Source organism: Pseudomonas sp. P1_C12 (assembly GCF_056406435.1).
Genome location: NZ_JBFUAE010000015.1, coordinates 1 through 57,016 on the forward strand (window position 1 = coordinate 1; position 57,016 = coordinate 57,016).

General features: G+C 59.3%; 52 protein-coding genes, 4 tRNA genes and 1 pseudogene (1 of these 57 cut by a window edge). 32 read left to right on the forward strand and 25 right to left on the reverse strand.

Going from position 1 to position 57,016, the window contains the following annotated elements:
* Positions 1-474 precede the first annotated feature (474 nt).
* The 9 genes from msrQ to mrcB form a co-directional block, all read right to left on the reverse strand.
* The gene (msrQ, locus tag AC1D19_RS22690; protein WP_477764618.1) at positions 475-1,095 is read right to left on the reverse strand and encodes a protein-methionine-sulfoxide reductase heme-binding subunit MsrQ; all 621 of its coding nucleotides are present in this window, start codon (positions 1,093-1,095) and stop codon (positions 475-477) included.
* Positions 1,095-2,108, reverse strand: coding sequence for a protein-methionine-sulfoxide reductase catalytic subunit MsrP (gene msrP / locus AC1D19_RS22695; RefSeq protein ID WP_477764619.1), 1,014 nt, complete (start codon positions 2,106-2,108; stop codon positions 1,095-1,097). Before msrP ends, msrQ begins: the two co-directional genes overlap by 1 nt.
* A 58-nt stretch (positions 2,109-2,166) precedes the next feature.
* Positions 2,167-3,021 carry a CDP-diacylglycerol--serine O-phosphatidyltransferase gene (gene pssA / locus AC1D19_RS22700; protein ID WP_007971084.1) on the reverse strand — a complete coding sequence of 285 codons (855 nt, stop codon included), beginning with the start codon at positions 3,019-3,021 and terminating at the stop codon, positions 2,167-2,169.
* A gap of 144 nt (positions 3,022-3,165) precedes the next feature.
* A complete protein-coding gene (gene ilvC / locus AC1D19_RS22705; RefSeq protein ID WP_003228216.1) occupies positions 3,166-4,182 on the reverse strand; it encodes a ketol-acid reductoisomerase in 1,017 nt (338 codons plus the stop codon).
* A gap of 45 nt (positions 4,183-4,227) precedes the next feature.
* On the reverse strand, positions 4,228-4,719 hold the full coding sequence (ilvN, locus tag AC1D19_RS22710) for an acetolactate synthase small subunit (RefSeq protein ID WP_003176102.1): 492 nt from the start codon (positions 4,717-4,719) through the stop codon (positions 4,228-4,230).
* Between the two features lie 2 nt (positions 4,720-4,721).
* On the reverse strand, positions 4,722-6,446 hold the full coding sequence (locus tag AC1D19_RS22715) for an acetolactate synthase 3 large subunit (protein ID WP_477759975.1): 1,725 nt from the start codon (positions 6,444-6,446) through the stop codon (positions 4,722-4,724).
* Between the two features lie 483 nt (positions 6,447-6,929).
* Entirely contained in the window at positions 6,930-7,265 is a 336-nt protein-coding gene (locus AC1D19_RS22720) for a YqcC family protein (protein WP_223454881.1), read from the reverse strand.
* The gene (locus tag AC1D19_RS22725) at positions 7,265-8,002 is read right to left on the reverse strand and encodes a tetratricopeptide repeat protein (protein ID WP_477764620.1); all 738 of its coding nucleotides are present in this window, start codon (positions 8,000-8,002) and stop codon (positions 7,265-7,267) included. Before AC1D19_RS22725 ends, AC1D19_RS22720 begins: the two co-directional genes overlap by 1 nt.
* A gap of 16 nt (positions 8,003-8,018) precedes the next feature.
* Positions 8,019-10,337: a penicillin-binding protein 1B gene (gene mrcB, locus AC1D19_RS22730; RefSeq protein WP_477759974.1), complete on the reverse strand. Its 2,319-nt coding sequence runs from the start codon at positions 10,335-10,337 to the stop codon at positions 8,019-8,021.
* 116 nt (positions 10,338-10,453) lie between these two features.
* On the opposite strand from mrcB, the gene AC1D19_RS22735 reads away from it, so the two are divergent.
* From AC1D19_RS22735 to AC1D19_RS22750, 4 genes are all read left to right on the forward strand, one after another.
* The gene (locus AC1D19_RS22735; RefSeq protein ID WP_477764621.1) at positions 10,454-12,010 is read left to right on the forward strand and encodes a bifunctional aminoglycoside phosphotransferase/ATP-binding protein; all 1,557 of its coding nucleotides are present in this window, start codon (positions 10,454-10,456) and stop codon (positions 12,008-12,010) included.
* A gap of 91 nt (positions 12,011-12,101) precedes the next feature.
* Positions 12,102-12,446 carry a pentapeptide repeat-containing protein gene (locus AC1D19_RS22740; protein ID WP_477756315.1) on the forward strand — a complete coding sequence of 115 codons (345 nt, stop codon included), beginning with the start codon at positions 12,102-12,104 and terminating at the stop codon, positions 12,444-12,446.
* A 247-nt stretch (positions 12,447-12,693) separates the two neighbouring features.
* A complete protein-coding gene (locus AC1D19_RS22745) occupies positions 12,694-12,966 on the forward strand; it encodes a TfoX/Sxy family protein (RefSeq protein WP_108216473.1) in 273 nt (90 codons plus the stop codon).
* 380 nt (positions 12,967-13,346) lie between these two features.
* The gene (locus tag AC1D19_RS22750; protein WP_477757025.1) at positions 13,347-13,664 is read left to right on the forward strand and encodes a Rieske (2Fe-2S) protein; all 318 of its coding nucleotides are present in this window, start codon (positions 13,347-13,349) and stop codon (positions 13,662-13,664) included.
* Here the strand turns inward: AC1D19_RS22750 and sfsA are convergent.
* Both sfsA and AC1D19_RS22760 read right to left on the reverse strand, forming a co-directional pair.
* The gene (sfsA, locus tag AC1D19_RS22755) at positions 13,661-14,374 is read right to left on the reverse strand and encodes a DNA/RNA nuclease SfsA (RefSeq protein WP_477759973.1); all 714 of its coding nucleotides are present in this window, start codon (positions 14,372-14,374) and stop codon (positions 13,661-13,663) included. The genes AC1D19_RS22750 and sfsA overlap by 4 nt on opposite strands.
* Positions 14,374-15,546 carry a pyridoxal phosphate-dependent aminotransferase gene (locus AC1D19_RS22760; protein ID WP_477756867.1) on the reverse strand — a complete coding sequence of 391 codons (1,173 nt, stop codon included), beginning with the start codon at positions 15,544-15,546 and terminating at the stop codon, positions 14,374-14,376. Before AC1D19_RS22760 ends, sfsA begins: the two co-directional genes overlap by 1 nt.
* A 334-nt stretch (positions 15,547-15,880) precedes the next feature.
* Between AC1D19_RS22760 and dksA the strand changes: the two genes are divergently transcribed.
* The 16 genes from dksA (at position 15,881) to AC1D19_RS22840 (ending at position 36,567) form a co-directional block, all read left to right on the forward strand.
* Entirely contained in the window at positions 15,881-16,321 is a 441-nt protein-coding gene (gene dksA / locus AC1D19_RS22765) for an RNA polymerase-binding protein DksA (RefSeq protein ID WP_007971100.1), read from the forward strand.
* A gap of 77 nt (positions 16,322-16,398) precedes the next feature.
* Positions 16,399-17,289 (forward strand): tRNA glutamyl-Q(34) synthetase GluQRS, encoded by an 891-nt coding sequence (gene gluQRS, locus AC1D19_RS22770; protein ID WP_477764622.1) that lies wholly within the window; start codon positions 16,399-16,401, stop codon positions 17,287-17,289.
* A gap of 77 nt (positions 17,290-17,366) precedes the next feature.
* Positions 17,367-17,543, forward strand: a complete 177-nt coding sequence (locus AC1D19_RS22775; protein ID WP_003176118.1) for a hypothetical protein — start codon at positions 17,367-17,369, stop codon at positions 17,541-17,543.
* Positions 17,527-20,481 carry a sensor histidine kinase gene (locus AC1D19_RS22780; protein ID WP_477764623.1) on the forward strand — a complete coding sequence of 985 codons (2,955 nt, stop codon included), beginning with the start codon at positions 17,527-17,529 and terminating at the stop codon, positions 20,479-20,481. The genes AC1D19_RS22775 and AC1D19_RS22780 overlap by 17 nt, the downstream gene beginning before the upstream one ends.
* Positions 20,482-20,503: 22 nt before the next feature.
* Positions 20,504-21,943 carry a sigma-54-dependent transcriptional regulator gene (locus tag AC1D19_RS22785; RefSeq protein WP_477759972.1) on the forward strand — a complete coding sequence of 480 codons (1,440 nt, stop codon included), beginning with the start codon at positions 20,504-20,506 and terminating at the stop codon, positions 21,941-21,943.
* Positions 21,944-22,681: 738 nt separating this feature from the next.
* Complete coding sequence (locus AC1D19_RS22790) at positions 22,682-24,082, forward strand: polynucleotide adenylyltransferase PcnB (RefSeq protein ID WP_008050165.1); 1,401 nt, start codon at positions 22,682-22,684, stop codon at positions 24,080-24,082.
* Between the two features lie 3 nt (positions 24,083-24,085).
* Positions 24,086-24,571, forward strand: coding sequence for a 2-amino-4-hydroxy-6-hydroxymethyldihydropteridine diphosphokinase (folK, locus tag AC1D19_RS22795; RefSeq protein WP_477764624.1), 486 nt, complete (start codon positions 24,086-24,088; stop codon positions 24,569-24,571).
* Between the two features lie 321 nt (positions 24,572-24,892).
* Positions 24,893-25,693, forward strand: coding sequence for a 3-methyl-2-oxobutanoate hydroxymethyltransferase (panB, locus tag AC1D19_RS22800; protein WP_223528383.1), 801 nt, complete (start codon positions 24,893-24,895; stop codon positions 25,691-25,693).
* Entirely contained in the window at positions 25,690-26,550 is an 861-nt protein-coding gene (gene panC, locus AC1D19_RS22805) for a pantoate--beta-alanine ligase (RefSeq protein WP_477764625.1), read from the forward strand. Before panB ends, panC begins: the two co-directional genes overlap by 4 nt.
* Before the next feature lie 126 nt (positions 26,551-26,676).
* Positions 26,677-27,057, forward strand: coding sequence for an aspartate 1-decarboxylase (gene panD, locus AC1D19_RS22810; protein WP_003228271.1), 381 nt, complete (start codon positions 26,677-26,679; stop codon positions 27,055-27,057).
* A 224-nt stretch (positions 27,058-27,281) separates the two neighbouring features.
* Positions 27,282-28,946: a glucose-6-phosphate isomerase gene (gene pgi / locus AC1D19_RS22815; protein ID WP_477764626.1), complete on the forward strand. Its 1,665-nt coding sequence runs from the start codon at positions 27,282-27,284 to the stop codon at positions 28,944-28,946.
* 198 nt (positions 28,947-29,144) lie between these two features.
* The gene (gene acs, locus AC1D19_RS22820; protein ID WP_477764627.1) at positions 29,145-31,079 is read left to right on the forward strand and encodes an acetate--CoA ligase; all 1,935 of its coding nucleotides are present in this window, start codon (positions 29,145-29,147) and stop codon (positions 31,077-31,079) included.
* Between the two features lie 116 nt (positions 31,080-31,195).
* Positions 31,196-32,062 (forward strand): oxygenase MpaB family protein, encoded by an 867-nt coding sequence (locus AC1D19_RS22825; RefSeq protein ID WP_477764628.1) that lies wholly within the window; start codon positions 31,196-31,198, stop codon positions 32,060-32,062.
* Positions 32,063-32,203: 141 nt separating this feature from the next.
* Positions 32,204-33,220 (forward strand): class I SAM-dependent rRNA methyltransferase, encoded by a 1,017-nt coding sequence (locus AC1D19_RS22830; protein ID WP_477764629.1) that lies wholly within the window; start codon positions 32,204-32,206, stop codon positions 33,218-33,220.
* 93 nt (positions 33,221-33,313) lie between these two features.
* Complete coding sequence (locus AC1D19_RS22835) at positions 33,314-36,271, forward strand: DUF748 domain-containing protein (protein WP_477764630.1); 2,958 nt, start codon at positions 33,314-33,316, stop codon at positions 36,269-36,271.
* Positions 36,271-36,567, forward strand: coding sequence for a DUF2845 domain-containing protein (locus AC1D19_RS22840; RefSeq protein ID WP_414875848.1), 297 nt, complete (start codon positions 36,271-36,273; stop codon positions 36,565-36,567). The genes AC1D19_RS22835 and AC1D19_RS22840 overlap by 1 nt, the downstream gene beginning before the upstream one ends.
* A gap of 197 nt (positions 36,568-36,764) precedes the next feature.
* Here the strand turns inward: AC1D19_RS22840 and AC1D19_RS22845 are convergent, their stop codons facing one another.
* Positions 36,765-37,127, reverse strand: a complete 363-nt coding sequence (locus AC1D19_RS22845) for a BON domain-containing protein (RefSeq protein WP_477764631.1) — start codon at positions 37,125-37,127, stop codon at positions 36,765-36,767.
* 299 nt (positions 37,128-37,426) lie between these two features.
* On the reverse strand, positions 37,427-37,849 hold the full coding sequence (locus tag AC1D19_RS22850) for a pilin (RefSeq protein ID WP_477764632.1): 423 nt from the start codon (positions 37,847-37,849) through the stop codon (positions 37,427-37,429).
* A 227-nt stretch (positions 37,850-38,076) separates the two neighbouring features.
* Here AC1D19_RS22850 and AC1D19_RS22855 point away from each other — a divergent pair, with 227 nt between their 5' ends.
* Genes AC1D19_RS22855 through yacG form a run of 4 tightly spaced genes read left to right on the forward strand, consistent with a single transcriptional unit; the run spans position 38,077 to position 40,985 of the window.
* Positions 38,077-39,294, forward strand: a complete 1,218-nt coding sequence (locus tag AC1D19_RS22855; protein WP_477764633.1) for a type II secretion system F family protein — start codon at positions 38,077-38,079, stop codon at positions 39,292-39,294.
* Position 39,295: 1 nt separating this feature from the next.
* Complete coding sequence (locus AC1D19_RS22860) at positions 39,296-40,168, forward strand: prepilin peptidase (RefSeq protein ID WP_477764634.1); 873 nt, start codon at positions 39,296-39,298, stop codon at positions 40,166-40,168.
* Positions 40,165-40,788 carry a dephospho-CoA kinase gene (gene coaE / locus AC1D19_RS22865; RefSeq protein ID WP_477759968.1) on the forward strand — a complete coding sequence of 208 codons (624 nt, stop codon included), beginning with the start codon at positions 40,165-40,167 and terminating at the stop codon, positions 40,786-40,788. The genes AC1D19_RS22860 and coaE overlap by 4 nt, the downstream gene beginning before the upstream one ends.
* Complete coding sequence (gene yacG / locus AC1D19_RS22870; RefSeq protein WP_007970539.1) at positions 40,785-40,985, forward strand: DNA gyrase inhibitor YacG; 201 nt, start codon at positions 40,785-40,787, stop codon at positions 40,983-40,985. The genes coaE and yacG overlap by 4 nt, the downstream gene beginning before the upstream one ends.
* A gap of 35 nt (positions 40,986-41,020) precedes the next feature.
* Here yacG and AC1D19_RS22875 read toward each other — a convergent pair whose 3' ends face one another.
* Both AC1D19_RS22875 and AC1D19_RS22880 read right to left on the reverse strand, forming a co-directional pair.
* Positions 41,021-41,710: an energy-coupling factor ABC transporter permease gene (locus AC1D19_RS22875; RefSeq protein WP_477753717.1), complete on the reverse strand. Its 690-nt coding sequence runs from the start codon at positions 41,708-41,710 to the stop codon at positions 41,021-41,023.
* 71 nt (positions 41,711-41,781) lie between these two features.
* Positions 41,782-42,714, reverse strand: a complete 933-nt coding sequence (locus tag AC1D19_RS22880; protein WP_477764635.1) for a LysR family transcriptional regulator — start codon at positions 42,712-42,714, stop codon at positions 41,782-41,784.
* 121 nt (positions 42,715-42,835) lie between these two features.
* Here AC1D19_RS22880 and AC1D19_RS22885 point away from each other — a divergent pair, with 121 nt between their 5' ends.
* Positions 42,836-43,078: a DUF2790 domain-containing protein gene (locus AC1D19_RS22885; protein ID WP_477764636.1), complete on the forward strand. Its 243-nt coding sequence runs from the start codon at positions 42,836-42,838 to the stop codon at positions 43,076-43,078.
* 8 nt (positions 43,079-43,086) lie between these two features.
* Here the strand turns inward: AC1D19_RS22885 and AC1D19_RS22890 are convergent, their stop codons facing one another.
* The 3 genes from AC1D19_RS22890 to AC1D19_RS22900 are packed head-to-tail and all read right to left on the reverse strand — an operon-like array spanning position 43,087 to position 46,939.
* Positions 43,087-44,355 carry an OprD family porin gene (locus AC1D19_RS22890; protein ID WP_477764637.1) on the reverse strand — a complete coding sequence of 423 codons (1,269 nt, stop codon included), beginning with the start codon at positions 44,353-44,355 and terminating at the stop codon, positions 43,087-43,089.
* A 16-nt stretch (positions 44,356-44,371) separates the two neighbouring features.
* A complete protein-coding gene (locus tag AC1D19_RS22895) occupies positions 44,372-45,592 on the reverse strand; it encodes a benzoate/H(+) symporter BenE family transporter (RefSeq protein ID WP_477764638.1) in 1,221 nt (406 codons plus the stop codon).
* A 3-nt stretch (positions 45,593-45,595) separates the two neighbouring features.
* Complete coding sequence (locus AC1D19_RS22900) at positions 45,596-46,939, reverse strand: aromatic acid/H+ symport family MFS transporter (protein ID WP_095057148.1); 1,344 nt, start codon at positions 46,937-46,939, stop codon at positions 45,596-45,598.
* Positions 46,940-47,158: 219 nt separating this feature from the next.
* Here AC1D19_RS22900 and AC1D19_RS22905 point away from each other — a divergent pair, with 219 nt between their 5' ends.
* The 3 genes from AC1D19_RS22905 (at position 47,159) to AC1D19_RS22915 (ending at position 49,425) form a co-directional block, all read left to right on the forward strand.
* Positions 47,159-47,785 (forward strand): DUF1780 domain-containing protein, encoded by a 627-nt coding sequence (locus tag AC1D19_RS22905; protein WP_007970534.1) that lies wholly within the window; start codon positions 47,159-47,161, stop codon positions 47,783-47,785.
* Between the two features lie 104 nt (positions 47,786-47,889).
* Entirely contained in the window at positions 47,890-48,063 is a 174-nt protein-coding gene (locus AC1D19_RS22910) for a DUF3094 domain-containing protein (protein WP_007970531.1), read from the forward strand.
* Positions 48,064-48,126: 63 nt separating this feature from the next.
* Complete coding sequence (locus AC1D19_RS22915) at positions 48,127-49,425, forward strand: NAD(P)/FAD-dependent oxidoreductase (protein WP_477764639.1); 1,299 nt, start codon at positions 48,127-48,129, stop codon at positions 49,423-49,425.
* 160 nt (positions 49,426-49,585) lie between these two features.
* Here AC1D19_RS22915 and AC1D19_RS22920 read toward each other — a convergent pair.
* The 7 genes from AC1D19_RS22920 to rluD form a co-directional block, all read right to left on the reverse strand.
* Positions 49,586-49,662, reverse strand: a tRNA-Pro gene (locus AC1D19_RS22920).
* 95 nt (positions 49,663-49,757) lie between these two features.
* Positions 49,758-49,833: transfer RNA gene (locus AC1D19_RS22925), tRNA-Lys, on the reverse strand.
* Positions 49,834-49,838: 5 nt separating this feature from the next.
* A tRNA-Pro gene (locus AC1D19_RS22930) sits at positions 49,839-49,915 on the reverse strand.
* A 9-nt stretch (positions 49,916-49,924) separates the two neighbouring features.
* Positions 49,925-50,000 (reverse strand) — tRNA-Asn (locus AC1D19_RS22935).
* Positions 50,001-50,300: 300 nt separating this feature from the next.
* Entirely contained in the window at positions 50,301-52,865 is a 2,565-nt protein-coding gene (gene clpB, locus AC1D19_RS22940; protein ID WP_223463680.1) for an ATP-dependent chaperone ClpB, read from the reverse strand.
* 130 nt (positions 52,866-52,995) lie between these two features.
* Positions 52,996-53,721 carry a peptidoglycan editing factor PgeF gene (gene pgeF / locus AC1D19_RS22945; protein WP_477753701.1) on the reverse strand — a complete coding sequence of 242 codons (726 nt, stop codon included), beginning with the start codon at positions 53,719-53,721 and terminating at the stop codon, positions 52,996-52,998.
* Positions 53,718-54,680 carry a 23S rRNA pseudouridine(1911/1915/1917) synthase RluD gene (rluD, locus tag AC1D19_RS22950; protein WP_007990414.1) on the reverse strand — a complete coding sequence of 321 codons (963 nt, stop codon included), beginning with the start codon at positions 54,678-54,680 and terminating at the stop codon, positions 53,718-53,720. The genes pgeF and rluD overlap by 4 nt, the downstream gene beginning before the upstream one ends.
* Before the next feature lie 151 nt (positions 54,681-54,831).
* On the opposite strand from rluD, the gene AC1D19_RS22955 reads away from it, so the two are divergent.
* From AC1D19_RS22955 to AC1D19_RS22970, 4 genes and pseudogenes are all read left to right on the forward strand, one after another.
* Positions 54,832-55,854: an outer membrane protein assembly factor BamD gene (locus tag AC1D19_RS22955; RefSeq protein ID WP_477753702.1), complete on the forward strand. Its 1,023-nt coding sequence runs from the start codon at positions 54,832-54,834 to the stop codon at positions 55,852-55,854.
* Positions 55,855-55,982: 128 nt separating this feature from the next.
* On the forward strand, positions 55,983-56,216 hold the full coding sequence (locus AC1D19_RS22960) for a PP0621 family protein (protein ID WP_223454819.1): 234 nt from the start codon (positions 55,983-55,985) through the stop codon (positions 56,214-56,216).
* A 28-nt stretch (positions 56,217-56,244) separates the two neighbouring features.
* Positions 56,245-56,565: pseudogene (locus AC1D19_RS22965) on the forward strand (hypothetical protein); the annotation flags it as partial.
* Positions 56,562-57,016 carry the 5' portion of a sigma-54-dependent transcriptional regulator gene (locus tag AC1D19_RS22970; RefSeq protein WP_477764640.1) on the forward strand. Its footprint extends 883 nt past the window's final position, so the window shows 455 of its 1,338 coding nt (coding positions 1-455); its start codon is at positions 56,562-56,564; its stop codon lies off the right edge, out of view. The pseudogene AC1D19_RS22965 and the gene AC1D19_RS22970, both read left to right, overlap by 4 nt.

Below are 57,016 nucleotides of genomic sequence, written 5' to 3' on the forward strand. Positions count from 1 at the left end.
GTTTTGAGAAAACCCTAAACTTGGCTCAGCAATCGTTGGTTACATCTTTGATTTCTCGCGGAGTAACTTGTGATGCTGATAATCTGTTGACTAGCAGTCTGACTCCACAAGCACCCACACGAATTGCTTGATTCAGTTGTTAAAGAGCGGTTGGTTAAGATCTTTCGTCTCAACCGAGGCGCGCATTCTACAGCAGCCTCATTTGCTGTCAAGTGGTATTTTTCAGAAGTTTTCAAAGTTTCCTTTTCAACTTCAACCACTTGCGCTTCAGATCTCTCGTCAGCGGGAGGCGAATTCTACAGCGTTACACGCTGCTGTCAACACCTCTTTTTCAACTCCCTTTTGGCTTCGATGACCTGAAGCAACCTGCTGCCGAAAACTGCATAACTCATTGTTTACCAAGGAGTTTTCCGTTTCGACTGCGCCGGAAGTGGGGCGAATTATAGACACCTGTAATCTGCCGTCAACCACTATTTACGCCTTTTTGGCAGAAGAGCCCTTTTTAGCCACTAAACGCGGGATTCGACGAGCCAAAGGCGGTAGCCGCAGCACTAACAGCAATGCACCTATAGATGCATAGATCACCCACTCCTTCAGGTCGGCACGCACAATCCAGAGCATATGCAGTAATCCAAGCCCGAGAATTACATAAGCCAGGCGATGCAACTTCTTCCAGTGAACACCCAATCGCCGCTGACTGTATCGATTGGAAGTCACCGCCAATGCCAGCAAACCAAGAAAGCCCAGCGCACCGACAATAATGTAAGGCCGCTTGCGCAACTCGACACCCAGCTGCGACCAGTCAAAACCAAGTATGAATGCGCAATAACTACTGAGGTGGAGCAGCACATAGGCAAAGCACCACAATCCCAACTGTCGCCGCACGGCATTCCACCCCGCCCAACCGGTGAGCTTCTGCAAAGGCATCATGCTTAAGGTTACAAGCAGCAGAACAAGCGCCCCCAAACCCAGTCGATCAACCAGTACCTTGCCCGGATCCGGCCCGAGGACATCCTCCCAGGCCTGGTACAACCACAGCAGCGGCCACACCAGCACCACGACAAAGACACCGACACGCCAAAACGGATAGCGCATCAGTAGTTCTTCCTCAGGTCGAGCCCCGTATATAGAGAGGCGACTTCCTCTGAGTAGCCGTTGAACATTTGTGTGTCGCGCACATTGGGCTTGAACAAACCACTGGGCAGGCGGCGTTCACGCGCCTGAGTCCAGCGAGGATGATCAACCGTGGGATTCACGTTCGCATAAAAGCCATATTCATTCGCAGCAATGCTCTGCCAGGTGGTTTTCGGCTGCTCGCTGACCAGACTGATGCGCACGATGGACTTGATGCTCTTGAAGCCATATTTCCAAGGCACCACCAACCGCAACGGCGCGCCGTTTTGATTCGGCAACTCACGCCCATACATACCCACCGCAAGAATCGCCAATGGGTTCATCGCCTCATCCAGACGCAGCCCTTCTATATAGGGCCAGTCGATCAAGGCAAAACCGGAGCGTTGACCCGGCATGCTTTTGGGATCCTGCAGGGTTTCGAAGCGGATGAATCTGGCTTTCGAGGTCGGCTCGACCTCCTTGAGCAAGGCCGAGAGCGGAAAACCGATCCAGGGAATGACCATCGACCAGGCTTCCACGCAACGCAGCCGGTAGACTCGCTCCTCCAGCTGATACGGTTTCATGAAGTCCTCCAGCGCATACCGCCCAGGCTTGCCCACCTCCCCGTCCACCACCACCGACCACGGCTCCGCCTTCAGCGTGCCGGCATTGGCAGCCGGATCACCTTTGTCGGTGCCGAGCTCGTAGAAGTTGTTGTAGTGGGTCGCATCCTTGAACGGTGTGATCGCCTCATCCTTGACGCTGACCGCGCCCCACCGGGTGGTCGGAAGTTTTTCGCTGAACCAGGCAGGCGCCTTGCCGGGCTCGACATCCGGATAACGCGCAGCATCGCCAGCGCTGGCCCATTGCGGCAGGCCGCCCAGAGCGAAGCCGGCAACCGTGGCGCCGAGCACTTTGCGTCGAGATAGATAGAGGGATTCAGGCGTGACGTCCGACTCATGGCAGTCGGACGTTCTGGGGACTTTGATCAGCATGGTTACTCCGCAGCTTTGGAGGACAGATGCACCCATAGACTGCGGAGTATGAGGGAAATTACGCGCTCTTGTTACGGCGAAGACGTAACAGGTATTGAACCGGGCCGGAGGCTGCATAGGCGAGAAACACCAACAGCAGGATGCGCGGCGGATCACTGAAAACAACCGCGAACACCAGCACTACCGCGAGGATCGCCACGAACGGCACACGGCCTTTCAAATCCAGTTCCTTGAAGCTGTTGTACTTGATGTTGCTGACCATCAGCATGCCGGCCGCAGCAACCATCAGCGCAACCAGGAAGGACATCTTCGACCCCTGGATACCGTAATCGCTGAACGCCCAGACGATGCCTGCAACCACACCCGCCGCAGCAGGGCTGGCCAGGCCGATGAAGTAGCGCTTGTCCGCCGTACCGACTTGAGTGTTGAAACGCGCGAGACGCAATGCCGCGCCCGCCACATAGATGAAGGCGACCATCCAGCCAACCTTGCCCATGTCACCCAAGGCCCAACCGAAGGCCAGCAATGCCGGCGCCACACCAAAGGCAACCATGTCCGACAGCGAGTCGTACTCGGCACCAAAGGCGCTCTGGGTATTGGTCATGCGGGCCACGCGACCATCAAGACCGTCGAGCACCATGGCAACGAAGATCGCGATGGCTGCAAACGCAAAATACTTGCTCGCATTGGCCGAGTCACCGGCACTCAAAGCCGCCTGGGCGCTCATCGAGTTGATGATGGAATAGAACCCTGCGAACAGGTTCGCAGTGGTGAACAGATTCGGCAGAAGATAGATACCACGATGCCGGACTTTACGACCTTCAGCGTCATGCCCTTCCTCGACATGTTCATCGATGGGCAGCAGGCTTTCGGCGTCAGAAGCCTGGTTTGGCTCTTCGGGGCGTTCGCTCATGGACATTACCTTGCAACGGGGTGGAAAGTCTGGACAGGTGTCTGGGACGACGGTTCGGCCGCAAACGATGCAGCTTTATACCAGAACCGGCCCCCCAAACGAAAAAACGCGGCCTAAGCCGCGTTTTTCGTACAAGGGCGTGACTTAGTTTTTAGCTTTGTCGACGATCTTGTTGGCACCGATCCACGGCATCATGGAGCGCAGTTGCTCGCCGATGATTTCGATACCGTGAGCGGCGTTGTTACGACGCTTGGCGGTCATCGAAGGATAGCCGGTAGCGCCTTCGCTGATGAACATCTTGGCGTATTCGCCGTCCTGAATACGTTTCAGGGCGTTGCGCATGGCCTGACGGGATTCGGCGTTGATCACTTCCGGACCGGTCACGTACTCGCCGTATTCGGCGTTGTTGGAGATCGAGTAGTTCATGTTGGCGATACCGCCTTCGTACATGAGGTCAACGATCAGCTTCAGTTCGTGCAGGCACTCGAAGTAGGCCATTTCCGGCGCGTAGCCAGCTTCAACCAGAGTTTCGAAACCGGCCTTGACCAGCTCAACGGTACCGCCGCACAGAACGGCTTGTTCGCCGAACAGGTCGGTTTCGGTCTCGTCCTTGAAGGTGGTTTCGATGATGCCGGTACGACCGCCGCCAACGCCGGCAGCGTAGGACAGAGCGACGTTCTTGGCGTTGCCCGAGGCGTCCTGGTAGATAGCGATCAGGTCAGGGATACCGCCGCCCTTCACGAACTCGGAACGTACGGTATGGCCTGGAGCCTTCGGCGCGATCATGATCACGTCGAGGTCAGCGCGCGGCACAACCTGGTTGTAGTGGATCGCGAAGCCGTGGGAGAAGGCCAGGGTGGCGCCTTTCTTGATGTTCGGCTCGATTTCGTTCTTGTACAGGGAGGACTGGAATTCGTCCGGGGTCAGGATCATGACCAGGTCGGCAGCTGCAACGGCAGAAGCAACGTCGGTCACTTTCAGGCCGTGGGCTTCAGCCTTGGCAACGGTAGCCGAACCTTTGCGCAGGCCGACAGTCACGTCAACGCCGGAGTCTTTCAGGTTGCACGCTTGAGCGTGGCCCTGGGAACCGTAACCGATGATGGCAACTTTCTTGCCCTGGATGATCGACAGGTCGCAGTCTTTATCGTAGAAAACTTTCATGAATTTCCCCTATATCAGGCCGTTCAGGCCGTTCGCTAATTTGGTTTAGATGCTGAGTACTTTGTCGCCGCGGGCAATGCCGGTCACGCCACTACGGACGGTTTCCAGAATCGAGGCGGTGCCAATGGACTGAATGAAGCTGTCGAGCTTGTCGCTGGTACCGGTCAGTTGAACGGTATACACGCTGGCGCTGACATCGACGATCTGCCCACGGTAAATATCGGTAGTGCGCTTGATCTCGGCACGCTGGGCGCCGGTGGCCTTGACCTTGACCAGCATCAGTTCGCGCTCGATGTGAGCACTCTCCGACAGGTCGACCAGTTTTACCACTTCGATCAGCTTGTTCAGGTTCTTGGTGATCTGCTCGATGACTTCATCGTGACCAACCGTGGTCAGCGTCAGACGCGACAGGGTCGGGTCTTCGGTCGGGGCCACGGTCAGGCTTTCGATGTTGTAGTTGCGCTGCGAGAACAGGCCAACCACACGAGACAGAGCACCGGGTTCGTTTTCCAGAAGCAAGGAAATAATGTGCCGCATGATTAGGTACGCTCCGTCTTGCTCAGCCACATATCGCGCATGGAGCCGTCTTTGATCTGCATCGGGTAGACGTGCTCACTGGTATCGACCGAAATATCGATCACCACCAGGCGATCTTTCATGGCGAACGCTTCTTCCATCTTCGACTTCAAATCTTTCGATTCAGTGATGCGCACGCCAACGTGACCATAGGCTTCTGCCAGCTTGACGAAGTCAGGCAACGACTCCATGTAGGAGTGCGAGTGACGGCTGCCATAGCTCATGTCCTGCCACTGACGAACCATACCCAGAACGCCGTTGTTCAGAATGACGATTTTTACCGGCAAACCGTATTGCAGACAGGTGGACAGTTCCTGGATGTTCATCTGGATACTGCCTTCGCCCGTTACACAGGCAACGTCGGCATCCGGGTAGCTCAACTGAATGCCCATGGCCGCCGGAAAACCGAAGCCCATGGTGCCCAGGCCACCGGAGTTGATCCAGCGGTTCGGTTTGTTGAACTTGTAGTACTGCGCAGCAAACATCTGGTGCTGGCCCACGTCGGAGGTCACAAAGGCGTCGCCCTTGGTCACTTCGCACAGGGTTTCGATCACGGTTTGCGGCTTGATGACGCTGCCGTCGCCCTTGTCATAAGGGAACAGGCCGCGATCACCACGCCACTCGTCAACCTGCTTCCACCAGCTGGCAACGGACTCCTTGTTCGGGGTCTCGCCGATTTCCTTGAGGATCGCGACCATTTCGGTCAGGACACTCTCGACCGGACCCACGATAGGCACATCGGCCTTGATAGTCTTGGAGATCGAAGCCGGGTCGATGTCGATGTGAATGATCTTGGCATTCGGGCAGAACTTCGAGGCACCGTTGATGACACGGTCGTCGAAACGCGCGCCGACAGCGAGGATCACGTCAGCATGGTGCATCGCCAGGTTGGCGGTGTAGCTGCCGTGCATGCCGAGCATGCCGATGAACTGACGGTCGGTGCCAGGGAAGCCACCAAGGCCCATCAGGGTATTGGTCACTGGCAGGTTGAGCATCTTCGCCAGTTCGGTCAGTGGTGCGGAACCACCGCCGAGGATCACGCCGCCGCCCGAGTACAACACAGGGCGCTTGGCCGCCAGGAGCATTTCTGCCGCCTTGCGGATTTGACCGGAGTGACCGCGAACAGCCGGGCTGTAGGAACGCAGCTTGGCTTTTTTCGGGAAGACGTATTCGAACTTCTCGGCCGGGTTGGTCATGTCTTTCGGGATATCGACAACGACCGGGCCAGGACGACCGGATTGCGCCAGGTAGAACGCCTTCTTCATGACTTCCGGGATTTCCGACGCGTGCTTGATCATGAAGCTGTGCTTCACGATCGGCCGGGAGATACCGATCATGTCGGTTTCCTGGAACGCATCGGTGCCGACCATGGTGCTAGGCACCTGGCCGGAAATGATCACCATCGGAATGGAGTCCATGTAGGCGGTGGCGATACCGGTGATGGCGTTTGTTGCGCCAGGACCGGAAGTCACCAGTACCACACCGGCTTTACCGGTGGCACGGGCGTAGCCGTCAGCCATATGGGTAGCCGCTTGCTCGTGACGAACCAGGATGTGGGTCACTTCCGGTTCTTTGAACAGGGCATCGTAAACATGAAGAAGAGCACCACCCGGGTACCCGTAGATATATTTGACGCCTTCGTCGCGCAAAAAGCGGACGAGCATCTCACCGCCAGATAAAAGCTCCACGTTGCTCACCTCTAAAACGCCAGAATACCGCCCACGAAAAATGGGACGGGTCTTAATAGGTTTACTTCTCGGCAGAGCATGAGCGACGGTGGTCGCCGACTACGTCAGCACTGACTGAGCAAGTATTGGGATCGTCCCAAGTGTTGCGGGCCTTTCCCACCCAGCGCGAGGTAACGCGTTGCGGGTGTAACAGGTCGACGCGGATATGCGCCTCATGATCTGCTGAGAGGGTCTGCTTCTGGCAGTCCCTGTACAGCGGACTTTGGATTCTTCTGTTTCGTCCTTCGCAAGTCAAGTCGTCTACGTGCTTTATTCTACTAAGCACATGAGAACGCAAGAAAAAACCCGTAAATCAGCCGTGTGTTAGCTTCGATTGCGCAACTTTTGGCAAAAAATTGGCAGGCGAATGCACTTAACTAGCAGCAGGCGACAAAACAGAGAGAGATTGTGAACAACTGCCAGCGGACGCTGGCAGCTTCTGGCTCAGCGAGACGCTGTGATCAACTGATCAAACTGTTTGAGCAATACCTGCAACTGCCGATCCTTGCCCTGGACATTGCGTCCGGCAAAGACCATTTCAGCCATTTCCTGAATGCCCGAAGCATTGGGTAGCGGCAAATCCTGCTCAAGGATCATCTTCATGCGCGGCAGGAAGATCCACTGCAGCCATTGCTCGAAATCCAGTGTATCGACCGAAAACGGCTCGACACTGGCAAGCGCTTCAGCAGAGGGCGAGACTTCATCCCACCACCCTTGCACCCGCAACTCGCGCTCGATCAACAACAGTTGATCGGCGATTTTCAGAAAGCGCGCGTCCATCACAGCGTTACCTTGGCCTTTTGACGAGCCAGTGCCGCGCCCTGGGAATCACTCTGCTTTTCACGCGCCTGGGCAATCAGCTCCCACAAGTTGGCCTGAAGGGCTGGACGACCATTGGCAAAGGTCAGCCCACGGCGAGCGAACTGCTCGGCCTGGGCCGCATCGCCCTGAGCCATGCGCACCTGCGCCAGACGGTAAAGCACCTGCGGCTCTCGCGGTGCAACGCGTTGGGCGCGTTCGAGGCTGGAGGAAGCACCGTTGAGATCACCGCTCGCCTGCTGCTGTTGAGCAGTGGTCAGCAAAGCCAATACCGGGCCGTCCAGTTGCTCGTCTGCAGAAAGCCCGCCCGAACTGGCCGACGGAATCCCGCTTGGCGACGACGGCATGCTGTAGCTGCCCTGATTGATCGGCGCCGACTGGACCGGCGACGTGTCAATTGGCCCCGGCGTGATCGGACCCGGGGTAATCGGTGTGGTGCTGATCGGCGTCGAAGTCGTTGCCGCGCCTGGCACCATCACCACTACACCGCTGTCGCCTTGCGCAATCGCCTGGGTCTGCGACTGGCCTTGTACAGGGCGCTTGACGGTCGTCTGGCGGAAGCCGCCATTGGCCGAGATCCGCTCACTGTTGGACACGACGGTGCCGGAATCCACAACCGGAATCGAGCCACGTTGTACGCTAGAACAACCGCTGAGCAAAGCTACGGCGGCAACCGCTGGAATCAACCACTTGTTCACTTGAAACCCTCTTTGCTTAATTCATCCAGCCCTTGACCCAATCCATTACCGACTCGGCAGGGTTTTCACCACCGCAAGCGGCGCCGGGAGGCGGTTCGCTGCCGCGAATATACGGCATCTGTACGGCACCTGGGCAACCGGCGTCAGAACCTTGCCCGGTTCGCGAATCAACCCAGGCCTGAACAATATTGTCCGGCTGCGGCATATCCAGCGGCAACGGGTCGGCCTTGCGCATGAAGCTGGTCCAGACCTGCAGAGCCCCGGTGGCGCCGGTGAATGGCGTCTTGCCGTTGTCGTCGCGACCCAGCCAGACCACCGCCAGCAAGTCCTGGCTGAAACCGGCAAACCAACTGTCCCGCGAGTCGTTACTGGTACCGGTCTTACCCGCCAGGGTCAGGGTCCTTGGCAGCACGTTATAGACCGAACTGCCGGTACCTTCACGCATCACCCGCTGCATGGCGCTCTGGATCAGGTAAATGGAGGCAGGATCGAAACGCTGCTGAATCTGGAACGGATAACGCTTGAGCGGCTCGCCCTCGGCAGTCAGCACGCTTCGGATCCCGCGCATCGGCGTATTGAAGCCGCCGTTGGCGAGGGTCTGGTACATGGTCGCCACTTCGATCGGCGTCATGCCGCCAGCGCCGAGCAACATCGACGGGAAGGCCGGGAACTCACGAGACACCCCCAGGCGCTCCACCGTCTTCAATACGTTCGGCACACCGACCGCCAAACCAAGACGCGCGGTCGACAGGTTGTAGGAGTGCGCCAGGCCTTGATAGAGGAAGACCGTACCGTGAGAACGACGATCATAGTTCTGCGGTTTCCAGACCTGACCATCCGCGCCTTTGACCGAGAAGGATTCGTCCGACAGCCAACTGGTCAATGTGTACTGGCTTGGTTTCTCCAGTGCAGTCAGATAAACCGCCGGCTTGATCAGCGAGCCGATCGGCCGTACCGCATCCAGCGCCCGGTTGAACCCGGCAAAACTGGCCTGGCGACTGCCGATCATGGCCTGCACTTCACCCGTCTCCGGGTTGGTCACGACCATTGCCGCTTCGACGTCATCGGAACCCTTGCGCCCCGCCAGACGCTTGAAGGTGTCGTTGACCGAGGCTTCAGCCTTCATCTGCAGGATCGGGTCGAAACTGGTGAAGATCCGCAGACCTTCTTCGGTCAAGTCTTCGTCGCGATAGTCTTCGCGCAACTGACGCTTGACCAGATCGAGGAAGCCGGGGAACGAGCTGTCCGCCAGACTGCCGCGCTTAGTCACGCCCAGCGGCATTTTCTTCGCCGCCTCAACCTGCTCGGCAGTCGCAACGCCCTGCTCCTGCAGCACATCGAGTACCAGGTTGCGCCGCTCAAGGGCACGCTCCGGATAACGACGGGGGTTATAGGCAGAAGGTCCCTTGACCATGCCCACCAGCAGTGCGACCTGATGCAACTTGAGCTCGGCCAGCGGCTGACTGAAGAAGAACTGGCTGGCGAGACCGAAACCATGCACCGCGCGCTGACCGTCCTGCCCGATAAACACTTCGTTGAGGTAAGCCTCAAGGATTTCGCGCTTGTCGTAATGCAGTTCAAGCAGCAGCGCCATCATCGCTTCGGTGAGTTTGCGGTTCAGGCTGCGCTCGTTGGTCAGGTAGAAGTTTTTGACCAACTGCTGAGTCAGGGTACTGCCGCCCTGACGCATGCGGCCGGACGAACCGTTGACCCAGACTGCACGGGCGATCGACTTCGGCGAAACACCAAAGTGATGATAAAAATCGCGGTCCTCGACCGCCACCAGCGTTTCAAGCAAATACGGCGGCACCTGATCGATCTTGATCAGAATCCGGTCTTCGAGGTTTTTCGGGTACAGGCCGCCGATCAGCAGCGGCTCCAGGCGCACCACCGACAGTTTCGAGCCTTTTGCCCCCGCCAACTCGGCCACGTAATCGCCGGAGAAACGCACCCGCACCGGTTGCGCTTGTTCCATGCCTTCATAGAACTGGAAGCCACGGGTATTCAGATCGACGGTATTGCCGTTGACCGACGCCGCCCCCGGACCATTGGCCACGCTTTCACGGCGATAGCCCAGGGCATCGAGTTCAGTCAGAAAATCATCCCTGCTCAGCTTTTGTCCGACGAACAGCTCGAGCGGGCGCGCGTAAACCTTGGCCGGGATGGTCCAGCGCTTGCCGGAGAACTTCTCCTGGACGATTGCATCAAGGTAAACGGCGAATCCGGCCAGCACTACCAGGGCGACCAGACTGAGTTTAATGGCCCAGCCCAGCCACGGGCGCAGGCCTCTGGAGGGTGGTTTTTTTGGGGTTCGGGGAGTTCGAGTACGAGTCATGGCGGCGGATTATACGCACTTTATTCATCCTCAACAGGAGCGCTCCGAGGTTTGCGTCGAGCGGACTTGCGGCCATAATGACGGCCTTGAATTTCCCAGTCTCTGAAGGATCGCCTGTGAGCCAGTCCCTGATCGCTGCCCTGCAAAACCCTGCCCTCTACCCGCATCCTGTAGAGGGATTCCAGGTCATCGAGACCCATATTTCCTGGGTACTGCTCACCGGCCCCTATGCCTATAAAGTGAAGAAGCCGGTCAATTTCGGCTTTCTCGACTTCACCAGCCTTGAGGCTCGCGAACACTTTTGCACTGAAGAACTGCGTCTGAACCAGCGCCTCACCGACGATTTGTACCTCGAAGTGCTGCCCGTCACCGGCAGTGCCGAGGCTCCGCAACTGGGTGGTGAAGGCCCGGCCATCGAATATGTACTGAAGATGCGCCAGTTCCCGCAAACCGGCTTGCTCAGCACCCTTCAAGCCAATGGCGAACTGACCACCGCGCACATCGACGAGATGGCCGGGCAAATCGCCCGCTTCCACCTCAGCGCACCGAAAGTGCCAGCCGGGCACGAAGCCGGCACCCCGGACAGCGTCATGGCGCCGGTGCAACAGAACTTCGAACAGATCCGTCCGTTCCTCAGCGACAAAGCCGACCTGCTGCAACTCGACGCCCTGCAAGCCTGGGCCGAAAGCAGCTTCGAACGCCTCAAACCGCTATTCGCCCAGCGCAAGGCCGAAGGCTTCATTCGTGAATGCCACGGTGATATCCACTTGGGTAACGCAACCGTGATCGACGGCAAGGTCGTGATCTTCGACTGCATCGAATTCAACGAACCGTTTCGCTTTACCGACGTTTATGCCGACACCGGCTTCCTGGCGATGGACCTGGAAGATCGTGGCCTGAAGTGCCTGGCGCGTCGCTTCATCAGCCAGTACCTGGAGCTGACCGGTGACTATCGCGGCCTCGAACTGCTGAACTTCTACAAAGCCTACCGCGCACTGGTTCGCGCCAAGGTTGCCCTGTTCAGCATGCCGGCCGAAGCCACTGCGGTGCAGCGCGCCACGACCCTGCGCCAGTACCGCAACTACGCCAACCTGGCGGAAAGCTACAGCACCATTCCTTCGCGTTTCATGGCCATTACCAGCGGCGTTTCCGCCGTCGGCAAGAGCCATGTCGCCATGCGCCTGGTCGAAGCCCTGGGCGCGATTCGCCTGCGCTCCGATGTCGAGCGCAAGCGTCTGTTCGGCGAGCAAACCGTCGAGAATGATGTACAGGCCGGCATCTATAGCGCCGACGCCAGCGCGGCGACCTATACCCGCCTGCACGAAATCGCCGACGTCATCCTGCGTGCGGGCTTCCCGGTGGTGGTCGATGCCACTTACCTCAAGCGTGATCAGCGTGACAGTGCCGCAATGGTGGCCGAGGCCACGGGCACACCCTTCCTGATCCTCGACTGCAATGCGCCACAGGCCGTGATCGAAAGCTGGCTGGCCGTGCGCCAGGCAGACAAGAAAGACCCGTCCGACGCCACCCTGGCTGTTATCGCAGCCCAGCAAGCCAGCCGTGAAGCGCTGACACCCGCAGAAATCCTCTGCAGCAAGCGCGTCCAGACTAATGAAAGCGGGACGCTCGATACCGTTGTCGCGCAAATTCGTCAGCGCCTACCGGGCCTGTAAGGAAGTTTTTCAGCCGTGAAGTCTCCGCTGGCTTCACGGCCGCCAAATAGTGGCACTATACTGGCGTCATAAAACCAACAGGTGATGCGACATGAGCCAGCCGAAATTTCTCGACACACCGCTTTACGCCCTTCTGCACAAAGACGACATCAGAGGCTTCAACAGTGAACGCCCCAAGGATGGCCCCATCGACATGGCGGGTGGAGACTTCCGGGGGCTGGACCTGCGCGAGCTGAATGCCGACGGTGTGGATTTCAGCAACGCCTACTTCCGTTCCGCCGACTTGCGCGGCATTGATTTCAGTAAAGCGAACCTGGAAGGCGCGAGCCTGGCCCACGCGCAAATCTCCGGCGCCTACTTTCCGGTGGAACTCAGCGCCGACGAAATCCTGATGTCGATGAACTTCGGCACGCGATTGCGTTATCGCACCCGCTGACCAACGTCGCTGACTGACACGTCCAGCGCCCCTGATTGCGCTGGACTGTGGAGGGATACTCGCCCGTAATTCCTGATTCTTCCCCACCTCTTCCTACTGCGTTCGCGGATTTTTCACGCTCTGCCAATACTCGTTTCTTAGAAGCATTTGCGTCGAAAACGAGCAAACAATCACGCGTTTCCTACTGATGGCTACACTCCTCAGAAGATTGCCCACGCTCTCCATTCGGCCATCGCAAGGAGGCTTGATGAATGATGAACTGCAACACCTGAAGAATCTTGGCAAGACGTCAGCGCAATGGCTGCATGCCGTGGGCATCCATAGCGCGTCGGACTTGCGTCGCCTCGGGGCGGTGGATGCTTATCGGGCCGTGCGCACGCGCGGTTTTCGGGCGTCCAAGGTGTTGTTGTACGCAATTGAAGGCGCCCTGATGGACGTTCACTGGAACGACATTCCTGCCGAGCGCAAGGAAGCGCTGAACAAACAACTGGAAGCCATCTCTACACGCCACAAGATTTGATCCGACAAATACTTCTGAAGCTTTGCAACCTGAAACCCAATGATTACGGGGCCTGCAAACGCAAATCCGGAAAATCGCAAAGAAATCAAAAAACAGCGGTTGACTTGGTAATGAGAATCGATATGATTATCACAACTAGTCGCGAGACTGGTCGATATTCTGAAAAGCCCTTGGTTCGGACTCTCGGATTATCTCCTCATCAGGCTAATCACGGTTATTTGACCCGGCTCTTGCCGGGTCTTTTTTTGCCTGTGGAAAAGTACTGACAGGGTCTGGCGCAGCTTCCTTCAAAGGATTCCACGGGCGAGGCAGCCATTTGATAGCATTCACCCCTCAAGCTCGGACATATCCGGTCACGAGCCGCGGGACCGAGGATAGACATGAAGTTGCTTTGCGCAGGTGCCGAGCTGGTCAATGACAGCAGCCGCGGGTTCGACATCAATGGCCAAAAGTTTTTTGCGGTGCGCCGTAGCGGGCAGGTTTATGTCTACATCAATCGCTGCCCGCACCGGGGCGTTGCCCTTGAGTGGCATCCCGACCAGTTTCTCGACCCCAGCAACAGCCTGATCCAGTGCGCCACCCATGGCGCACTGTTCCTGATCGAAGACGGCGAATGCGTCGCCGGCCCTTGCGCGGGGCAAACCTTGACCAGCGTGGCCTGCCGCGAGGATGAACAGGGGATCTGGATCAGCCTTTAACCACCCGGTAACACGTCCAGACGCCGGTCGACCAACATTTCTTCGTGGCTCAACCGCACACCGTAAGCCAATACCTCGACCCCGCAGGCGATAGCCTCACGCAAGGCCTGAGCATAAGCCGCATCGATTTCCTGCGCCGGGCGCACGGCCTCGATGTCGGTCAGGCAAACACAGTACAACTGCACCGCGCGAATACCGTCCCTGGCCAAATGCGCCAGCTCCCGCAGATGCTTGGCGCCACGCTGGGTGACCGCATCGGGAAACGCTGCCACCGCCGTACCGTCGAAGCCCAGGGTCACGCTTTTGACTTCGACGTAGGCAGACCCTTCTGGGTAATCGAGGCGGAAATCGATACGACTGTTTTCCTGACCATAGGCCACTTCGCGCTTGAGCCCGGTAAAACCGTTCAGTTCGGTGATGACGCCCGCTCGCAGCGCCTCTTCGATCAAACCATTGGCCCGGGCGGTGTTCACGCAAAACAGCCGCCCTTGCGGGGTTTCACCGACCTCCCAGGTGCCGGGCAACTTGCGTTTCGGGTCGTTTGAGCGACTGAACCAGACCTGCCCGCCTTCGACCTGACAATTGAGCATCGAGCCAGTGTTCGGGCAGTGAATGGTCAGCAATTCGCCATCAACGGTTTCGATATCGGCGAGAAAACGCTTGTAACGACGAATCAGGCGGCCTTCTTCGAGGGGAGGATGAAATCGCATCAGCCTTGCCAGCTCCGCAACCCACGGGCAATGCGCTCGACCGCCTCCTGCAAACGCTCGATGTTTTGCGTATAGGCGAACCGCACATGATGCCCGGCCTGATAACGCCCGAAATCCAGCCCCGGGGTGAATGCCACATGCTCGGTTTCGAGAAAATGTTTACAGAACGCGAAGGCATCGCCGCCGAACTTGCTGATATCGGCGTACAAGTAGAAAGCCCCTTCCGGCTCCACCGCAATGCCGAAGCCCAATTCACGCAAGGCCGGCAGCAGGTAATCCCGACGCCGGCCAAATTCGGCGCGACGCTCTTCGAGAATGCTGATGGTTGCCGGTTCGAAACAGGCCAGTGCAGCGTACTGCGCCATGCTGGGTGCACTGATGTAGAGATTCTGGGCGAGCTTTTCCAGCTCACCGACGGCCGCGTCGGGGGCCACCAGCCATCCGAGCCGCCAACCGGTCATCCCGAAGTACTTCGAAAAACTGTTCAGAACGAATGCACTGTCGTCGACTTCCAGCACGCTGGCCGCATCGGTGCCGTAGGTCAGGCCGTGATAAATCTCGTCGACCACCAGATGACCGTGGCGCTCCTTGATCGCAACAGACAACTTCGCCAGCTCGTCGCGGGTCAGGATCGTGCCGGTCGGATTGGCTGGCGATGCCACCAATGCGCCGACGCTGTCGTGGTCCCAATGACGCTCGATCAGGCCAGGCGTCAATTGATAACGCACATCCGGACCGACCGGTACCAGTTGTGCCGCGCCTTCGACCAGCCGCAGGAAATGCCGGTTACACGGGTAGCCCGGGTCCGCCAGCAGCCAGTGTTTACCGGGGTCGACCAGCAAAGCGCTGGCCAGCAGCAACGCGCCGGACCCGCCAGGCGTGATGAGGATGCGCCGCGGGTCGATGTTCAAACCATAACGCTGCTGATAAAAGCCCGAAATGGCCTCACGCAGCTCCGGAATGCCGCGCGCGGCGGTGTAACGGGTTTTCCCCGCTGTCAGCGCAGCCTGGCCAGCCTGGATGATCGGTTCGGCGGTGGTGAAGTCCGGCTCGCCGATTTCCAGGTGGATCACATCGTGGCCGGCCGCCTGCAATTCATTGGCCCGCGCCAACAGCGCCATGACATGGAAAGGTTCGATTGCGCGACTGCGGGCACTGTAGGGCTGAGCCATTGGCCTTCCTTCAACGGAGAAAAAACCGATTCTACCCAAGCGCAGGAACGAGCGAGAACCTAAAGCGGTCAGAGGCCTTGTAACCCCGATCACAAACGACTCGAGCGCGCGCGCAAGGATTGACTAAAATCAATAATTGAGCAGGGTTCCAGAGCCACCAGACAACGGTTTGTCATCATTTGCAAGCACCCTGTGCCGCGAGCTCGACATCCGGGAGTAGCGCGGCCCGAGTTGATCTGGTAAGTTCGCCCGCTTGCAGCCGCAGGGCCGAGCAGGTGCCGGTGATGGAGCAATCCTGCGCAGATGGATTACAAGAGTAGAGGCGGTCTATTTCATGTCCACCCAAGCAAAGCAGCAAAACCAGGCGATCAGCGGCTTCGAGCCCTATGTTCAGAAAGCCGGCGAAGAGTACATGGGCGAGCCCATGCGCAAGCACTTCACCAAGGTCCTGAATCAGTGGAAGAAAGAGCTGATGGAAGGTGTCGACAAGACCGTGGACCACATGAAGGACGAAGCGGCCAACTTTCCTGATCCGGCAGACCGTGCCAGCCAGGAAGAGGAATTCGCCCTCGAACTGCGTGCCCGCGATCGCGAACGCAAGTTGATCAAGAAGATCGACAAGACACTTCAGTTGATCGAAGACGAAGAGTACGGCTGGTGTGAATCCTGCGGCATCGAGATCGGCGTCAAGCGCCTCGAAGCGCGTCCTACCGCCGACCTGTGCATCGACTGCAAGACCCTGGCGGAAATCAAGGAAAAGCAAGTCGGCAAATAATTGCGACTTGAACGAAGAACGGAGCGTGCGAACGCTCCGTTTTTGTTTCTGATGTTTTTTTGGCTTTAAATGCATCCATGACCGCCAACACCCCCTACATCGGGCGCTTCGCTCCCACCCCTAGTGGCCATCTGCACTTCGGTTCGCTGGTCGCCGCACTGGCCTCCTACCTTGACGCGCGCTCAGTGGGCGGACGCTGGCTGATGCGCATGGAAGACCTTGATCCGCCCCGTGAAGAACCCGGCGCCCAGGCGGCCATTCTCAAGGCGCTGGAAAGCTATGGCTTCGAGTGGGATGGCGACCTGGTTCGCCAAAGCGAGCGGCACGATGCCTATGCCGAGGTGCTCAATCGCCTGTTCAATCACGGCCTGGCCTACGCCTGCACCTGCTCGCGCAAACAGCTGGCGCCGTACCACGGGATTTATCCGGGGCTGTGCCGCAATGCCGGCCATGGCACCGACGATGCCGCCATTCGCCTGCGTGTTCCGGAGCTGGAGTACCACTTCATCGACCGGGTGCAAGGCGAATACCGCCAGCATCTGGGCCGGGAAGTCGGCGATTTTGTGATCCGCCGCCGCGACGGCCTCTACGCCTATCAATTGGCCGTGGTCCTGGACGATGCCTGGCAGGGCATCACCGATATCGTTCGAGGTGCCGACCTGCTGGACTCCACGCCCCGTCAGCTCTACCTGCAAGAGTTGCTCGGTCTGCCGCAGCCGCGTTATCTGCATATCCCGCTGATTACTCAACCTGATGGCAATAAACTTGGTAAGTCCTACCGCTCGCCGCCGTTGACCGAGGATCAGGCAACGCCCCTGTTGCTGCGGGCGCTGCGCGCGCTGGGACAGAACCCGGGAACCGAACTGACTGATGCCACGCCGCGGGAAGTGCTGAACTGGGGCATTGCCCACTGGGATGCCTCGTTGATCCCGCGCACACTGAGCCTGCCCGAGGCACAGCTGTTGTGATCGCACTTGCAGTGGCGCGCCCATCCGTTACCATCGCCGCACGTTTTCGGGCACGCGCATAAAAAAGAGAGGCCGGGATGTACATCTATCGCTTGGTCCTGCTTTTGGTAGTGGGGATTTACCTGTTTTCCCCAGCCATCATGGATTGGTGGATCGACGCCACTGGCGCCTGGTATCGCCCGTATCTGCTCTGGCTGATTCTGATCGTCGTGACTTTCATCCTGCAGAGCCAAAAAGATGCCGATGAGCTTTAGCCTGACCCAGATGATCCTGATCAGTGCCGCGTACCTGGCGGTGCTGTTCGGTGTGGCCTGGATCAGTGAACGGGGCATGATTCCCCGGGCGATCATTCGCCACCCGCTGACCTACACCCTGTCACTGGGCGTCTACGCCAGTGCCTGGGCGTTTTACGGCACCGTGGGCCTGGCCTATCAGTACGGCTACGGCTTTTTGTCCAGCTACCTGGGGGTTTCCGGAGCATTTCTGCTGGCGCCGGTGTTGCTCTACCCGATCCTGAAGATCACCCGTACTTATCAGCTTTCGTCGTTGGCGGACCTGTTTGCCTTCCGCTTCCGCAGCACCTGGGCTGGTGCGCTGACCACGATTTTCATGCTGGTCGGCGTATTACCGCTGCTGGCCTTGCAGATTCAGGCGGTCGCCGACTCCATCGGTATCCTCACCCGCGAGCCGGTACAGCATCGCGTGGCCCTGAGCTTCTGTGCATTGATTACGCTGTTCACGATTTTCTTCGGCTCCCGCCACATCGCCACCCGCGAAAAACATGAAGGCCTGGTGTTCGCGATTGCCTTCGAATCGGTGATCAAGCTGATCGCCCTTGGCGGTGTCGGGCTGTATGCGCTTTACGGTGTGTTCGACGGCCCGCAACAGCTTGAGTTGTGGTTGCTGCAAAACCAGACCGCGCTCGCTGCCCTGCACACGCCTTTGCAGGAAGGCCCGTGGCGTACGCTACTGCTGGTGTTCTTCGCCTCGGCGATCGTGATGCCGCACATGTATCACATGACCTTTACCGAAAACCTCAACCCGCGCTCGCTGGTCAGTGCGAGCTGGGGCCTGCCGCTGTTCCTGCTGCTGATGAGCCTGGCGGTGCCGCTGATTCTCTGGGCCGGACTGAAGCTCGGCGCCACCACCAACCCGGAATACTTCACCCTGGGCATCGGCATCGCCGCCAACAGCAAGTCTTTGGCGTTGCTGGCGTATGTCGGCGGGTTGTCCGCCGCCAGTGGCCTGATCATCGTCACCACGCTGGCGCTGTCCGGGATGGCCTTGAACCACCTGGTGCTGCCGCTGTATCAACCACCGGCCGAAGGCAACATCTACCGCTGGCTGAAGTGGACCCGCCGGGCGCTGATCGTCGCGATCATCATGGCCGGCTACGGCTTCTACCTGATGCTCGGTGCCGAGCAGGACCTGGCCAACCTCGGCATTGTCGCTTTCGTCGCCACGTTGCAGTTCCTGCCGGGCGTGCTCTCGGTCCTGTATTGGCCGACCGCCAACCGTCGCGGCTTCATCGCCGGCTTGCTGGCGGGGATCCTTGTGTGGCTGGTGACCATGTTGTTGCCACTGGTCGGCAATCTGCAGGGCTTCTACATTCCGCTGCTGAACATGATCTACGTGCTGGACGACACCAGCTGGCACATGGCGGCGATTGCCTCGCTGGCGGCCAACGTGCTGATGTTCACCCTGATCTCGTTGTTCACCAACGCCAGCACCGAAGAAGCCAGCGCTGCCGAAGCCTGCGCCGTGGATAACGTGCGCCGCCCGCAGCGTCGGGAACTGCACGCCGCCTCGCCTCAGGAGTTCGCCACGCAACTGGCCAAGCCACTGGGTGCAAAGGCGGCGCAGAAAGAAGTGGAACAGGCACTGCGCGACCTCTATCTGCCTTTCGACGAACGCCGACCCTATGCCCTGCGCCGCTTGCGTGACCGCATCGAGGCCAACCTCTCCGGCCTGATGGGCCCGAGTGTGGCCCAGGACATGGTCGAAACCTTCCTGCCCTACAAGGCCGGCGGCGAAAACTACGTCACCGAAGACATTCACTTCATCGAAAGTCGCCTCGAGGATTACCACTCGCGCCTGACCGGCCTGGCCGCCGAACTCGATGCCCTGCGCCGCTATCACCGCCAGACCTTGCAGGAATTGCCGATGGGCGTTTGCTCGCTGGCCAAGGATCAGGAAATTCTCATGTGGAACAAGGCCATGGAGGAACTCACCGGCATCGCTGCGCAGCGCGTGGTCGGTTCGCGCCTGAGCACCATTGCCGACCCATGGAAAGAACTGCTGCAAGGCTTCATCAATCTGCCGGACGAACACTTGCACAAACAGCACCTGGCCCTCGACGGCCAGACCCGCTGGTTGAACCTGCACAAAGCGGCGATCGACGAACCCCTCGCGCCGGGCAACAGTGGCCTGGTGTTGCTGGTGGAAGACTTGACCGAAACCCAGATGCTCGAGGACAAACTGGTGCATTCCGAGCGTCTGGCCAGCATCGGTCGACTGGCGGCCGGCGTGGCCCATGAGATCGGCAACCCGATCACCGGTATCGCGTGCCTGGCGCAGAACCTGCGCGAAGAACGTGAAGAAGACGGCGAGCTGAAGGAAATCAGCGGCCAGATCCTCGAGCAGACCAAACGCGTGTCGCGCATCGTCCAGTCGCTGATGAGCTTTGCCCATGCCGGCAGCCATCAGCACAGCGACGAGCCCGTCTGTCTGGCCGAAGTGGCTCAGGATGCCATCGGCCTGCTGGCCCTGAACCGACGCAATTTCGAAGTGCAGTTCTACAACCTGTGCGACCCCGAACACTGGGTCGAAGGCGACCCGCAACGGCTGGCCCAGGTATTGATCAACCTGCTTTCAAACGCCCGTGACGCCTCGCCTCCCGGCAGTGCGGTACGGGTCAAGAGCGAAGCTGGCGAACACACGGTCGATCTGATCGTGGAAGACGAAGGCAGTGGTATTCCGTCGAGCATCATGGACCGATTGTTCGAACCTTTCTTCACCACCAAGGACCCTGGCGAAGGCACCGGTCTGGGCCTTGCACTGGTCTATTCCATCGTTGAAGAGCATTATGGACAAATCACCATCGACAGCCCGGCTGATGTTCAAAGCCAACGCGGCACCCGAATCAGGGTTACCTTGCCGCGTCATGTCGAAGCGACGTCCGCTGTGAACTGAGACCGTCGAGAGTATCGAATCAATGCCGCACATTTTGATCGTCGAAGACGAAACCATTATCCGCTCCGCCTTGCGCCGCCTGCTGGAACGTAACCAGTACCAGGTCAGCGAAGCCGGATCAGTGCAGGAAGCACAAGAACGCTTCACCATTCCCTCGTTCGATCTGATCATCAGTGACCTGCGTCTGCCGGGCGCGCCTGGCACGGAGCTGATCAAGCTCGCCCAAGGCACGCCGGTGCTGATCATGACCAGCTATGCCAGCCTGCGCTCGGCGGTCGACTCGATGAAAATGGGTGCGGTGGATTACATTGCCAAGCCATTCGACCACGACGAAATGCTGCAAGCCGCCGCACGAATCCTGCGTGACCGACAAACGGTACAAGCCGGTGGTGAGGCAGTTGCCGGCAAAGCCGCCAACGGTGCGGCGAAATCCGGTACCGACAACAGCAACGGTGAAATCGGCATTATCGGCTCGTGCCCGCCGATGCAGGACCTGTATGGCAAGATCCGCAAAGTCGCGCCAACCGATTCCAACGTTCTGATCCAGGGCGAGTCGGGCACCGGTAAAGAGCTGGTGGCGCGCGCCCTTCACAACCTCTCAAAACGCGCCAAGGCACCGATGATTTCGGTGAACTGCGCAGCCATTCCGGAAAGCCTGATCGAATCCGAACTGTTCGGCCACGAGAAAGGCGCATTCACCGGCGCCAGCGCCGGACGCGCCGGCCTGGTGGAAGCGGCGGATGGCGGCACCTTGTTCCTCGACGAAATCGGTGAACTGCCGCTGGAAGCCCAGGCACGACTGCTGCGCGTATTGCAGGAAGGCGAAATTCGTCGTGTTGGCTCGGTGCAGTCGCAGAAAGTCGATGTGCGCCTGATCGCCGCGACTCACCGCGACCTCAAGAGCCTGGCGAAGATCGGCCAGTTCCGCGAAGACTTGTATTACCGCCTCCACGTTATCGCGCTGAAGCTGCCAGCCCTGCGCGAACGCGGTGCGGACGTCAACGAAATCGCCAACGCCTTCCTGGCGCGGCAAAGTGCGCGAATCAACCGCACCGACCTGACGTTCGCCGCGGATGCCGAGCAAGCCATTCGTCACTACTCCTGGCCGGGCAACGTTCGCGAACTGGAAAACGCCGTCGAGCGTGCCGTTATCCTGTGCGAAAGCCCGGAAATTTCCGCCGAGTTGTTGGGCATCGACATCGAGCTGGGCGACCTGGAAGACGACGAATTCATTGGCCTGCCCCCACAACAGGGCAATGGCAATGCCAGTAACAGCAACCACGAGCCGACCGAAGACCTCTCCCTGGAAGACTACTTCCAGCATTTCGTCCTCGAGCATCAGGACCACATGACCGAAACCGAGCTGGCCCGCAAACTCGGGGTCAGCCGCAAATGCCTGTGGGAGCGCCGTCAGCGCCTGGGCATCCCGCGGCGCAAGACCGGGGTGGCCAGCGAAAGCTGAACCACACCTGTCTCATGTGCGGGTAACACGTGACTTTGTGGAAAAAACTGTTACCTCAGTTTTTTCACGTAACAGAAGCCGGGGCTTACGGTAACGAAGCCCCGGCTTTTTTTGGCCCTCGAAATGCCTGCCGAGCGGCCTAACCCCTTGTTTCATTGGGCTTCGCAAAAGTTGGCACGCACCCTGCTATATGCTTGGTACAAGAACAATAACAAGCAATGCACAAGACAATAAAAATAAGACGAATCGACTCACGCACAATAAAAACAAGACGGCGAGAGGCGTAGCTAACTGATTCTTTTGGAGAGGCGTTGTATTTGGGGCTTGCCCCACGACCAGGCCGAGAACAACAAAAAACTGTCTTAAGACAGAACCTGTACTGGTTGGATCGAAAGATCACTGCAATTCAGCGACCAAAGCAATCCGTTTGCTCTTGACTCCCGATTGGGAGGGTCATGAAGGAAAGCTTCATGGCGAGGGCACTCAACAAAAACAAGAAGCCCGAAACCAAAAATAAAAATAGAGCATGCAACTACTTCTTGGGGAGCTTCGGCTCCCCTTGTGGTTTCTGCGATTCGCAAATCCCCCGCAAATCGGCTCGTTCCGGCCTTGAAGCCTGCGGCCTACAGCTCATATCTGCTGCGTCCTACACCATCCCCTGACTAAATGCTAGAATCCCCGCCCATCATGCGGTCATTCTTTTGTTATGGCCGAATATTCCTTCAAACAGTGCATCCCATGCTGAAGAAGCTGTTCCAGTCATTCCGTTCTCCCAAGCGTCCTACGCAACACATTCGCAGCACGCCTGAAGTGCTCAACAGCGGCCAACATTCGCTGCAGAAGGCGCAATTCAGCCGTTACGCGGTGAATATCGTTGAACGCCTGCAGAGCGCCGGTTATCAGGCTTACCTGGTGGGCGGTTGCGTGCGCGACATGCTGCTGGGTATCACACCGAAAGATTTCGACGTTGCCACCAGCGCCACACCCGAGCAGGTGCGGGCCGAATTCCGTAACGCGCGAATCATCGGGCGCCGATTTAAACTGGTGCACATCCACTTCGGCCGCGAAATCATCGAAGTCGCGACCTTCCGCGCCAATCACCCGCAGAACGAAGACGAGGAAGACAGCAATCAGTCTTCGCGCAACGAAAGCGGGCGCATCTTGCGCGATAACGTTTACGGCACTCTGGAAGAAGACGCGCAACGTCGCGACTTCACCATCAATGCCTTGTATTACGATCCGGTCAGCGAACGCATCCTCGATTACGCCAACGGCGTACACGACATCCGCAATCACCTGATCCGCCTGATCGGCGATCCGACGCAACGCTACCAGGAAGACCCGGTACGGATGCTGCGGGCCGTGCGTTTCGCCGCCAAGCTGAACTTCGGCATCGAAAAACACAGCGCCCTGCCGATCCGCGGCCTGGCGCCGATGCTGCGCGAGATCCCGTCGGCTCGCCTGTTCGAAGAGGTGCTCAAGCTGTTCCTCTCCGGCCATGCCGCCGATACGTTTGAAATGCTGGTCGACCTGCAGTTGTTCGATCCATTGTTCCCGGCCAGCGCCGAAGCACTGGAATACAACCCGACGTACACCCACACCCTGATCAGCGAAGCCCTGATCAATACCGACCTGCGGATCAAGCAGAACAAACCGGTCACCCCGGCGTTCCTGTTTGCAGCCCTGCTCTGGCCTGCCCTGCCGGCCCGCGTCCTGCGCCTGCAGGAGCGTGGCATGCCGCCGATTCCGGCAATGCAGGAAGCGGCGCACGAGCTGATTGCCGAACAGTGCCAGCGCATCGCGATTCCGAAACGCTTCACCATGCCGATCCGCGAAATCTGGGACATGCAGGAACGCCTGCCCCGCCGCAGCGGCAAGCGTGCCGATCTGCTGCTGGACAACCCGCGTTTTCGCGCTGGCTACGACTTCCTGCTGCTACGTGAAAGCGCCGGCGAGCAGACCGATGGCCTGGGCGAATGGTGGACGGACTACCAGGACGCCAACGAAAGCGAGCGCCGTGACATGATTCGCGACCTCAGCGGCAAGGACGAAGGCACCGGCGCCCCGCGCAAGCGTCGCCGCAGCGGTGGTTCCAAGCGCAAACGCGCTGCCGGCGCTTCGAGCACCACGGGCGAGTAATCCATGGAACGCATCTACATCGGCATGGGCAGCAATCTGGCTGACCCCGCCGAACAATTGCGCAGCGCCATCGAGGCGCTGGCGCATTTGCCGCAAACGGCGCTGGTCGGGGTTTCTGCGTTTTACCAAAGCGACTCGCTGCTGCCCGGCCAACCGCGTTACACCAATGCGGTGGCCGCTCTCGACAGTACGCTGGCGCCGCTGGACTTTCTGGATGCCTTGCAGGCCATCGAAAACGGCCAGGGTCGCGAGCGTCTTGAGCGCTGGGGACCGCGCACGCTGGACCTCGACATCTTGTTGTTCGGTGATCGCCTGATCGACGAACCGCGCCTCAAGGTTCCCCATTACCATATGCAGGAACGGGCCTTCGTGTTGTATCCGCTGGCGGAACTGGCACCTGCGGATCTGCGCTTGGCCGATGGCCGGACCTTGGCCAAACTGCTCCTGACGTGCCCGTTCGTCGGCCTGGAACGCCTGCCCCGGAATTGACCAAGAGCCCCTGTGGGAGCAAGCCCGCTCCCACATTGGTTTGTGGCGAACACAAAAGTGCAGCCAACCGCCGAATCGAACAATCCTGCTGAATCGCATCAGTTACCCCGGTAACACCCCTCCCGTAACAATGCGGTAACACACGCAATTGACTTCCCTCGTTCTCCTCACGACTATAGGCGTCCCGCTGCCGCCAACACGGCGTTCAAGGGCGCAATCCAGGCCTTAAAAGCACGACAAAAGAACGTGCGCCTGTATTCAACGAAGAATCACGCGCGTTACTCGCAGTAGTTTCCACAGCGCCTGAATGAGGAACTTTTCATGCCAGCCATCACCCTGACCACCCTGCAAGGTCTGAAGCAAAAAGGTGAAAAGATCACCATGCTGACCTGCTACGACGCGACCTTCGCCCATGCCTGCAATCAGGCCGGCGTCGAAGTGCTGCTGGTGGGCGACTCCCTCGGCATGGTTTTGCAGGGCCACGACAGCACCTTGCCTGTCACCACTGCAGAAATGGCTTATCACGTGGCCGCCGTCAAACGCGGTAACAGCGATGCCCTGATCCTCGCCGACCTGCCTTTCATGGCCTACGCCACCACCGAGCAAGCCATGACCAACAGCGCCCTGTTGATGCAGGCCGGCGCGCACATGGTCAAGGTCGAAGGAGCGTTGTGGCTGGCCGATTCGATCCGCCTGCTGGCCGAGCGCGGCATCCCTGTCTGCGCGCACATGGGCCTGACGCCGCAATCGGTGAACATCCTTGGCGGCTACAAGGTCCAGGGTCGCAATGAAAACCAGGCCCGGCAGATGCGTGCCGACGCGATTTCCCTGGAACAGGCTGGTGCGGCAATGTTGCTGCTCGAGTGCGTCCCGAGCGAACTGGCCGAAGAAATCACCCAGGCGGTGAAGATACCGGTGATTGGTATTGGCGCCGGCAATCGCACCGATGGCCAGGTGCTGGTTCTGCACGACATGCTGGGGCTGTCCATTACCGGCCGCTTGCCAAAATTCGTAAAAAACTTCATGACTGGCCAAACCAGCATTGAAGCTGCGTTGAATGCCTACGTGACTGAAGTCAAAGCGGCGACCTTCCCTGGGATCGAACACGGATTCTCTGCATGAACACCGTAAAAACCGTACGCGAACTACGGGCCGCAGTGGCCCGCGCCCGTAGCGAAGGCAAGCGCATCGCCTTTGTGCCAACCATGGGTAACCTGCACAGCGGTCACGTTGCACTGGTGACCAAAGCCTCCCAGCGGGCGGACTTCGTGGTGGCGAGCGTTTTCGTCAACCCGCTGCAATTCGGTGCTGGCGAAGACCTCGACAAGTACCCGCGCACCCTCGCCGCCGACCAGGAAAAACTGCTCCAGGCCGGTTGCCATTTGTTGTTTGCCCCCACTGTTGAAGAGATGTACCCCGACGGAATGGCCGGCCAGACCCGCGTCAGCGTCCCGCAACTGTCCGAAGGACTGTGCGGCGCCAGCCGGCCGGGTCATTTCGAAGGTGTGGCGACGGTGGTCAGCAAGCTGTTCAACATGGTCCAGCCGGACCTGGCGATTTTCGGCGAAAAAGATTTCCAGCAACTGGCGGTGATTCGTGCGCTGGTACATGACCTGAACATGCCGATCCAGATCATCGGTGAGCCGACCGTACGGGCGGCCGATGGCCTGGCGCTGTCGTCGCGCAACGGCTTCCTCAACGAAGAGCAACGCGCTGTGGCACCGGTGGTCTACCGCACGCTGAAAGCGATCGGCGAGGCGATCAAGCAGGGTGAACGCGACTACCCGGCGCTGATCGGCACGCAGATCAAACAGCTCGAAACAGCCGGCCTGCGTCCTGATTATCTGGAAATCCGCCATGCCCTGACCTTGCGCCCAGCGACGGCGCAGGATCGTGACCTGGTGATTCTGGTGGCGGCCTTCCTGGGGACTACACGGTTGATCGACAACCTGCACCTGAACCTCGACGCTGCGGTTTAAACAGCAAGATCAAAGATCAAACAACAAAACCAAAATCAACGGCGAGATCAAAAGATCGCAGCCTGCGGCAGCTCCTACGCGCCTGTGGGCGCTGCCCGCCGTTCGATTCCGACCTGGGAAATACTCATGCACGCCATCATGCTCAAAGCCAAGCTGCATCGCGCCGAAGTCACCCACGCTGTACTCGATTACGAAGGCTCCTGCGCCATCGACGGTGAATGGCTGGACCTGTCCGGCATCCGCGAGTACGAACAGATCCAGATCTACAACGTCGACAACGGCGAGCGCTTCACCACCTACGCCATCCGTGGTGAAGAAGGCTCGCGCATGATCTCGGTCAATGGCGCCGCGGCGCACAAGGCCAAGGTCGGCGATCGCGTGATCATCTGCGCTTACGCTCATTACAGCGAAGCCGAACTGCTCAACTTCAAACCGCGCATGCTCTACATGGCACCGGGCAATGAATTGAGCCACACCAGCAACGCCATTCCGGTCCAGGTCGCCTGATCCGAGTCCTGTCTCTTCCGTTTGTCGGACCGTTCCTAACTTTGGTGTTAAAAAAGTACCGGAAACAGGTCAGACAAAGTCAAGACAGATCATTGCGCGGGGTTTACTGTATCCGCCCTGCGCCATGAAATCGTGTCGACGCAGTTGACCGGAACGCCCATCCATAGCGCTCCGGGATTTTTAGTGTTCAAAAGGCCGTTCAAGTAATAAGGAAACCCGCAGCGATGGCGTATTACCGCACTCCTCACGACGTTACCGCTCTGCCTGCCTGGCAAGCGTTGAATGACCACCGCCAAGCCATGCAGGATTTCAGCATGCGCGAAGCCTTCAATGCCGATCCGCAGCGTTTTACTCAATTCACCCTCAGTAGCTGCGGCCTGTTTCTCGACTATTCGAAAAACCTGATCAACGCCGAGACCCGCAATCTGCTGGTGGGCCTGGCCAACGAAGTCGACCTCAAGGGCGCGATCAAATCGCTGTTCGACGGCGAAATCGTCAACTCTTCCGAAGGCCGTCCGGCCCTGCACACGGCCCTGCGCCGCCCGGTTGGCGACAAGCTGTCGGTCAACGGCGTCAACGTGATGCCCGAAGTGCACAAGGTGCTGAACCAGATCACCGACCTCGTCGGCCGTATCCACGATGGTCTGTGGCGCGGTTACACCGAGAAGCCGATCACCGACGTGGTGAACATCGGCATCGGCGGCTCGTTCCTCGGCCCTGAGCTGGTGTCCGAAGCGCTGCTGTCCTACGCCCAGAAAGGCGTGCGTTGCCATTACCTGGCGAACATCGACGGCAGCGAGTTCCACGAACTGACCATGAAGCTGCGCGCCGAGACCACACTGTTCATCGTCTCGTCGAAATCCTTCAACACCCTCGAAACCCTGAAGAACGCCCAGGCTGCCCGTGCCTGGTACCTGGCCCAGGGTGGTTCGGAAGCCGAGCTGTATCGCCACTTCATCGCGGTATCGAGCAACAACGCCGCCGCGGTAGCGTTCGGCATCCGTGAAGAGAACATCTTCCCGATGTGGGACTGGGTCGGCGGGCGTTACTCGCTGTGGTCGGCCATCGGTTTGCCGATTGCCCTGGCCATCGGCATGTCCAACTTCAAGGAGTTGCTGTCCGGTGCCTACACCATGGACCAGCACTTCCAGAGCGCGCCGTTCGAACAGAACATGCCAGTGCTGCTGGCCCTGCTCGGCGTGTGGTACGGCAACTTCTGGGGCGCGCAAAGCCACGCGATCCTGCCGTACGACCATTACCTGCGTAACATCACCAAGCACCTGCAACAGCTGGACATGGAATCCAACGGCAAGAGCGTGCGCCAGGACGGCAAGCCAGTGTCCACCGACACCGGGCCGGTGATCTGGGGCGGCGTGGGTTGCAACGGTCAGCATGCCTATCACCAGTTGCTGCACCAGGGCACGCAGCTGATCCCGGCCGACTTCATCGTGCCGATCGTCAGCTTCAACCCGGTGTCCGACCACCACCAGTGGCTGTACGCCAACTGCCTGTCGCAGAGCCAGGCGCTGATGCTCGGCAAGACCCTTGGCGAGGCCGAAAACGAGCTGCGCGACAAAGGCATGAGTGAAACCGAGGTGCACAAACTCGCGCCGCACAAGGTGATCCCGGGCAACCGTCCGAGCAACACCCTGGTGGTCGAACGCATCAGCCCGCGTCGCCTCGGCGCTCTGGTGGCGATGTACGAACACAAAGTCTTCGTGCAAAGCGTGATCTGGGGCATCAATGCCTTCGACCAGTGGGGTGTGGAGCTGGGCAAAGAGCTGGGCAAAGGCGTCTACAACCGCCTGGTCGGCAGCGAAGAAACCCCGGCCGAGGACGCCTCGACCCAAGGGCTGATCAATTACTTCCGTGGTCGTCATCGCGGGTGATTTGACAGAGGCAACAAGCCCCCCCTGTAGGAGCTGGCTTGCCAGCGAAGGCTGCGCGTCATTCAACGCTTATGTCGACTGACACACCGCTTTCGCTGGCAAGCCAACTCCTACGAGGGTCGCACAGCTCCCCTCTTGAACCAATTGACCTCTCGGCGCATCTTTATCTTTGTCGCAGAACAAGAATAAGGAACCGTCATGTTCGATATCAGCACGTTCCCCAAAGCCGATGCCGTCCGCCGGGCTGCACAATTGAGTCAAGACGACTATCAGCGCCTGTACCGCGAATCCGTTGAACACCCCAGTACGTTCTGGGCCGAACAGGCCACGCGTTTTCTCGACTGGAGCGCGCCTTGGGAAACCGTCCAGCGCTACAACCTGAAAACCGGTGAAGCCAGCTGGTTTGCCGGTGCGCAATTGAACGTCAGCTACAACTGCATCGATCGGCACCTGGAGAAGCGCGGCGATCAGGTCGCCATCATCTGGGAAGGCGACGACCCTGCCGACTCGACATCGATCACCTACAAGAAACTGCATGAAAACGTCTGCCGCCTGGCCAATGTGCTGAAAAGCCGTGGCGTGAAAAAAGGCGACCGCGTGTGCATCTACATGCCGATGATTCCCGAGGCGGCCTACGCCATGTTGGCCTGTACCCGCATCGGCGCGGTGCACTCGGTGGTGTTCGGCGGCTTCTCCCCGGAATCGTTGCGTGACCGCATTCTCGACGCCGACTGCCGCACCGTCATCACCGCCGATGAAGGCGTGCGTGGTGGCAAATTCGTACCGCTGAAACAGAACGTCGACAAGGCGCTGCAAAGCTGCCCGGACGTGAGCACCGTGCTGGTGGTCGAGCGCACCAAGGGGCAGGTGAACTGGGTCGAACGACGGGACATCAAGTATCAGCAGGCCCTGAGCGAAGCCAGCGCCGATTGCCCACCCGAGCCGATGGACGCCGAAGACCCGCTGTTCATCCTCTACACCTCCGGCAGCACCGGCAAACCCAAAGGCGTGCTGCACACCACCGGTGGCTACCTGCTGCAAGCAGCGATGACCTTCAAGTACGTACTGGACTACCGCGATGGCGAAGTCTTCTGGTGCACTGCCGATGTCGGCTGGGTCACTGGCCACAGCTACATCGTCTACGGCCCGCTGGCCAACGGCGCGACCACGCTGATCTTCGAAGGCGTGCCGAGCTACCCGAGTACTTCGCGCTTCTGGCAGGTGATCGACAAGCACAAGGTGAACATTTTCTACACCGCCCCGACGGCCCTGCGCGCACTGATGCGCGAAGGCCCCGAACCGTTGAAGCAAACATCCCGCGCGAGCATCAGGCTACTCGGCACGGTCGGCGAGCCGATCAACCCGGAAGCTTGGGAATGGTACTTCCATGAGGTCGGCGAAGAGCGCTGCCCGATCGTCGATACCTGGTGGCAGACCGAAACCGGCGGCATCATGCTCAGCCCGCTGGTCAGTGCACAGCGGATCAAACCCGGTTGCGCGACACAACCGATGTTCGGCGTGCAGCCGGTATTGCTCGACGAGCAGGGCAAGGAAATCAAAGGCGCCGGCAGCGGCGTACTGGCCATAAAGTCCAGCTGGCCGGCGCAGATCCGCAGCGTTTATCGCGACCCGCAGCGCATGGTCGACACCTATTTCAAACCCTACCCCGGCTACTACTTCACCGGCGACGGCGCACGGCGCGATGAGGATGGTGATTACTGGATCACCGGGCGCATCGACGATGTGATCAACGTGTCCGGCCACCGTATCGGCACCGCCGAAGTGGAAAGCGCCCTGGTGCTGCACGAGAGCATCGCCGAGGCCGCTGCGGTCGGTTACCCCCACGACATCAAGGGCCAGGGCATATACGTCTTCGTCACGCCCATGAACGGCGTCGAAACCAACGATGAACTGAAGAAAGAATTGCTGGCCCTCGTCAGCCAGGAAATCGGCAGTTTCGCCAAGCCGGACTTGATCCAGTGGGCACCAGCCTTGCCGAAAACCCGCTCAGGCAAGATCATGCGGCGCATTCTGCGCAAGATCGCCTGCAACGAACTCGACAACCTGGGCGACACTTCGACCCTGGCTGACCCGAGCGTGGTGCAAGGGCTGATCGACAAGCGCTTGAAGTAGGAGCGAGCTCGCTCGCGATGAACTCCGACGCGCCGTGTATATTCAGGAAACACGCGTTATCGTTAACGACCATCGCGAGCAATCGAGCGTCGACCGGCTGCTCCTACAGGGTATTCATGGAATTCATCCGCACCCGCATCGAAACCCAGATCATGAACCTGAGCGGTTTGTCCCTGGGCAAACTCGACCTGGAAAACCCCAAGGGCGACCCGGGGCTGTTCGGGCCAGACTCGGTGAGCTGGCAAGTCCATGGTGATTTCAGCAGCATGCTGATCGGCGGCGTCAGCGCCCTGATGCTGCAAGCCCTGCACCCGCTGGCATTGGCCGGGGTCTGGGACCATTCGAACTTTCGTGAAGACATGCTCGGCCGCTTGCGCCGCACCGGGCAGTTCATCTCCGGCACTACGTTCGGTTCGCGACAGGACGCCGACTGGTTGATCGAGAAGGTCCGCACCATCCATCTGCAGATTACCGGCACTGCGCCCGATGGACGCCCCTACGCCGCCAGCGATCCCGATTTGCTGACATGGGTGCATGTGGCGGAAGTCAGCAACTTCCTCGCTGCGCATTTACGCTATCGCAACCCGCATCTTTCACCGGCCGATCAGGATCGCTATTACGCAGAAATCGCCTTGGTCGCCGAACGACTCGGGGCCCGGAATGTGCCCCGTTCTCGGCAGGAAATTGCCGACTACCTCGAGCACATACGTCCACAGTTGCTATGCGACGAACGCAGTCGCGAAGTCCTGCGCCTGTTGCTGAACGCCCCCTCCCCCAGTCGCCTGGCCAAGCCGTTTGGCGGCTTGATGATGCAGGCCGGGATCGATCTGCTGCCGGACTGGGCCAGTGCCATGCTCGGCGTCAGCCAGAATCCACTGCAACGCAAGCTGATCCGCGCCAGCGTCAATCACAGTGCGCCGATGCTGCGATGGGCGGTGCGCAATGGGTCGGTGCAGCGGGCTAAACGACGGATGGGCCTGTAGGAGCTGGCTTGCCAGCGATGAACGATAACGCGGATTGTCAGATAAGCCATGTTGCGGCCTTCGCTGGCAAGCCAGCTCCTACAGGTTGTGCTCCAAACTGTTAAACTCCCGCGCCCAATTCCCTCCTGCAAGGCGCCCAGCATGTCTTCCTTGAATCAGGCGCTGCGCGCCGCCCTCGATCAACGCCAGGACCTGCTCGCCGAACTGCACCAGCAAGGCACCGATTGCTATCGCCTGTTCCACGGCAGCCAGGAAGGCGCCGGTGGCCTGACCATCGACCGCTACGGCCCGCAATTGCTGGTGCAAAGTTTCCACCAGGCGCTGGAGCGCGAAACGCTGCTGCAACTGCACGAAACGATCAATCAGCACCTGGGTTATGACACCCTGCTGGTCTACAACGACCGCTCCCGTGGCAACTCGCGCATCGATCGCGAAGACATCGTCTACCGCGCCGACGAAGCCGCCCTGCAGGACCTGGTCGGCCACGAATGGGGCCTGAACTATCGGGTGCGGGGTCGCCATGCCGGACAAGACCCGCTGCTGTTCCTCGACCTGCGCAACACCCGTGGCTGGGTCAAGGACCACAGCAAAAACAAAAGCGTGCTGAACCTGTTCGCCTACACCTGTGGTGTCGGCCTCAGTGCTGCCGCCGGCGGCGCGCGCGAGGTGTGCAACCTGGACTTCGCCGAAGGCAACCTGGCGGTCGGCCGAGAGAACGGTCAACTCAACCCGCAGTTGCCAACCATGGAATTTATCCAGTCCGACTACTTCCCGGCCATTCGCCAACTGGCCGGCCTGCCGATCAGCCAGCGCCGCGGGCAAAAACTGCCGAGCTATCAGCGCCTGGAACAGCGCCAGTACGATCTGGTACTGCTGGATCCACCGGCCTGGGCCAAGAGCGCATTCGGCACCGTCGACCTGCTGCGCGACTACCAGAGCCTGCTCAAACCCGCCCTGCTGACCACCGCCGACAACGGCGTGCTGATCTGCTGCAACAACCTGGCAAAAGTCAGCATGGACGACTGGCGCGAGCAGGTTTTGCGTTGTGCAGAGAAGGCCGGGCGGCCGGTGCGTGAGTGGAGCGTGATGACGCCAGGCGCCGACTTCCCGTCGATGGATCAGCAACCACCGCTGAAAACCCTGATCCTGCAGCTCTGATTGCTGTGGGAGAAATCTGAAACTTACTGAACAGGGCGATCACTTGGGAACCGGAAACGCGTGCCATACTCCAAGGCACTCCGATCCAGACAGATGAAGCCACACATGTACAAAGGATTGATTCGCGCCATTGGTGCCTTGTTGACTGCTCTGGCCCTCTACAGCTTGCTGGGCTTTCTGATTTTACCGGGTGTGGCGCTGCGCGTTGCCAACCAGCAACTGGCCAACTACGCCACCACACCGGCCACGATCCAGCGGATCGAATTCAATCCGTTCAGCCTTGAACTGACCCTTTGGGGCTTGAATATCGGCGAGCCCGGCAAGGAGCAGGTCGGTTTCGAACGTCTGTACGCCAACCTGCAACTCGACAGCCTGTGGACCAAGGCGGTGCACCTGTCCGATGTCGAACTGGACAAGCCCAAGACCGAAATCCTGTTCAGCAAGGACGGCAAACTCAATCTGCTGGGGCTGTTCAAACTGCCAGCGAGCGAACCCACACCCGCCAACCCGGATGCCAAGCCGTTTCCGCTGCGCATCGAGCGGATCAAGCTGGCCGGCGGCGCGGTGCACTTTGAAGATGCCCGGCCCAGCGAGCCCATCGAGTTTCTCTACGACACACTCGATTTCGAGCTGAAGAACCTCAGCACTCTGCCCGATGACAGCGCCGACATGACCTTGGTGGCCGTCGGCCCCAATGGCGGACAAATCGACTGGACCGGCAACTTCAGCCTGATCCCGATCGCTTCCGAAGGTAAGCTGAAAATCACCGATGGCAAAATGAAGGCCTTTTGGCCCTATGTGCGCGACGCCGTGCCACTGGACCTCGAAAACGGCATCATGAGCATCAGTACCGACTACAAATTCAGCCTGGCCAAGGAAACCGAGCTGCTGCTGAGCAATGTAGCGGTCAACATTGCACCCTTCGCGATCAAGGCCCCGGATGGCCGGCCGCTGGTGAAGCTCGAGCGCCTGGACGTCAGCGAAACCACCGTGGACCTGGCCAAACAGCAAGTGGTGGTCGGCAAGATCCGCAGCCACAAACTGGAAACCTGGGCCGCTCTGGAACCGGACGGCCAACTCGACTGGCAGAAACTGTTCGCCAGCCAACCGTCAAAACCCACCGCCAAAGCCAAGGCGGATGCCGAACCAGCCAGAACTCCGGCGGCGGCAGACTCACCGAAGCCCGAACCGGCCGCCCCAGGCAAACCCTGGCAGGTGTTGCTCAAGGATGTGCAGTTGCGCGATTACCAGGTGCATCTGGCCGACCGCAAGGCACAACCCGCCGTCGCCCTGGATCTGAGCCCGCTGAACCTCGACCTGCAAAACTTCGACAGCCTCAACGGCTCACCCTTTACCCTCAAGCTCGATACCGGCGTGGGCAAGCAAGGCAAGATCATGGCCGACGGCGAGGTCAACCTGGCCCCGGTCAGCGCCAGACTAAAGGTCCAGACCAGGGACATCGACCTGCGTGTTGCCCAGTCCTACATCACGCCGTTCATTCGCCTGGAGCTGCGCAGCGGCATGCTCGCCAGCGATCTGGCGGTCGACCTGAAAAGCACCGACCCCCTGGCCTTCAACGTCACAGGCCGCGCCCAGGTCGATCAGTTGCATACCCTGGACACCCTGAAAACCCGCGACTTCCTCAAGTGGCAACAGGTCGTGGTCGAAGGCCTGAACTATCAGCATGGGGACAGCCTGTCGATCGACAAGATCAACCTGTTCCAGCCCTATGCACGCTTCATGATCAACGATGATCGCACCACCAACATCGATGACCTGCTGATTCCGCAACCGGCAGACTCCGGGGCAAAACCAGCGGCAAGCAAACCCGCCAGCAACGAAAAACCGTTGGGCATCCACATCGGCGGCATTTTCATCAATGACGGTTCGGCCAACTTTGCCGACTTCAGCCTGACCCCGAACTTCGCCACCGCCATTCAGCAACTCAACGGGCAGATCGGCACCATCGACAGCCGCCAGCCGAAACCGGCCAGTGTCGACGTCAAGGGCAAGGTCGATCGCTACGCGCCAGTGACCATCAAGGGCTCGGTCAATCCGTTCGACCCGATGGCCAGTCTCGACATCGCCACCAGCTTCAAACGCGTGGAACTGACCACGCTGACGCCCTACTCCGGCAAGTTCGCCGGCTACCGTATCCGCAAGGGCCGGCTCAATCTCGACCTGCACTATCAGATCACCAAGGGCCAGCTCAAAGCTGAAAACAAAGTGGTGGTTGAACAACTGCAACTGGGGGAAAAAGTCGACAGCCCGGATGCCGTGAGCCTGCCGCTGAAACTGGCGATTGCCTTGCTCAAGGACGTCGACGGCAAGATCTCCATCGAACTGCCGGTCAGCGGCGACCTGAACAACCCTCAGTTCAGCGTCATGCCGATTATCTGGCAGACCCTGCGCAACCTGATCGTCAAAGCCGCGGCGGCGCCGTTCAAGCTCATTGGCGGGCTGGTCAACGGAAGTGGCGCGGAAGACCTGGGTAGTGTTTCCTTCGCAGCGGGTTCCAGCGACCTGGGCAAGGACGCCGAAGGCGCTTTGGACAAACTGTCCAAGGCGCTCAAGGAACGCCCGGCCCTGCGCCTGGAAATCGAAGGCACCGCCGCCCAGAGCGCCGATGGCCCACTGATCGCCGAACAACGCCTGGAGCGTGAGTACCAGTACAACTACTACAAAATGCTCCAGCGCCGCGGCGACAAGGTCCCGGCCCAGGCTTCGTTGCTGGAAGTGCCAGACGGGGAAAAAGGCCCGCTGCTCGAAGGTATCTACCGCACCCGCCTGAAAACCCAGCCCCCCGCCGAATGGAAGGATCTGGGCAAGGAAGAGCGCACCACGAAAATGCGTGCCGAGGTGATCAAGTTCTGGAGCTCCAGTGACGTGCTGTTGCGTCAACTGGGCCAGGAACGCGCCAGCAGCATCAAGGATTACCTGGTCGACAAGGGCAAACTGGAGGATACCCGGGTGTATTTCATCGACGCCAATCTGGGCGAGGCAGAAAGTGACGGCCGCGTGGTAACACCGATGCATCTGGACGCCGAGTGATGGTTCGGTGGCTGCTGGCAGGCCTGGTTCTGGTGCTATCCGCCAGTCAGGCCTGGGCGGCCGATACCCTGCGCTGTGGCAGCCAATTGATCAGCGTCGGCGATCGCTCCAGCGAAGTTCTGCAGAAATGCGGTGAACCGGTCAGTCGCGACTTGTTGGGTTACAAACGCAGTGCAGATCGGCGCGAGGAGTTTCAGGTCGAGGAATGGACCTACGGACCGAATGGAGGGATGTATCAATACTTGCGGTTCGAAGGTAATCGGCTGAAACAGATCACCAGCAAACGCGGAAACTGACCCCACCCCCAGTTCATGTGAACTCGCTCCTACAAATTGATTTTCAGCATTACACATAGAACAGGCCCCGGCAAAAATGCGCGGGGCCTGTGGCGGCCACATCCTTATGGCCCTTCGCATGAACACTCAGGTTGCAACAGACGTATAACTGGGCCCGTCTGTCGCACCTTCTCCCGATCCAGGCGAGAAGCCTTGCCTTACTCGGCTTTCAGGCCGTCAGCGGAGACCGCCTTGACGCCTTTGATTTTCTTGGTGATAGCCACAGCCATTTCTTTTTGCGAATCGGTCACGGCGGTGGTCGATGACAGCGATACCACGCCTTTGTTGGTTTCAACCTTGATGTCGCTACCTGGAATGCCTTTTTCGGTCATCAGGTCGGCTTTGACTTTAGTGGTGATCCAGGTATCGGAAGTAGCTTCTGTAGCCTTGGTCATTTCACCCGCCGCCAAGGTCATTGGAGCCTGGGTGGCTTGAGTGGTCTGGGCGAATGCCGCGTTTGCCATGGTCAGGGTCAGGGTCAGCGCGGTGGCAGTAGCGGCAGCGATAGCGAACTTCTTCATACGAGTAACTCCTGTTTTTCGGAAAGTCTGCCGGGTGTCTTGTCGGCAGGGTTACCAAGGATATTGCGAACGCTGTGCCAACTTTGAAATAGAGAAAAAACCTTATTAATCAATAAGTTATAACATCAGCCAACTTTCGAAATCATGCAAAATGCACGAGAAGCACAAACACTGCATGCAAGTTGCGGGTTTACGGAAAGTTCCTAAGATGCTGAAATTTCTGAGCTTTATCTGCGGCATTTGACGACGGGTCGACAAACAGGAAAAACCCCGCAAAAGCGGGGACTTGATTCAGCACTTCATGCCGCAGACCCGGAACACCCTTTAGGCAAGTAATCCGGGGAAACGCTGCTCTTACATGACCAGCCTTTGGTTTCGTCCCGTGTCAGGGTGACGGTTTTGCCCTGGACCACGCCTGGGGCATTGTTCAACGTACATACGATTGATCCCGCCCCCTCCGGTGTTGTAGCCGTCACAGACAGGGTGCAGTGGTTGGTCGATGTCGCACCGGCGGGCGCCACGTTGGCAATTGTCGGGGTTTCCCCCTGGTTGATCACATCCTCGAACGGCACCTTCATTGCAGTCAACTCGGCCAGCGCCGCCGTGACCTTGGCCCGAGCCTGGTACTTGGAATACATCGGCAGGCCCAGCGTTGCCAGGATCCCGATGATCGCCACCACGACAAGCAACTCGATCAGGGTAAAACCTTTCTGATTGTTCATGTACAAGCTCCATGCATGAGTCGAAGGCTCATGACCTGCCCCATGGCAGCACAGCCTGTGCCAAGGCGAGAAGCCCCTGTTGGCAGGGGGCGTGGTGGCCGCAAAGCCCTTACCTACTACCTGGATCAGCACTATCTGACGTTTTTTGTCACCTTACCCTTGCGGGTTTGGCCCCGTCCCTTGACTAGGCTATAAGAGCAATTCAATCGGAATACCCAGGACTGAACATGGCGGTCAAGGCAGCGAAAATCAGCGTGTATGCATGGGAAGGCATCGACCGCAAAGGCACAAAAGTGACCGGCGAACTCAGCGCTCAAAACCCGGCGCTGATCAAGGCGAAGCTGCGCAAACAAGGCATCAGTCCCGGCAAGGTTCGCAAGAAAAACCATTCGGTGTTCAACATGGGCAAGCGCATCAAGGCCCAGGACATTGCCCTGTTCACCCGGCAAATGGCGACGATGATGAAGGCCGGGGTGCCGTTGTTGCAGTCCTTCGACATCATCGGCGAGGGCTTCGACAATCCGGCCATGCGCAAGCTGGTGGACGAACTGAAACAGGAAGTCGCGGCAGGCAGCAGCTTCGCCGCCGCCCTGCGCAAGAAGCCCCGCTATTTCGATGAGCTGTATTGCAACCTGGTGGATGCCGGCGAGCAGGCCGGTGCCCTCGACACCCTTTTGGAGCGGGTCGCGACCTACAAGGAAAAAAGCGAAAGCCTCAAGGCCAGGATCAGGAAAGCCATGACCTACCCGCTGGTAGTGGTGTTCGTCGCGGCGATTGTCACCGGGATTCTGCTGGTCAATGTCGTGCCGCAGTTCGAGTCGGTGTTCAAGGGCTTTGGCGCCGAACTGCCGGCCTTCACCGTGATGGTCATTGGCCTGTCGCAGTTCATGCAGGCCTGGTGGTGGATGGTCCTTGGCACGCTGACTACTATGGCCTTCGGCGTGCGCCACGCCCTCAAGACATCCCCGGTCTTCCGTGACCGGATGGACACCTGGCTGCTGAAACTGCCGCTGGTGGGCACCCTGATGCACAAGTCCGCCGTGGCCCGGTTCGCCCGTACACTGTCGACCACTTTCGCTGCCGGCGTGCCGCTGGTGGAGGCCCTGGAATCAGTGGCCGGTGCGACCGGCAATAGCGTGTTCAAGCGCGCGGTATTGCGCATCCGGCAGGACATCTCGACCGGCATGCAATTGAATTTCGCCATGCGTACCTGCGGCGTCTTCCCGAACATGGCGATACAAATGACTGCCATCGGCGAAGAGTCTGGCACCCTGGACGCTATGCTCGACAAAGTCGCGGGATTCTACGAAGACAACGTCGATAACATGGTCGATAACCTCACCAGCCTGATGGAGCCGTTCATCATGGTGGTGCTGGGTGTTATCGTTGGTGGACTGGTAGTTGCCATGTACCTGCCCATCTTCCAACTTGGCTCAGCGATCTGACATGCCCTTGAATGAAATCCTGATTCACTCTCCGCTGGCCTTTGTCCTTCTCGCAGGCATCACCGGCCTGCTGGTCGGCAGTTTCCTCAATGTCGTGATCTGGCGCCTGCCGAAAATGCTCGAACGCGACTGGCGTGAGCAGGCCCATGACATTCTCGGGCTGCCTGGCGAAACGCCGCTGCCGACCTACAACCTGTTGCTGCCCCATTCCCAGTGCCCACACTGCGGTCACCGAATCCGCACCTGGGAAAACATCCCGCTGCTCAGTTATGTGTTTTTGCGCGGCCGCTGTTCAGCCTGTGCGGCGGCGATCAGCCCGCGCTATCCGTTGACCGAACTGGCCTGTGGCCTTTTGTCGGCGTTTGTTGCCTGGCACTTCGGCTTCGGTTGGCCGGCCGCCCTGGTGCTGTTCCTGAGCTGGGGCTTGCTGGCGATGAGCCTGATCGACGCCGAACATCAGATATTGCCGGACGTACTGGTGCTGCCGTTGATGTGGCTGGGGTTGATCGTCAACAGTTTCGGCCTGTTTGTGTCGTTGCACGAGGCGCTTTGGGGTGCGATAGCCGGCTACTGCGTGCTGTGGTCGGTGTTCTGGCTGTTCAAGCTGATCACGGGCAAGGACGGCATGGGCTACGGAGATTTCAAGCTGCTGGCGATGCTGGGCGCCTGGGGTGGCTGGCAGATTCTGCCGCTGACCATCCTGCTGTCCTCGCTGGTGGGTGCCATTTTCGGGCTGATGATGCTGCGCTTGCGCAATGCACAAACCTCGACGCCAATCCCTTTCGGTCCCTATCTGGCCATTGCCGGCTGGATTGCGTTGCTCTGGGGTGGTCAAATAACCGACCTCTATTGGCAGTTTGTCGGTTTGAAATGAATAGCCCTGTGGAAAAACCCTGGATTCTCGGCCTGACCGGCGGTATCGGCAGCGGTAAAAGTGCGGCCGCCCAACACTTCATCGATCTGGGCGTGCATGTGGTCGACGCCGATCATGCCGCTCGCTGGGTAGTTGAACCTGGCCGCCCGGCACTGGCACAAATCGCCGGGCACTTCGGCCCAAGCGTGTTGCAAACCGACGGGCAACTGGACCGCGCAGCGCTACGCAAATTGATCTTCGAAGTGCCTGAAGAACGCCGCTGGCTGGAGGCCCTCCTGCATCCGCTGATCGGCGAGGAGATCGCTCACCACCTGGCGCTGGCAAAATCGCCTTATGCGATTCTGGTTTCGCCGCTGCTGATCGAGTCCGGGCAATACGCCATGACCCAACGGGTGCTGGTGATCGATGCCCCCGAACAATTGCAGATCGAACGTACCCTGCAACGTGACCAGACCAGCGAGCAGCAAGTCCAGGCGATCCTCAAGGCCCAGTCCAGCCGCCAGGATCGCGTGAGCCATGCCGACGACGTCGTGGTCAATGACCGCGACCTTGCCTGGCTGCACAGCGAGGTCGAACGCCTGCATCACTTTTATCTTTCTTTGCGTGGAGGCCAGTCATGAGCCAACCAACAACCGTCGAATGCCCAACCTGTGGCGCCCCCGTGGAATGGACCGCCGAGAGCAAATTCCGGCCATTCTGCTCCGACCGCTGCAAACTGATCGACCTGGGCGCCTGGGCGTCCGAAGAACACAAGATTCCAGTGGCTCCCGATGCCGAGGACGAGATGTTCAGCGGCGACTTCGACCCGCGCCACTGATCCATCGACTGGGCGATTCCAGGTCTTGATGCGGATCAGGACTTGGGATCGTCGTCCTTCCAGGGAGCCGAGAGGTAGCGTGTGCGGTTGAACGTCTCCAGCCATTCCGGGCAGAACACCACCAGCGCACTGACGATCATGCCGTTGATAAACGCTTCGGGAAAAATGATCAGCCACAGATATCCGACAAAATCTTCCAGCCAGTACGGCATGGCAAAGCGCTCGTTGAACCATAACAACCAAAGCGCCAGCAGCAGGCATAGCAACGCCGACAGCGCGGCGGCAAAGAATCCGGATACGAAGATATACACGAAGGGATTTCGTGGCTGCGCCCGCTCCACCAGAATCGCGCAACACTCGGTGACCAGCACCGGCAGCGCAATCAACAGCGCGCCATTGACCCCGACCGCCGCCAGGTCCTGTCGCCCGAGCAACACCAGCCCCGTTTGCGCAACCAACCCGCCGACCAGCGCCAGCGGCCAGTCCAGCAGCAGGGTCACCGCTGTCATGCCGATGAAGTGGTAAGACACACCGGTATCAAAGTCGCGCCGCACCAGCCACAACAGAAACAGCGCAAACACCGTTCCAAACAGCAGATGCTGACGACGGCTGTCGGTGAACAGTTCAACCCACGGCGCGCGACAGATCGCCCAGATCAACACCGGCACATAGATCAGCCAGCCGACCGCCAGGGTTTGCGATGACAGCAACTCTGCACCGATCATGGCTACGCGCGTCTCCCAGGCGAAGAACAACAGACACTCAGTCTACACCGCCGCTCGCCGGCCCCTCGACTTCAAGCCCAATGCCGCGGATCGTTCATCACCGCGTCATGTTCGGCGAACAGCTTCGGTAGCTCTGACTTGAGAAAATCCACCCAGGTGCGGACCTTGGCATCGAGAAAGTGTCGCGAAGGATACAGCGCATACACATTGCGTTCGCGCAGGCGCCATGCAGGTAACACGCGCAGCAAAGTACCGTCGCTCAAGGGCCGCGTCGCGGTGTAGAACGGCAGCAGGCTGATGCCCATGCCCGCCTCCGAAGCCTTGACCATCGACTCGGCAACATTGCACTGAAAGGTCTTGGCCGGGCTGACGGCGTGCTCGCCGTGCTCGTCCTGGAACAGCCATTGATCGCTGTACAACGGGTCGAGCATGCGCAGGCATTGATGATCGCTCAGCGCCAGCGGTTGCTGCGGCACACCCCGGCGTTGCAAGTAAGCCGGGGAAGCACAAGGCACGCTGTAGATCTGCCCGATGGCTTGCGCAACCATTTGCGAGTCGGCCAGTTCGGGAGCGATCGAAATCACCACATCGTGCCCTTCCTCCAGCGGATCGGGATTGCGCTGCGACAAGGTCAGCTCGAACACCACATCGGGATAAAGCTCGCTGTAGCGGGCGATCAACGGCGTGAGCAGCACACCCAGGCCGTTCATACTGTGCACCCGCAGGCGTCCGGCCGGATTGATATGAGCGCCACGGGCCTCGGCCGTCGCCTCATCCATGGCTTCGACGATTTGCCGGCTGCGCAGCAGGAAGCGCTCGCCGGCGTCGGTCAGGCTCAAGCGCCGCGTGGTGCGTTGCAGCAGACGCGCCTGTACATGTTCCTCCAGATCCGCCACCAATCGGGATACCTGCGCGGTCGACAGATCCAGCGCATCGGCAGCCCCGGTGAAACTGGCGCAGTCCACCACCCGGATGAACACGCGCAAGTTGTTAAGCACATCCATAAGCCCCCCTCAGGCAATGACTGTTACGTTTTATGTAAGGCTGCATACACCGTTCGCCCCTTTATCCGTCGGTGGCAAAGACTAAAATTCAGACATCAGAACCGACACGGAGCACGCCAACATGAAAACGTTGATCAGCCTGTTGCTGACCGTCATCGCCACCTCGGCCATGGCCGCTGACAACGAGCCCCTCGCGGTCCTGTACAACCCGGCGCAGCCACTGGACATCGCCAGCGTGGTTTCTGTGTCGGACACCGCGACCGCGTGCGGAGTCGTACCGGCAACCATGGTGTATGTCGATCATCAGGGCCAGACCCACCGCGTGACCTACAACGTCATCGGTGATTGCACCAGCAACCTGTGATCAGTGGCTCACAGCAAGGTCCACGTGTAGCTGAGGATCAAGCGGTTCTCGTCGATATCACTGCGGTAGTTTGAACGCGCCATGGCATTGCGCACGCGAATGCCCAAACCTTTGAGGCTGCCGCTCTGCAGCACATAGCCAATGTCCAGGTCACGCTCGCGATCCTTGCCTTCAAAGCTCTTGCCAGTATCGACATTGTTGCCGCTGATGTAGCGCACGGTGCTGGTCAGCCCCGGTACGCCGAGCGCCGCGAAGTCGTAGTCGTAGCGCGCCTGCCAGGAACGCTCATCGGTGAAGGCGAACTCGTAGGTCGGCACTTCGTTGCCCAGTGGTGAGATATTGGCAAACACCCGTGGGAACGCACTGTCACCGAACATGCCCTGATAGCCGACGTAAAACGTATGGCCGCCACGCTTGGCCGACAGCAACGAGAAGAACGCCTGGTTGTCGATGTTGCCCAGCAGTTTTTTGCCGTCCTCGCGCGAATCGTAGTAACCGAGGTTGGCGCCGAGGATCCAGTCGCCCACCGGCTCGCTGTGCTTGAGGCCCAGGAAGCGCTGGTTATAGATGTCTTCCAGTTGCCCGTACCAGGCGCTGACCGAGCTGCGCTTGTCGTTGAAGACATAATCAGCGCCAGCAAAATTGAAACCGTCACTGCTGACCTGACGCTGCGGCACATGACCGAGCATGGCTTGCATCTTTTCGTCGCCAGACTCGTTGCGCAGGCTGGTTGAACTCAAGTGACCACCCTGTAGCGTCAGGCCATTGATCTCGTTGGAAGTGATGCTTGCGCCCTGATAACTCGGCGGCAACAGGCGAATATCGCTGAATGCCAACACCGGCAGATTGGGTTGCAGCTCACCGACTTTCAGCTCGGTTTTGGAGTAGCGCATCTTCAACGCGCCTTCCAGGCGACTGTAGTTATCCGCCGCGCGGCCGTCGCCCTGCACCGGCAGCAAACCGGTATTGGTCCGGTCCGGAGCGCTGTCGAGCTTGAGGCCGAGCAAGCCGATGACGTCCATCCCAAACCCGACGGTGCCCTGGGTGTATCCGGACTTCACGTTGAGGATGAAACCCTGGGCCCACTCTTCAGCCTTCGATTGCTGGTTGGCGCCAACGATGTCGGAATAGTCGCGGCTGAAGTAGTAATTGCGCGCCTGCAACGTCGCGGTGGTGTCTTCGACAAAGCCTTTTTCAGCGGCCATCACACCTGTGGAAAAACTCGAGACGACAGCCAGGGACAACGCCGAACCGGTTGTTGGGAGAATCTGTTTCATCGTTTTTCTCTTATTGTTATTGATCGACTGATTGAAGGACTTCAGTTGCAGTGGATTTGCGATGGGGAACGGAACGACGGGCGCTCAACAGCACATGGGTGACCATGCCGAAAATCAGCCCCCAGAACGCCGCGGACAAACCGAACAACGACATGCCCGAAGCCGTGACCAGAAAGGTCACCAGCGCGGCTTCACGATCGCTCGGCACCGCCATCGCGCCCGTTAACGCGCCGGCAATGGCGGCGAACAAGGCCAGCCCGGCCAGCGCCGCGATCAGCTCTTTGGGGAACGCGGAAAACAGCGAGACCAGCGTGGCGCCGAAGATCCCCAACAGCAGGTAACACAGGCCGCCGACCACCCCGGCCACGTAGCGTTTGCGAGGATCTTCGTGGGATTCTCGACCGGTGCAGATCGCCGCGGTGATTGCCGCCAGATTCAGTCCATGGCACCCAAACGGCGCCAGCAATGCCGTGCCCAGCGCGCTACTGGCGATGATCGGGCTCGTCGGCGTCGGATAACCGCTGGCGCGCAGCACCGCCATGCCGGGCACGAACTGACCGGTCAGCGCCACCATCACCAGCGGCAAGGCGATGTTCAGGATCGCGCCCAGGCTGAACTCGGGCGTAATCCACACCGGCGTAGCCAGGCCGATCACCAGCGCTTCACGATGCAAATCACCGCTGAACGCGGCGATCGAACACCCCACCAGCAGCACCATCATCACCGCATAACGCGGCATCACCCGCTTGCAGATCAGGTAGCAGGCAAACATCGCCAGGACCAGCAACGGCTTGTGCTGCATCGACACAAACAACCCGGTGCCGAAACTGAACAGGATCCCCGCCAGCATCGCCGCCGCGACGGCTGCGGGCAGCTTGCTGATGATCCGGTCGAAAGCGCCCGAGATGCCAACCGCGAAAATGATCAGGCTGCTGACCAGATAAGCCCCCACCGCCTCTGCCATGGAAATTTCCGGCAACAGCGTCACCAGCAACGCCGAACCTGGCGCCGACCAGGCGATGATCACCGGAACGCGGTAGCGCAGGCTCAAACCGATACCGAGCACGGCGCTGCCAATGGAGATCGCCCAGATCCAGGACGACAACACTTCCCGCGAAAGATGAGCCGCTTCTGCCGCCTGAAAGATGATCACCAACGGGCCGGCATAGGAAATCACCGTGGCAATGAATCCAGCCACGGCGGCTGACAACGAGAAGTCCTGGAAAAACGCTTTCATGATTCAGGCACCGGTCGCTGACAATGCTGGGTTGACGCCAGCAGCGCTGCGTCGGCTGCTGATGGCGAACACGGTCATGGCCAGGGCTGCCACCGCACCGGGCAAGGCAAACGCCATGAAGTTCAGTTGCAGGGGCAAGCTGATCCCGAGCAAGGCGCCGCCCAGCAGCGGACCGACGATGGCCCCGTTGCGCCCAATGCCCGACGCCCAGCCCAGACCGGTTGAACGAATCGTCATGGAATAAAACTGCGCGGCGCAGGCGTACAAAAGAATCTGCGAGCCAATGGTGGTGGCACCCGCAATGGCGATCAGCAGGTACAACACCGGCATCGGGCTGTTGAAACCCAACAGCGTGATCGACACCGCCGCCATGGCGAAAAACACCGCCAGCACTTTCGGCAGATTGAGTTTGTCGCCCAGCACCCCGCCACCGACCGCGCCGAAGATCGCCCCGAAGTTCAACACCAGCAGGAACGACAGGCTCGAGCCCAGGCTGTAACCGGCGTTGGCCATCAGTTTCGGCAACCAGGAACTCAGCGCGTACACCATCAACAGACAGCAGAAAAACGCCAGCCACAGCATCAGCGTGCGCAGCGCACGGCCTTCACGGAACAACTGCAACACCGGGGTGCCCGTGCCTTTCACTTCGGCCATGTGCAATTGATCGGACGTTTGCGCGACGTAGGCCGGATCAATCCGCTGAAGAATATTGCGCGCCTCTTCATTACGCCCCTGACGCAACATGAAGCCCACCGATTCGGGCAGGAAATACATGATCAGCGGCAACAACAGCAACGGCAGGACCGCCACGTAAAACACCGACTGCCAGCCGAAACTCGGGATCAGCACAATGCCCAGCCCGGCGGACAGCATGCCGCCCACCGAGTAACCGCTGAACATGATCGCGACCAGCGTGCTGCGGATTTTTTTCGGCGCGTACTCGTTCATCAGCGCCACGACGTTAGGCATCACGCCGCCAATACCGAGCCCGGCAATGAAGCGACAGAGGCCGAACTCGGTGGGATTTCGGGCAAAACCGTTGAGCACGGTGAAGCCACTGAAGAGCATCACACAGATCGTGATGGCCTTCTTGCGGCCGATCCTGTCCGACAGCGGTCCGAAGAACAGCGCGCCGAACATCATGCCGAACAGTGCATAGCTACCCAGTGCACCCGCTTGCAGAGGACTGAGCCCCCACTCTTTCATCAGCATCGGCAAGACCACGCCGTAGATCACCAGATCGTAACCGTCGAAGATGATGATCAGGGCACACCAGAACAGCACCATCCAGTGAAAGCGGTTGAAGCGAGCGTTGTCGATAACCTCATGTACGTCGATCTTGCGCATGGCATATATCTCTTGTTGTTGTTTTTTTAGAGCGGCGGTAACACGGCTTACGTCCGTACAGCCGAGGGTAGAGCCGCCCGATACGTGGCAATAGCCAGTGAGCGCAGATCACTATCCGTTTTGTGCAGGGCCCTGGAACGGGCATGGGAACGGAAGGCATTGAGCCTCTCCGACAAATTGTCTTCTTTGCGATCACATTTGAACGCTAAGCTTGGGCCTATGGATGACTCAGATTATTTACGCCTGCTGACCATCGCGGCCGAGCAAGCCAACGCATTTCTGTCCAATGCCCGCAAATGGGAGCGTGAGCGTTGGGTCTGCCAGCGCCTGCTGCAAGGCTTGAACATTCCCTATCGTGCCGATGAATTCGCCCCCGCCGGGGAGCCGCCGGATGTGTTGTTTCGCGATGCCAGTTTCGAGGTGTTCTTCGTGCTCGACGAGGGCCGGCGCCTCAACGATGAATGGCGCGACGAACTGCAACGCCGACGCAGCGCGTTTTCCCTGAGCCAACTGGTGCGCCGCGAGGCCAAGCCACGACGTATCCCCGCCAATGAGTTCTTGCTGCGATTGGCGCCGACTTTGCGCAAAAAAGCGCACAACTACAAAGAGCGCGGCATGGATCTGGGTGAGCTGGACATCATTGCCTTCGCCAGCCTCAAACGCGAAGTGCTGGACCTCAACAGCCATTTTCCGCCGCCGACCGAATACCTGCGACAGGGCTGGCGTTCGCTGTCATTGGTTGGGCCGACATTCGCCCGCGTGCTGTTCGCTCACCCGGATGCGCCGGACTTCTTGCGCAGCAACCTGGGGCGCAGCATTGTTTTTGATGTCGGGATCAGTCTGTGAGACTCGAGCCTTTCTCCGGTCAGCAGCTAAGCTGCGTTCACAGCTGAATATTTTCCCTGTAGCTTCTACACATTCAGCAACGTCTACCCCTGACGAGGCCCGATATGACCAGCCGCCTGAACCCCGACGACCAAAAGCATGTCGAAGAGTACCTGCAGTTGTCCCAGCACCAAGTCGAGCGCCGTCCTTTCCGGCCGTGGATGCTCCTTGTACTGGTGTTGGCAGTGACCATTGGTCTGGGCCTGTTGAGCCGACTTATCAGTTACCTGACGCTATGAGCTGCCTTGCGCTCGCTTGGGTAACGAAGACAAAGATTTCTTTTAGCCTTGCGAGATATCCCCATGACTCATCGTATTGTCATCGTTGGCGGCGGCGCCGGCGGTCTGGAGTTGGCTACCCGTCTGGGTAAGACTCTGGGCAAGCGCGGCACGGCCAGTGTGATGCTGGTCGACACGAACCTGACCCACATCTGGAAACCGTTGTTGCACGAAGTGGCGGCCGGTTCCCTGAACTCTTCCGAAGACGAACTCAACTATGTCGCCCAGGCCAAATGGAACCACTTCGAGTTCCAGCTGGGGCGCATGAGCGGGCTCGATCGCGCGAAGAAGAAAATCCAGCTGGCCGCCACCTATGACGAAGCCGGTGTGGAGCTGGTGCCGGCCCGCGAAGTGCCTTACGACTCGCTGGTGATCTCAGTCGGCAGTACCACCAACGATTTCGGCACCCAGGGCGCGGCGCAACACTGCCTGTTCCTCGACACCCGCAAACAGGCCGAGCGCTTCCACCAGCAACTGCTCAATCACTATTTGCGCGCTCACGCCGATCAGACCGACACGATCGAGCAAATCAGCGTGGCCATCGTCGGTGCCGGTGCCACCGGAGTCGAGCTGGCCGCCGAACTGCACAACGCCGCCCATGAATTGGCAGCCTATGGCCTGGACCGTATCAAACCGGAGAACATGCACATCACCCTGATCGAAGCCGGGCCACGGGTGCTGCCGGCGCTGCCAGAGCGGATTGGCGGACCTGTGCATAAAACCCTGGAGAAACTCGGGGTCAACGTCATGACCAATGCTGCGGTCAGCGAAGTGACGGCCGACAGCCTGATCACCGCCGACGGCAAAGTGATCAACGCTAGCCTGAAGGTCTGGGCGGCGGGGATTCGCGCACCGGGTTTCCTCAAGGACATCGATGGCCTGGAAACCAACCGCATCAATCAGCTGCAAGTGCTGCCGACCCTGCAGACCACCCGCGACGAGAACATCTTCGCCTTCGGTGACTGCGCCGCCTGCCCGCAACCGGGTAGCGACCGCAATGTGCCGCCACGTGCCCAGGCCGCGCACCAACAGGCTTCGTTGCTAGCCAAATCGCTGAAACTGCGCATCGAAGGCAAGGCACTGCCGGAGTACAAGTACACCGACTACGGCTCGCTGATCTCGCTGTCGCGTTTTTCGGCTGTGGGTAACTTGATGGGCAACCTCACCGGCAGCGTGATGCTCGAAGGCTGGCTGGCGCGGATGTTCTACGTGTCGCTGTACCGCATGCACCAGATGGCGCTGTACGGGCCGTTCCGCACGGCAATGCTGATGCTGGGCAGCAAGATCGGGCGCGGGACTGAGCCTCGCTTGAAGCTGCATTAAGATCCTCGGCGCCTGACAGGGCCTCTTCGCTGGCAAGCCAGCTCCTACAGGACCGCATCAATCTTGTAGGAGCTGGCTTGCCAGCGAAGCTTCTCGTGGCCCCCACAAAAAACCGAAACAAAAAAAATCCCCGTATCTTTCGATACGAGGATTTTTAATATGGTCGGGGTAAGGGGATTCGAACTCCTGACATCCTGCTCCCAAAGCAGGCGCGCTACCGGACTGCGCTATACCCCGGTAAAAAAAAGGCACCTTTGAAAGGCGCCTTCTTCGATCAGCGCTTTTGGCCTCTGATCTTAAGATTCGATTCCAGCGCTAACTGGTTTCAAAAATGGTGGGTCGTGTGGGATTCGAACCTACGACCAATTGGTTAAAAGCCAACTGCTCTACCAACTGAGCTAACGACCCAAAAATGGTCGGGGTAAGGGGATTCGAACTCCTGACATCCTGCTCCCAAAGCAGGCGCGCTACCGGACTGCGCTATACCCCGGTTTGAAATTGGCTCCGTGACCAGGACTCGAACCTGGGACCCAATGATTAACAGTCATTTGCTCTACCGACTGAGCTATCACGGAACTACACATTTCAATTTACAACTTTGAAGCTTTACTGCGTTCTCTTCGACCCGTTCGCATCGCTGCGTTCGTGTGTCTGAGGCGCGCTATTCTACAATCTTCAGCACCTCTGTCAACCCCCTAAATTGCTTTCAAGTTAATGATTTGCAACTTATTTTGGATTCCTGCTTGGGGAGCGGAAACCCTGGCGGGTGACTTACTGCGGGGCGCACTTTACAAGCCTTTTCCTTTGAGTTCAACAGCCTAACGAAAAAAAGGCCTCGTTATGCAAGGCCTTTTCCATTTTGCTGCCGTTATGGATCAGACGAAGACGATTTCGTCGTTTTCCACCACACCGTGAGCGGTATCGCCCGGCATGAATCGACCGGACAGGATCAGCTGCGCCAGCGGGTTCTCGATCCAGCGCTGGATCGCGCGCTTGAGCGGCCGTGCGCCGTACACCGGGTCGTAACCGACCGCGATCAGCTTGTCCATCGCCTCAGGGCTGAGCTCAAGCTTCAGCTCCCGCTCGGTCAGGCGGCTGCGCAGGCGACCCAACTGGATCTCGGTAATGCCGGCGATCTGATCCCGCGCCAATGGCTCGAAGATCACCACTTCATCGACCCGGTTGATGAACTCCGGCCGGAAGTGCGTGGAAATCGCATCCATCACCGCCGCGCGCTGCGCCTCACGGTCACCGACCAGTTCCTGGATTTGCACCGATCCCAGGTTGGACGTCATGACAATCACAGTGTTCTTGAAATCCACCGTGCGGCCATGGCTGTCGGTCAGACGACCGTCTTCGAGCACTTGCAGCAGGATGTTGAACACATCCGGGTGCGCCTTCTCGACTTCGTCCATGAGGATCACCGAATACGGCTTGCGACGCACCGCCTCGGTCAGGTAACCGCCCTCTTCATAACCGACGTAACCCGGTGGCGCGCCGATCAAGCGAGCCACGGAGTGCTTCTCCATGAACTCGGACATGTCGATCCGCACCATCGCCTCTTCCGTATCGAAGAGGAATTCAGCCAGCGCCTTGCACAGCTCGGTTTTACCGACACCGGTCGGGCCGAGGAACATGAACGAGCCGCTTGGCCGGTTCGGGTCGGACAACCCGGCGCGGGAACGCCGCACCGCGTTGGAAACCGCCACAACCGCTTCGTCCTGGCCGATCACACGCTGGTGCAACAGGCTTTCCATCTTCATCAGTTTTTCGCGCTCGCCTTCGAGCATCTTCGACACCGGGATACCGGTCCACTTCGAAACGACTTCGGCGATCTCTTCTTCAGTCACCTTGCTGCGCAGCAGCTGGTTTTCGGGTTTGCCATGCTGGTCGACCATTTGCAGGCTGCGTTCCAGGTCCGGGATCACCCCGTACTGCAATTCCGCCATGCGGTTCAGGTCGCCTTTGCGGCGGGCCGCTTCCAGCTCCTGACGGGACTGCTCGATTTTCTGCTGGATCTGCGCAGAACCCTGAACCTCGGCTTTTTCCGAGTTCCAGATTTCTTCGAGATCCGAGTACTCACGCTCATGACGAGCGATTTCTTCCTGCAATTTTTCCAGACGCTTCTTCGCCGCGTCGTCGCTTTCTTTCTTCAGTGCCTGGGATTCCACCTTCAGCTGAATCAGGCGACGCTCCAGACGGTCCAGCACTTCCGGCTTGGAGTCGATCTCCATGCGGATGCGGCTGGCGGCTTCATCGATCAGGTCGATGGCCTTGTCCGGCAACTGCCGGTCAGTGATGTAGCGATGGCTGAGCTTGGCCGCGGCAATGATCGCGCCGTCGGTAATCGCCACCTTGTGGTGAACCTCATAACGCTCCTTGAGGCCACGCAGGATGGCGATGGTGTCTTCTTCGCTCGGCTCGTCCACCAGCACTTTCTGGAAACGTCGCTCGAGAGCGGCGTCCTTCTCTATGTATTGGCGGTACTCGTTGAGCGTGGTGGCGCCCACGCAGTGCAGCTCACCACGGGCCAGGGCCGGCTTGAGCATGTTGCCCGCATCCATCGAGCCTTCGCCTTTACCGGCACCGACCATGGTATGCAGCTCGTCGATGAACAGAATGATCTGCCCTTCCTGCTTCGACAGTTCATTGAGCAATGCTTTGAGGCGCTCTTCGAACTCGCCGCGATACTTGGCACCAGCGATCAGCGCCCCCATGTCCAGGGACAGCAGGCGCTTACCCTTGAGGCCGTCCGGCACTTCGCCGTTGATGATGCGCTGGGCCAGGCCTTCGGCGATGGCGGTCTTACCCACGCCAGGCTCACCGATCAGCACCGGGTTGTTCTTGGTCCGACGTTGCAGCACCTGGATGGTCCGGCGAATTTCATCGTCACGGCCGATCACCGGATCGAGTTTGCCGTCTTCGGCGCGCTTGGTCAGGTCGACGGTGTATTTATCCAGGGCCTGGCGCGCCTCTTCGTGGTTCGGGTCGTTGACCGCCTCGCCACCACGCAGGTTGTTGATTGCGTTCTCCAGGGCTTTCTTGCTCACACCCTGACCGAGCAACAGTTTTCCGAGCTTGCTGTTCTCGTCCATGGCGGCGAGCAGCACCAGTTCGCTGGAGATGAACTGGTCGCCCTTCTGCTGGGCCAGACGATCGGCCTGATTGAGCAGGCGCGCCAGATCCTGCGACATGTTCACGTCGCCGGTCGGGTTCTGGATTTTCGGTAGCTGGTCGAGCTCTTTGGTCAACTCTTTACGCAGGCTGTTGACGTCGAAGCCCACCTGCATCAGCAGGGGTTTGATCGAGCCGCCCTGCTGTTCGAGCAAGGCTTGCATCAAGTGCGCCGGTTCAATGGCCGGATGATCGTGGCCGACAGCCAGGGATTGGGCATCGGACAACGCTAACTGCAATTTGCTGGTTAAACGGTCTATACGCATGGGTCACCTTCCTTTTGAGCAGGCCGGACCTATAAAACATCCTGAATGAAGAAACCTGCCAGATAGCACAATAGATGTGGTCGATTCTGGGAGTTTCAAGCGTCGTGACGTTGATGCAGGTCAGGCAAGTCTAGCGTTCGAGCCAGATCAAGGAAGCAAATCGACCGGTACGAGGATTTCGCCGGTAAGAGAAGAAGCGCGGATCGGTTACTGTGCAGAATCCGCCACCATAGACTGCGGTGACACCGCGAACCGCCAGACGCAAGCGGGCCAGCATATAGATGTCGGCCATGAACTTGCCGGCGTTTACGCTTGGCACAAAAGCCTCAGCCGCTTGCGGCAACTGTGTCACGAAGGTTTCGCGTACCTCCGGGCCAACCTCAAAGGCTTTCGGACCAATGGCCGGACCCAGCCACACCAACACATCGGCAGGAGGTACAGCCAGACTGTCGAGCGTGGCTTCCAGCACACCCGCCGCCAACCCGCGCCAACCGGCATGAGCCGCTGCGACTCGAGTGCCGGCGCGGTCGCAAAACAATGCTGGCAGGCAGTCAGCAGTCATCGCCGCACAGGCGATACCGGGTGTCGACGTCCAACTGGCATCGGCAGTGTCCACCCGGCCCGGATCGGCATGGGCCACGACGATGCCGTGGACCTGCTGCAGCCAGGCCGGTTGCATGGAGAAATGATCGGTAAGGCGACGGCGATTCTCGGCAACAGCTTCAGGGCTGTCGTCGACGTGATCGCCGAGGTTGAGGCTGTCGAACGGCGCCACACTGACGCCGCCCGCACGGGTGGTTACACAGGCTTTGACCCCGGCCGGCGCGGGCCAGTCAGGAATCAGCCAGTCACTCATCCGATGAACGCCTCGCGGTCTTGCTTGAGCAGGGTCAGCAGCCAGACGAAGTCTTCCGGCAACGGCGATTCCCAGCTCATGCGCTTACCGGTGGTCGGATGATCCAGTTCCAGGAAACGCGCATGCAGCGCCTGACGCGGGAAGTTTTTCAGGGATTCGACCATGGTTGGGTTGGCTGCCGGCGGAATACGGAAACGACCACCGTAGGCGGGATCTCCGACCAACGGGTAGTTGATGTGCGCCATGTGCACGCGAATCTGGTGCGTACGGCCGGTTTCCAGCTTCACCCGCACGTGGGTGTGGGAGCGGAAACGCTCTAGCACGCGGTAATGGCTGACGGCTTGCTTGCCACCTTCCATCACGGCCATGCGCTGGCGCTGCTGGCCGTGACGACCGATCGGCGCGTTGATCTTGCCGCCAGCGGTCACTACACCGATCACGATGCACTCGTAGATCCGGCTGACGCTACGGCTCTGCAACTGTGTCACCAACTGCGTCTGCGCTTGAATGGTCTTGGCCACCACCATCAGACCGGTGGTGTCCTTGTCCAGGCGATGCACGATACCGGCGCGGGGCACATTGATGATGTCCGGCACGTGGTGCAGCAAGGCGTTGAGCAGGGTGCCATCGGCATGACCGGCAGCCGGGTGTACCACCAGGCCCGCAGGCTTGTTGATCACCAGGATGTCGTCGTCTTCGTAGACGATGTCCAGGGCAATGTCTTGAGCGACCCATTCGCCCTGAGCTTCCTGCTCGGCAGTCAACTCAAGGATGGCGCCGCCATGGACGATGTCTCGCGGGCGGATAACCGCCCCATCCACAGTCAGGCGGCCGTCTTTGATCCAGGCGGAAAGGCGCGAGCGCGAGTGCTCAGCGAATAATTGTGCGGCGACTTGATCGAGGCGTTGGCCGCCCAATTCGGACGGCACCTCTGCGCGAAGTTCAATTTTATCGGACATGCTCAGACTAGGCGTCGGCACAGCCTTTGGTTTCGGCTGCGCGCTTGTGGTTAAATACGGCGTCTTTTGCCCCGAGGCTATTCAACGGGGCGTTCATCATAACAGGACGGCCACGCCCAAGACAGCGGCCGTCATAGGGACGCAAGCCGCCATGCAAGTGAAACACCTGCTGCTGATCGCCATCCTCGCATTGACCGCTGCTTGCTCATCGAAGGAAGTCGTAGACGAAAACCTCAGTGAAGTCGAGCTGTACCAACAGGCTCAAAACGACCTGGACAACAGTAGCTACACCAGTGCCATTGCCAAGCTGAAGGCTCTGGAATCGCGTTATCCGTTCGGTCGTTATGCCGATCAGGCGCAACTCGAACTCATCTACGCCAACTACAAGAACACCGAGCCAGAAGCGGCCAAGTCCGCTGCGGAGCGCTTCATTCGTCTGCACCCACAGCATCCGAACGTCGATTACGCCTACTACCTCAAGGGCCTGACTTCTTTCGACCAGGACGTCGGCCTGCTGGCGCGCTTCCTGCCGCTGGACATGACCAAGCGTGACCCGGGCGCCGCCCGCGACTCCTACAACGAGTTCGCCCAGCTGACCAGCCGCTTCCCGAACAGCCGCTACGCGCCAGACGCCAAGCAGCGCATGATTTATCTGCGCAACCTGCTGGCGGCCTACGAAATTCACGTGGCCGACTACTACCTGACCCGTCAGGCCTATGTCGCCGCCGCGAACCGCGGTCGTTACGTGGTGGAAAACTTCCAGGAAACCCCTTCGGTCGGCGACGGCCTGGCGGTGATGACCGAAGCCTACCAGCGCCTGCATCTGGACGAACTGGCTGCCACCAGCCTGGAAACCCTGAAGCTCAACTACCCGAACCACCCGACGCTGGTGGACGGTCAGTTCGTGCCGACCGTGGCCGAAGCCGACAACCGTTCCTGGCTGAGCAAGGCGACCCTGGGCCTGATCGAGTCTCGTCCACCGCTGCCACCGGGCGAAACCCGCGCCAACCAGGACGTGCAGAGGCAGTTCCAGGACGCCAAGGACGCGATCCCGAGCGAGCTCAAACCTAAAGACGACAATGGCGAAGCGGTCGAAGAAGAAAATCACGAAGCGCAAGGCAACGACAGCGACCGTTCGTGGTTCAGCCACATGACATTCGGCGTGTTCGACTGACACCTTGGTGTGTGTAAAAAAGGGAGACTTTTTCAAGTCTCCCTTTTTTATTTCAGCGCTTTATTACACTGTGCGCCTGACAGGTCCTTGGCTAAACTGCCGGATCATCAGTCGAAAAGCAGCTCACCATGCTTCGTTTATTGTTCTGGATCGCCCTGATTGCCGCTGCAGTATGGTTCTGGCGCAAATTCAAGGGGCAGGCCTCCACCCCCAAGCCCCCTGCCGAACGGGAAGCGGCGCCAATGGTCCGTTGCGCCCATTGCGGCGTTCACCTGCCCCGTGACCGTGCGCTGAGCCTCGACCAGCAATGGTATTGCAGCCAGGCTCATCTCGAGCAAGACAAGGGCTCCAGAGGCCGCTGACACCTCACCCGAAATGGCGACCGATTGAGAACTATCGCGCGCCCCCAAGGAACTGAAAGGCATCGATCGACGTCTGACGCAGATTATTCAAGATCACTCTCTGCGAATGAACCGGGTAATCGAAAACGTCCTGCACCTGCAGCGCCGCGAGCAAATGTCGCCGCTACGGCTCGACCTGAAATCACTGGAAATACTCGATAATGAAGCCCCAGCCCGCCATATCAAAGGCCTGGGGCTTTATCTGTCCGGCCAGCCGGGCGAAAGCATTCTGTCCCGCCTAGACTTCAAAGCACGCCAGGAAGACGGCTGCTTTTGCATGACCTATGCTCACGGACGAACCCCACGTTGAACACGAGACCACGACAAAAAGTCTTGATCGTCGATGACGAACCAGACATTCGCGAACTCCTGGAAATCACCCTGGGAAGGATGAAACTGGAGACGTTCAACGCCCGCAACGTCGGCGAAGCGCAATCCCTGCTCAAACGCGAAACCTTCGATCTATGCCTGACCGACATGCAATTGCCGGACGGTACCGGCCTGGAGCTGGTGCAGCACATCCAGCAAAGCCACCCTCAGGTCCAGGTGGCAATGATCACTGCCTATGCCAGTCTCGAAACCGCGATCAATGTGCTCAAGGCCGGGGCATTCGACTTCCTGACCAAACCGGTGGACCTTACGCGCCTGCGTGAACTGGTCACCAGCGCCCTGCTGGTTCCTGCCCGCGGGGCTGGCATCAATCGATGTTTGTTGGGCGACTCATTACCCATGCGCAACCTGCGTAAACACATCACCAAACT

Excerpts from the sequence above, each read along its gene's own strand:
- msrQ (WP_477764618.1), bottom strand. The coding sequence starts at position 1,095 with ATGCGCTATCCGTTTTGGCGTGTCGGTGTCTTTGTCGTGGTGCTGGTG.
- msrP (WP_477764619.1), bottom strand. The coding sequence starts at position 2,108 with ATGCTGATCAAAGTCCCCAGAACGTCCGACTGCCATGAGTCGGACGTC.
- pssA (WP_007971084.1), bottom strand. The coding sequence starts at position 3,021 with ATGAGCGAACGCCCCGAAGAGCCAAACCAGGCTTCTGACGCCGAAAGC.
- ilvC (WP_003228216.1), bottom strand. The coding sequence starts at position 4,182 with ATGAAAGTTTTCTACGATAAAGACTGCGACCTGTCGATCATCCAGGGC.
- ilvN (WP_003176102.1), bottom strand. The coding sequence starts at position 4,719 with ATGCGGCACATTATTTCCTTGCTTCTGGAAAACGAACCCGGTGCTCTG.
- AC1D19_RS22720 (WP_223454881.1), bottom strand. The coding sequence starts at position 7,265 with ATGGACGCGCGCTTTCTGAAAATCGCCGATCAACTGTTGTTGATCGAG.
- mrcB (WP_477759974.1), bottom strand. The coding sequence starts at position 10,337 with ATGACTCGTACTCGAACTCCCCGAACCCCAAAAAAACCACCCTCCAGA.
- AC1D19_RS22740 (WP_477756315.1), top strand. The coding sequence starts at position 12,102 with ATGAGCCAGCCGAAATTTCTCGACACACCGCTTTACGCCCTTCTGCAC.
- AC1D19_RS22745 (WP_108216473.1), top strand. The coding sequence starts at position 12,694 with ATGAATGATGAACTGCAACACCTGAAGAATCTTGGCAAGACGTCAGCG.
- AC1D19_RS22750 (WP_477757025.1), top strand. The coding sequence starts at position 13,347 with ATGAAGTTGCTTTGCGCAGGTGCCGAGCTGGTCAATGACAGCAGCCGC.
- sfsA (WP_477759973.1), bottom strand. The coding sequence starts at position 14,374 with ATGCGATTTCATCCTCCCCTCGAAGAAGGCCGCCTGATTCGTCGTTAC.
- AC1D19_RS22760 (WP_477756867.1), bottom strand. The coding sequence starts at position 15,546 with ATGGCTCAGCCCTACAGTGCCCGCAGTCGCGCAATCGAACCTTTCCAT.
- dksA (WP_007971100.1), top strand. The coding sequence starts at position 15,881 with ATGTCCACCCAAGCAAAGCAGCAAAACCAGGCGATCAGCGGCTTCGAG.
- gluQRS (WP_477764622.1), top strand. The coding sequence starts at position 16,399 with ATGACCGCCAACACCCCCTACATCGGGCGCTTCGCTCCCACCCCTAGT.
- AC1D19_RS22775 (WP_003176118.1), top strand. The coding sequence starts at position 17,367 with ATGTACATCTATCGCTTGGTCCTGCTTTTGGTAGTGGGGATTTACCTG.
- AC1D19_RS22780 (WP_477764623.1), top strand. The coding sequence starts at position 17,527 with ATGCCGATGAGCTTTAGCCTGACCCAGATGATCCTGATCAGTGCCGCG.
- AC1D19_RS22785 (WP_477759972.1), top strand. The coding sequence starts at position 20,504 with ATGCCGCACATTTTGATCGTCGAAGACGAAACCATTATCCGCTCCGCC.
- AC1D19_RS22790 (WP_008050165.1), top strand. The coding sequence starts at position 22,682 with ATGCTGAAGAAGCTGTTCCAGTCATTCCGTTCTCCCAAGCGTCCTACG.
- folK (WP_477764624.1), top strand. The coding sequence starts at position 24,086 with ATGGAACGCATCTACATCGGCATGGGCAGCAATCTGGCTGACCCCGCC.
- panB (WP_223528383.1), top strand. The coding sequence starts at position 24,893 with ATGCCAGCCATCACCCTGACCACCCTGCAAGGTCTGAAGCAAAAAGGT.
- panC (WP_477764625.1), top strand. The coding sequence starts at position 25,690 with ATGAACACCGTAAAAACCGTACGCGAACTACGGGCCGCAGTGGCCCGC.
- panD (WP_003228271.1), top strand. The coding sequence starts at position 26,677 with ATGCACGCCATCATGCTCAAAGCCAAGCTGCATCGCGCCGAAGTCACC.
- pgi (WP_477764626.1), top strand. The coding sequence starts at position 27,282 with ATGGCGTATTACCGCACTCCTCACGACGTTACCGCTCTGCCTGCCTGG.
- acs (WP_477764627.1), top strand. The coding sequence starts at position 29,145 with ATGTTCGATATCAGCACGTTCCCCAAAGCCGATGCCGTCCGCCGGGCT.
- AC1D19_RS22825 (WP_477764628.1), top strand. The coding sequence starts at position 31,196 with ATGGAATTCATCCGCACCCGCATCGAAACCCAGATCATGAACCTGAGC.
- AC1D19_RS22830 (WP_477764629.1), top strand. The coding sequence starts at position 32,204 with ATGTCTTCCTTGAATCAGGCGCTGCGCGCCGCCCTCGATCAACGCCAG.
- AC1D19_RS22835 (WP_477764630.1), top strand. The coding sequence starts at position 33,314 with ATGAAGCCACACATGTACAAAGGATTGATTCGCGCCATTGGTGCCTTG.
- AC1D19_RS22840 (WP_414875848.1), top strand. The coding sequence starts at position 36,271 with ATGGTTCGGTGGCTGCTGGCAGGCCTGGTTCTGGTGCTATCCGCCAGT.
- AC1D19_RS22845 (WP_477764631.1), bottom strand. The coding sequence starts at position 37,127 with ATGAAGAAGTTCGCTATCGCTGCCGCTACTGCCACCGCGCTGACCCTG.
- AC1D19_RS22850 (WP_477764632.1), bottom strand. The coding sequence starts at position 37,849 with ATGAACAATCAGAAAGGTTTTACCCTGATCGAGTTGCTTGTCGTGGTG.
- AC1D19_RS22855 (WP_477764633.1), top strand. The coding sequence starts at position 38,077 with ATGGCGGTCAAGGCAGCGAAAATCAGCGTGTATGCATGGGAAGGCATC.
- AC1D19_RS22860 (WP_477764634.1), top strand. The coding sequence starts at position 39,296 with ATGCCCTTGAATGAAATCCTGATTCACTCTCCGCTGGCCTTTGTCCTT.
- coaE (WP_477759968.1), top strand. The coding sequence starts at position 40,165 with ATGAATAGCCCTGTGGAAAAACCCTGGATTCTCGGCCTGACCGGCGGT.
- yacG (WP_007970539.1), top strand. The coding sequence starts at position 40,785 with ATGAGCCAACCAACAACCGTCGAATGCCCAACCTGTGGCGCCCCCGTG.
- AC1D19_RS22875 (WP_477753717.1), bottom strand. The coding sequence starts at position 41,710 with ATGATCGGTGCAGAGTTGCTGTCATCGCAAACCCTGGCGGTCGGCTGG.
- AC1D19_RS22880 (WP_477764635.1), bottom strand. The coding sequence starts at position 42,714 with ATGGATGTGCTTAACAACTTGCGCGTGTTCATCCGGGTGGTGGACTGC.
- AC1D19_RS22885 (WP_477764636.1), top strand. The coding sequence starts at position 42,836 with ATGAAAACGTTGATCAGCCTGTTGCTGACCGTCATCGCCACCTCGGCC.
- AC1D19_RS22890 (WP_477764637.1), bottom strand. The coding sequence starts at position 44,355 with ATGAAACAGATTCTCCCAACAACCGGTTCGGCGTTGTCCCTGGCTGTC.
- AC1D19_RS22895 (WP_477764638.1), bottom strand. The coding sequence starts at position 45,592 with ATGAAAGCGTTTTTCCAGGACTTCTCGTTGTCAGCCGCCGTGGCTGGA.
- AC1D19_RS22900 (WP_095057148.1), bottom strand. The coding sequence starts at position 46,939 with ATGCGCAAGATCGACGTACATGAGGTTATCGACAACGCTCGCTTCAAC.
- AC1D19_RS22905 (WP_007970534.1), top strand. The coding sequence starts at position 47,159 with ATGGATGACTCAGATTATTTACGCCTGCTGACCATCGCGGCCGAGCAA.
- AC1D19_RS22910 (WP_007970531.1), top strand. The coding sequence starts at position 47,890 with ATGACCAGCCGCCTGAACCCCGACGACCAAAAGCATGTCGAAGAGTAC.
- AC1D19_RS22915 (WP_477764639.1), top strand. The coding sequence starts at position 48,127 with ATGACTCATCGTATTGTCATCGTTGGCGGCGGCGCCGGCGGTCTGGAG.
- clpB (WP_223463680.1), bottom strand. The coding sequence starts at position 52,865 with ATGCGTATAGACCGTTTAACCAGCAAATTGCAGTTAGCGTTGTCCGAT.
- pgeF (WP_477753701.1), bottom strand. The coding sequence starts at position 53,721 with ATGAGTGACTGGCTGATTCCTGACTGGCCCGCGCCGGCCGGGGTCAAA.
- rluD (WP_007990414.1), bottom strand. The coding sequence starts at position 54,680 with ATGTCCGATAAAATTGAACTTCGCGCAGAGGTGCCGTCCGAATTGGGC.
- AC1D19_RS22955 (WP_477753702.1), top strand. The coding sequence starts at position 54,832 with ATGCAAGTGAAACACCTGCTGCTGATCGCCATCCTCGCATTGACCGCT.
- AC1D19_RS22960 (WP_223454819.1), top strand. The coding sequence starts at position 55,983 with ATGCTTCGTTTATTGTTCTGGATCGCCCTGATTGCCGCTGCAGTATGG.